Origin of the sequence: Blautia sp. HCN-1074 (assembly GCF_037890165.1) — a bacterium.
GTDB lineage: Bacteria > Bacillota > Clostridia > Lachnospirales > Lachnospiraceae > Blautia_A.
Genome location: NZ_JBBKBP010000014.1, coordinates 1 through 57,671 on the forward strand (window position 1 = coordinate 1; position 57,671 = coordinate 57,671).

Annotated in this window: 49 protein-coding genes and 4 pseudogenes (1 of these 53 running past the window's edge); 4 read left to right on the forward strand and 49 right to left on the reverse strand. The window is 40.6% G+C overall.

Features of this window, described 5'->3' with window-relative positions; translation table 11 throughout:
- Nucleotides 1-95: 95 nt before the first annotated feature.
- The 3 genes and pseudogenes from WKT11_RS12135 to WKT11_RS12145 form a co-directional block, all read right to left on the reverse strand.
- Nucleotides 96-785, reverse strand: coding sequence for a response regulator transcription factor (locus WKT11_RS12135; RefSeq protein ID WP_340284525.1), 690 nt, complete (start codon nucleotides 783-785; stop codon nucleotides 96-98).
- Between the two features lie 69 nt (nucleotides 786-854).
- The gene (locus WKT11_RS12140) at nucleotides 855-1,670 is read right to left on the reverse strand and encodes a hypothetical protein (protein ID WP_340284528.1); all 816 of its coding nucleotides are present in this window, start codon (nucleotides 1,668-1,670) and stop codon (nucleotides 855-857) included.
- Nucleotides 1,671-1,893: 223 nt separating this feature from the next.
- Nucleotides 1,894-2,535, reverse strand: a pseudogene (locus WKT11_RS12145) (AAA family ATPase); the annotation flags it as partial.
- Nucleotides 2,536-2,667: 132 nt separating this feature from the next.
- On the opposite strand from WKT11_RS12145, the gene WKT11_RS12150 reads away from it, so the two are divergent.
- On the forward strand, nucleotides 2,668-2,886 hold the full coding sequence (locus WKT11_RS12150) for a hypothetical protein (protein ID WP_182474196.1): 219 nt from the start codon (nucleotides 2,668-2,670) through the stop codon (nucleotides 2,884-2,886).
- A 456-nt stretch (nucleotides 2,887-3,342) separates the two neighbouring features.
- On the opposite strand, the gene WKT11_RS12155 is transcribed toward WKT11_RS12150, so the two are convergent.
- The 32 genes and pseudogenes from WKT11_RS12155 to WKT11_RS12310 all read right to left on the reverse strand — a co-directional run bounded on the left by WKT11_RS12155 (nucleotide 3,343) and on the right by WKT11_RS12310 (nucleotide 31,577).
- Nucleotides 3,343-4,299 carry a helix-turn-helix domain-containing protein gene (locus tag WKT11_RS12155; protein ID WP_340284531.1) on the reverse strand — a complete coding sequence of 319 codons (957 nt, stop codon included), beginning with the start codon at nucleotides 4,297-4,299 and terminating at the stop codon, nucleotides 3,343-3,345.
- Nucleotides 4,300-4,449: 150 nt separating this feature from the next.
- Nucleotides 4,450-4,764: a DUF3784 domain-containing protein gene (locus tag WKT11_RS12160; protein WP_119242297.1), complete on the reverse strand. Its 315-nt coding sequence runs from the start codon at nucleotides 4,762-4,764 to the stop codon at nucleotides 4,450-4,452.
- Nucleotides 4,765-4,801: 37 nt separating this feature from the next.
- Nucleotides 4,802-4,993 carry a DUF6019 family protein gene (locus tag WKT11_RS12165; RefSeq protein ID WP_008705135.1) on the reverse strand — a complete coding sequence of 64 codons (192 nt, stop codon included), beginning with the start codon at nucleotides 4,991-4,993 and terminating at the stop codon, nucleotides 4,802-4,804.
- Between the two features lie 49 nt (nucleotides 4,994-5,042).
- On the reverse strand, nucleotides 5,043-5,408 hold the full coding sequence (locus tag WKT11_RS12170) for an SdpI family protein (protein ID WP_019163088.1): 366 nt from the start codon (nucleotides 5,406-5,408) through the stop codon (nucleotides 5,043-5,045).
- 55 nt (nucleotides 5,409-5,463) lie between these two features.
- The gene (locus WKT11_RS12175) at nucleotides 5,464-5,808 is read right to left on the reverse strand and encodes a hypothetical protein (RefSeq protein WP_340284537.1); all 345 of its coding nucleotides are present in this window, start codon (nucleotides 5,806-5,808) and stop codon (nucleotides 5,464-5,466) included.
- Between the two features lie 134 nt (nucleotides 5,809-5,942).
- A pseudogene (locus WKT11_RS12180) lies at nucleotides 5,943-6,152 on the reverse strand (TnpV protein); the annotation flags it as partial.
- A 764-nt stretch (nucleotides 6,153-6,916) separates the two neighbouring features.
- The gene (locus WKT11_RS12185; protein WP_340284541.1) at nucleotides 6,917-7,522 is read right to left on the reverse strand and encodes a helix-turn-helix domain-containing protein; all 606 of its coding nucleotides are present in this window, start codon (nucleotides 7,520-7,522) and stop codon (nucleotides 6,917-6,919) included.
- Between the two features lie 147 nt (nucleotides 7,523-7,669).
- Nucleotides 7,670-7,993 carry a hypothetical protein gene (locus tag WKT11_RS12190; protein WP_004613237.1) on the reverse strand — a complete coding sequence of 108 codons (324 nt, stop codon included), beginning with the start codon at nucleotides 7,991-7,993 and terminating at the stop codon, nucleotides 7,670-7,672.
- A 101-nt stretch (nucleotides 7,994-8,094) separates the two neighbouring features.
- Entirely contained in the window at nucleotides 8,095-8,907 is an 813-nt protein-coding gene (locus WKT11_RS12195) for an alpha/beta fold hydrolase (RefSeq protein WP_186995586.1), read from the reverse strand.
- Nucleotides 8,908-8,912: 5 nt separating this feature from the next.
- The gene (locus WKT11_RS12200; protein WP_186995587.1) at nucleotides 8,913-9,164 is read right to left on the reverse strand and encodes a hypothetical protein; all 252 of its coding nucleotides are present in this window, start codon (nucleotides 9,162-9,164) and stop codon (nucleotides 8,913-8,915) included.
- A 310-nt stretch (nucleotides 9,165-9,474) separates the two neighbouring features.
- On the reverse strand, nucleotides 9,475-11,178 hold the full coding sequence (locus tag WKT11_RS12205; protein ID WP_186995588.1) for a glycoside hydrolase family 13 protein: 1,704 nt from the start codon (nucleotides 11,176-11,178) through the stop codon (nucleotides 9,475-9,477).
- 33 nt (nucleotides 11,179-11,211) lie between these two features.
- Nucleotides 11,212-13,671 (reverse strand): GH116 family glycosyl-hydrolase, encoded by a 2,460-nt coding sequence (locus tag WKT11_RS12210; RefSeq protein ID WP_186995589.1) that lies wholly within the window; start codon nucleotides 13,669-13,671, stop codon nucleotides 11,212-11,214.
- Nucleotides 13,672-13,699: 28 nt separating this feature from the next.
- Nucleotides 13,700-14,533, reverse strand: a complete 834-nt coding sequence (locus WKT11_RS12215; RefSeq protein ID WP_186995590.1) for a carbohydrate ABC transporter permease — start codon at nucleotides 14,531-14,533, stop codon at nucleotides 13,700-13,702.
- Between the two features lie 8 nt (nucleotides 14,534-14,541).
- Nucleotides 14,542-15,384 (reverse strand): carbohydrate ABC transporter permease, encoded by an 843-nt coding sequence (locus WKT11_RS12220; protein WP_243176494.1) that lies wholly within the window; start codon nucleotides 15,382-15,384, stop codon nucleotides 14,542-14,544.
- A 108-nt stretch (nucleotides 15,385-15,492) separates the two neighbouring features.
- Complete coding sequence (locus WKT11_RS12225; protein ID WP_243176495.1) at nucleotides 15,493-16,851, reverse strand: ABC transporter substrate-binding protein; 1,359 nt, start codon at nucleotides 16,849-16,851, stop codon at nucleotides 15,493-15,495.
- Nucleotides 16,852-17,069: 218 nt separating this feature from the next.
- Entirely contained in the window at nucleotides 17,070-17,789 is a 720-nt protein-coding gene (locus WKT11_RS12230) for a LacI family DNA-binding transcriptional regulator (protein ID WP_340284557.1), read from the reverse strand.
- 853 nt (nucleotides 17,790-18,642) lie between these two features.
- On the reverse strand, nucleotides 18,643-19,479 hold the full coding sequence (locus WKT11_RS12235; RefSeq protein ID WP_340284560.1) for a Fic family protein: 837 nt from the start codon (nucleotides 19,477-19,479) through the stop codon (nucleotides 18,643-18,645).
- 158 nt (nucleotides 19,480-19,637) lie between these two features.
- Nucleotides 19,638-20,891, reverse strand: a complete 1,254-nt coding sequence (locus WKT11_RS12240; RefSeq protein WP_186995593.1) for an ATP-binding protein — start codon at nucleotides 20,889-20,891, stop codon at nucleotides 19,638-19,640.
- A gap of 314 nt (nucleotides 20,892-21,205) precedes the next feature.
- On the reverse strand, nucleotides 21,206-21,649 hold the full coding sequence (locus WKT11_RS12245) for a GNAT family N-acetyltransferase (protein WP_055248683.1): 444 nt from the start codon (nucleotides 21,647-21,649) through the stop codon (nucleotides 21,206-21,208).
- Between the two features lie 47 nt (nucleotides 21,650-21,696).
- Nucleotides 21,697-22,074: an SdpI family protein gene (locus tag WKT11_RS12250; RefSeq protein ID WP_003864540.1), complete on the reverse strand. Its 378-nt coding sequence runs from the start codon at nucleotides 22,072-22,074 to the stop codon at nucleotides 21,697-21,699.
- Nucleotides 22,075-22,186: 112 nt separating this feature from the next.
- Entirely contained in the window at nucleotides 22,187-22,333 is a 147-nt protein-coding gene (locus tag WKT11_RS12255) for a TnpV protein (RefSeq protein WP_340284568.1), read from the reverse strand.
- Nucleotides 22,308-22,835 carry a hypothetical protein gene (locus tag WKT11_RS12260; protein WP_340284571.1) on the reverse strand — a complete coding sequence of 176 codons (528 nt, stop codon included), beginning with the start codon at nucleotides 22,833-22,835 and terminating at the stop codon, nucleotides 22,308-22,310. The genes WKT11_RS12255 and WKT11_RS12260 overlap by 26 nt, the downstream gene beginning before the upstream one ends.
- A 1,135-nt stretch (nucleotides 22,836-23,970) precedes the next feature.
- The gene (locus WKT11_RS12265) at nucleotides 23,971-25,026 is read right to left on the reverse strand and encodes a helix-turn-helix domain-containing protein (protein WP_340284573.1); all 1,056 of its coding nucleotides are present in this window, start codon (nucleotides 25,024-25,026) and stop codon (nucleotides 23,971-23,973) included.
- A gap of 220 nt (nucleotides 25,027-25,246) precedes the next feature.
- Nucleotides 25,247-25,834, reverse strand: coding sequence for a DUF2812 domain-containing protein (locus WKT11_RS12270; RefSeq protein WP_340284575.1), 588 nt, complete (start codon nucleotides 25,832-25,834; stop codon nucleotides 25,247-25,249).
- The gene (locus tag WKT11_RS12275; protein WP_055056227.1) at nucleotides 25,831-26,154 is read right to left on the reverse strand and encodes a PadR family transcriptional regulator; all 324 of its coding nucleotides are present in this window, start codon (nucleotides 26,152-26,154) and stop codon (nucleotides 25,831-25,833) included. Before WKT11_RS12275 ends, WKT11_RS12270 begins: the two co-directional genes overlap by 4 nt.
- Nucleotides 26,155-26,286: 132 nt before the next feature.
- A pseudogene (locus WKT11_RS12280) lies at nucleotides 26,287-26,661 on the reverse strand (TnpV protein).
- 4 nt (nucleotides 26,662-26,665) lie between these two features.
- A complete protein-coding gene (locus WKT11_RS12285) occupies nucleotides 26,666-28,084 on the reverse strand; it encodes a plasmid recombination protein (RefSeq protein ID WP_340284586.1) in 1,419 nt (472 codons plus the stop codon).
- A 235-nt stretch (nucleotides 28,085-28,319) separates the two neighbouring features.
- Entirely contained in the window at nucleotides 28,320-28,547 is a 228-nt protein-coding gene (locus WKT11_RS12290; protein ID WP_055258605.1) for a DUF5348 domain-containing protein, read from the reverse strand.
- 174 nt (nucleotides 28,548-28,721) lie between these two features.
- A complete protein-coding gene (locus WKT11_RS12295; RefSeq protein WP_055258607.1) occupies nucleotides 28,722-28,961 on the reverse strand; it encodes a hypothetical protein in 240 nt (79 codons plus the stop codon).
- A gap of 67 nt (nucleotides 28,962-29,028) precedes the next feature.
- A pseudogene (locus WKT11_RS12300) lies at nucleotides 29,029-30,110 on the reverse strand (AAA family ATPase).
- Nucleotides 30,111-30,279: 169 nt separating this feature from the next.
- A complete protein-coding gene (locus WKT11_RS12305) occupies nucleotides 30,280-31,371 on the reverse strand; it encodes a tyrosine-type recombinase/integrase (RefSeq protein WP_340284592.1) in 1,092 nt (363 codons plus the stop codon).
- A gap of 11 nt (nucleotides 31,372-31,382) precedes the next feature.
- On the reverse strand, nucleotides 31,383-31,577 hold the full coding sequence (locus WKT11_RS12310; RefSeq protein WP_257465675.1) for a helix-turn-helix domain-containing protein: 195 nt from the start codon (nucleotides 31,575-31,577) through the stop codon (nucleotides 31,383-31,385).
- 231 nt (nucleotides 31,578-31,808) lie between these two features.
- Between WKT11_RS12310 and WKT11_RS12315 the strand changes: the two genes are divergently transcribed.
- Nucleotides 31,809-32,291 (forward strand): helix-turn-helix domain-containing protein, encoded by a 483-nt coding sequence (locus WKT11_RS12315; RefSeq protein ID WP_287533971.1) that lies wholly within the window; start codon nucleotides 31,809-31,811, stop codon nucleotides 32,289-32,291.
- A gap of 270 nt (nucleotides 32,292-32,561) precedes the next feature.
- On the opposite strand, the gene tuf is transcribed toward WKT11_RS12315, so the two are convergent.
- The 4 genes from tuf to rpsL form a co-directional block, all read right to left on the reverse strand.
- Nucleotides 32,562-33,755, reverse strand: coding sequence for an elongation factor Tu (gene tuf, locus WKT11_RS12320; RefSeq protein ID WP_019163091.1), 1,194 nt, complete (start codon nucleotides 33,753-33,755; stop codon nucleotides 32,562-32,564).
- Between the two features lie 273 nt (nucleotides 33,756-34,028).
- Nucleotides 34,029-36,149, reverse strand: a complete 2,121-nt coding sequence (gene fusA, locus WKT11_RS12325) for an elongation factor G (RefSeq protein WP_117674943.1) — start codon at nucleotides 36,147-36,149, stop codon at nucleotides 34,029-34,031.
- Nucleotides 36,150-36,166: 17 nt separating this feature from the next.
- Entirely contained in the window at nucleotides 36,167-36,637 is a 471-nt protein-coding gene (gene rpsG, locus WKT11_RS12330; protein WP_020993199.1) for a 30S ribosomal protein S7, read from the reverse strand.
- Nucleotides 36,638-36,861: 224 nt separating this feature from the next.
- Entirely contained in the window at nucleotides 36,862-37,278 is a 417-nt protein-coding gene (gene rpsL / locus WKT11_RS12335) for a 30S ribosomal protein S12 (protein ID WP_117674944.1), read from the reverse strand.
- A gap of 854 nt (nucleotides 37,279-38,132) precedes the next feature.
- Here rpsL and WKT11_RS12340 point away from each other — a divergent pair.
- Together WKT11_RS12340 and WKT11_RS12345 are read left to right on the forward strand one after the other, a co-directional pair.
- On the forward strand, nucleotides 38,133-38,921 hold the full coding sequence (locus WKT11_RS12340; protein WP_340284608.1) for an N-acetylmuramoyl-L-alanine amidase: 789 nt from the start codon (nucleotides 38,133-38,135) through the stop codon (nucleotides 38,919-38,921).
- A gap of 45 nt (nucleotides 38,922-38,966) precedes the next feature.
- Nucleotides 38,967-40,106 carry a serine hydrolase gene (locus WKT11_RS12345; RefSeq protein ID WP_340284610.1) on the forward strand — a complete coding sequence of 380 codons (1,140 nt, stop codon included), beginning with the start codon at nucleotides 38,967-38,969 and terminating at the stop codon, nucleotides 40,104-40,106.
- Nucleotides 40,107-40,218: 112 nt separating this feature from the next.
- Here WKT11_RS12345 and WKT11_RS12350 read toward each other — a convergent pair whose 3' ends face one another.
- The 10 genes from WKT11_RS12350 to rpoB form a co-directional block, all read right to left on the reverse strand.
- On the reverse strand, nucleotides 40,219-41,217 hold the full coding sequence (locus WKT11_RS12350; protein WP_340284612.1) for a LacI family DNA-binding transcriptional regulator: 999 nt from the start codon (nucleotides 41,215-41,217) through the stop codon (nucleotides 40,219-40,221).
- 165 nt (nucleotides 41,218-41,382) lie between these two features.
- Complete coding sequence (locus WKT11_RS12355; protein ID WP_340284615.1) at nucleotides 41,383-42,918, reverse strand: glycoside hydrolase family 32 protein; 1,536 nt, start codon at nucleotides 42,916-42,918, stop codon at nucleotides 41,383-41,385.
- Nucleotides 42,919-43,001: 83 nt separating this feature from the next.
- Nucleotides 43,002-43,847 (reverse strand): carbohydrate ABC transporter permease, encoded by an 846-nt coding sequence (locus tag WKT11_RS12360; RefSeq protein ID WP_340284617.1) that lies wholly within the window; start codon nucleotides 43,845-43,847, stop codon nucleotides 43,002-43,004.
- Nucleotides 43,848-43,859: 12 nt separating this feature from the next.
- Nucleotides 43,860-44,750: a carbohydrate ABC transporter permease gene (locus WKT11_RS12365; RefSeq protein WP_278277948.1), complete on the reverse strand. Its 891-nt coding sequence runs from the start codon at nucleotides 44,748-44,750 to the stop codon at nucleotides 43,860-43,862.
- A 176-nt stretch (nucleotides 44,751-44,926) separates the two neighbouring features.
- Nucleotides 44,927-46,201: an extracellular solute-binding protein gene (locus tag WKT11_RS12370; protein ID WP_340284622.1), complete on the reverse strand. Its 1,275-nt coding sequence runs from the start codon at nucleotides 46,199-46,201 to the stop codon at nucleotides 44,927-44,929.
- 422 nt (nucleotides 46,202-46,623) lie between these two features.
- A complete protein-coding gene (locus WKT11_RS12375; protein WP_117675038.1) occupies nucleotides 46,624-47,853 on the reverse strand; it encodes a hypothetical protein in 1,230 nt (409 codons plus the stop codon).
- A 14-nt stretch (nucleotides 47,854-47,867) separates the two neighbouring features.
- A complete protein-coding gene (locus WKT11_RS12380) occupies nucleotides 47,868-48,683 on the reverse strand; it encodes a PP2C family protein-serine/threonine phosphatase (RefSeq protein ID WP_117674950.1) in 816 nt (271 codons plus the stop codon).
- Complete coding sequence (locus WKT11_RS12385; RefSeq protein ID WP_340284627.1) at nucleotides 48,667-50,715, reverse strand: serine/threonine-protein kinase; 2,049 nt, start codon at nucleotides 50,713-50,715, stop codon at nucleotides 48,667-48,669. Before WKT11_RS12385 ends, WKT11_RS12380 begins: the two co-directional genes overlap by 17 nt.
- 300 nt (nucleotides 50,716-51,015) lie before the next feature.
- Entirely contained in the window at nucleotides 51,016-54,756 is a 3,741-nt protein-coding gene (gene rpoC, locus WKT11_RS12390) for a DNA-directed RNA polymerase subunit beta' (RefSeq protein ID WP_117674953.1), read from the reverse strand.
- Between the two features lie 17 nt (nucleotides 54,757-54,773).
- On the reverse strand, nucleotides 54,774-57,671 hold the 3' portion of the coding sequence (gene rpoB, locus WKT11_RS12395; RefSeq protein ID WP_117845795.1) for a DNA-directed RNA polymerase subunit beta. It continues 966 nt past the right edge of the window; only the last 2,898 of its 3,864 coding nucleotides appear in the window; its start codon lies off the right edge, out of view; its stop codon occupies nucleotides 54,774-54,776.

The following is a 57,671-nucleotide window of genomic DNA, read 5'->3' on the forward strand; positions in this document are numbered from 1 at the left end:
TTTTTTTATTAAAAACTATGTTCAGAATCAGCAGGCTCAAAAGCATGGCTGCCATAACGGCGGAACCTGTAAGTGTGGCAATTTTATAACGTGTCTTATTCATTACAATTCTCCAGTTTATAGCCATAGCCCCAGACAGCACTAATGCGAACTTTGCTGCCTGCGGTCTTCATTTTCTGCCTGACTCTTCTTACTGTCTCATCGACAACTCTGGTTTCTATCTCCGTAGAATCTATTCCCCATACTTTGTCGAGAATTTCATTCCGGGGGATTGCCGTTCCACCATGTTCCATAAGACATCCCAGAAGCGAAAATTCTGTCATAGTCAGACCAATATCATGCTCTTTCACAATGGCATTATGCTTCTCCCATGAAAAACACACATCACCAAAGGAAATATCTGCCTTTACCGGTATATTCATTTCAACTCTTCGGAACAACGCATTTACCCGGACAACAAGAAGTGACGGCGAAAATGGCTTAATCAGATAGTCATCCCCTCCATACATAAATCCCTTCATATGGTCAGACTCTGAATCCTTTGCCGTCAAAATAATAATAGGAACTGATGATATTGTCCTTAGCTTTTTACATATGGAAAGACCGTCTGAACCCGGCATCATAATATCAAGAATAACAAGATCACAGGGCTTCTCCTGAAAAGCAGAAAAGAGTGTATCACCATTCTTGTATGCTGTTACCTCATATCCGGCATTGGATAAAAATTCTGTGAGTATTTCTCGTATATCCTGTTCATCATCTGCCAAATAGATTTTTTTTGCCATATCTTTAATCCCACATGAGGGGAGTCCCTCAGAAATTCCGTGAGATTCCCCATATTATATCTTTCAAAATCAGTATGTCTGTATTTTAGTTCCACCTGCTTTCGCTTCAAGAGCGATTGCCTGTGCCTCCAAAGCATCAATCTCATCTGAATACTTCGCATAGCGAGAAGCAAATTCCTCGTCAGAGAGGTTATCAGAGCCGTTATAAATATTGTCATAGATTGCATCAATTTTATTGTAAATACTGTTAAGCTGATTGACTTCATCTTCGCTCAAATTTCCATAGCATCCCTCATACCAACCCGCTTTCTTTTCAAGCGTTTCAATCTGTGCGTTCAGTGATGTAATCTCGTCATCATACTTTGCATAGCGGGCTTCGATCTCATCGTCTGAAAGATCATCGTCCGTCCACACTTCCGCATCAATTTCTTCGATTCTTTCATATGCTTTCTGAAGCTGTTCTGCTTCCTCTGCGGTGAGCTTGCCTGTATCGTACAGAGCATTATACCCATCCTCGGAATATTCATATTCCTCGTTGTCGATCCACCCGGTTTTTTTATCAAGCTCCTCAAGGCGATCCATGAGGGTATCGGTTTCATCCTGATACTGATCGTATCTGGCATAGATATCTTCATCAGAAAGACCATCTGCATCTTTCATTACCTCTTTGTCGATAGCGTCAAGTCGGTCATAAATGGAGTTAAACTCTTCAATCTCCTTCTGAGTGAGAGAACCATAATCTACATTTGTTTGTGTTACCTCTGATGTAGTCACTGTCTCCTCCTGTGTCTCCTTCTGGGCAGCCATGGCAGGAATACCTGCGGATGTAGTCATTACTGCTGCAAGTGCTATTACCATTCCTCTTTTGAATAATCTGTTCATCATTTTAGTACCTCCTGATTTTTTATTTACCGGTTGTTCGGTATGGCTAAAGTATAGCTCAGGCAAATGTAAAAATATCCTTAGAACAGTCATGAAAATGTCAAGAAAGTGTAACAGCACAAGATTTCCTATAAACCATATTTACTCTCTCCTCTTAAGGGTTACAATCTTTTTTCAAATACCCACAATTTTTCTAAATCTGCAATTCCGATTTACCTTCACCTTATTATACCATAGTGCTTTCTAAAGTGCTATACCAGGAATTACCGATTCGTCTTGCCTTAATTCCAAGTTCCTTTTTTGCATTTTCCAGTGTTCTTTTAGAAATATTCAACTCTTCTGCCATATCAAAGATTTCACTGCTTTGCACAGAAGTTGATGTTTCTGCCAGTTCCCTCAGCATCTTCTTTGCCTGTTCCAGTTTATTTACCTTTGGGGCAATTCCACCAAGCACCTCATCTGCGGTGATTTCATAGTCACCTATCCACTCAAATCCTGTTTCTGTCACGCGAAATGCTTTGGAATGTCCAAATGCAGCCAGATTATTTTTAATCTGAACTACTGCTCTTAAGTCCGGTTCTCCCTCTATTCTTCCTACCAGTAATACGCTCCTGGCTACCGCAAAAAAGTCAATCGAACCCATTCCTCTATATGCAGCTTTATTTCCCCCAGCTTTATTCATGTGTCCGATTAATAAAATTGCACATTTATACTTTTCTGCCAGCAAGCTCAATCTTTTTGTCATATCCCTTGCTTCATTTGCCCGGTTCATATCCATTGTTCCTCCAAGGTATGCCTGAATCGGATCTAAAATAAGCACTCTCGCACCAGTCTGTTTGATAGCAGATTCCAGTCTCTCATCAATCATGAATCCAATGAACTCTGGTATGAACTGGATATAAATAATAAACTTCCCGGTGATATAGAAACAGAAACACAGAAATGGTATGCCGGACTTCGCTTTTATAGAAATAATCCGGAACATTCTTTAAACGCAGATATGTGTAATTTTCTTGCTGATCTGCAGAAGAACAGAGAAAGCCTGGAATCTTATTTCACAGGCAAAGATATGTTTGATATGTGGAAAAAGCAGACGTTGGAATACTACACTTCCAAACCTGTCACCCATAAAGAAATTGAAGAACTGGATTTTGAGACACGAATCCGTAAACGAGATGAACTTTTAACACAGAAATTTTCCAATAACGAACAGAAATAGTATCAAAACGGTATCACAGCCAGATTTTCATGAGCTGTCAACTTTCCGGTTGCAGATTCCCACTTTGACTGTTATAATCGAAACATGGGTGCTATCATAACGGTAGGCGGTTAGTCCTTCAGCAGAGGGTTGCAGAGTGCCAGTGGCACTCGTTTTGCAACGACCGAAGTGAAACGGCGACCTGTGACCCTCTGATTACATAGAAACTCGAAAGAGAATCCACTGGAAAGGAGGGCTAAGCCAATGAGTATTGTGGACTTTATTGCAGTCGTGAGCTTCGGCATCACCTGCTTTTGTGCCGGATACACATTCGGCAAAGATAATAACAAGACACAAAAATAACCGCCCCAGCCTCGCAAACTGAACGGTTATTTTTAATCAATTAAGTATGTGGACTAACCGTCTATCGGTAGCACTCTTTTTCTATAATCATATTAGCACGCATGTGTGAAAATGTCAAAAATTTTCTTCATTCTCTTGGTTATTAATCTCCTTAATCAGCTGTACTGTCTTCTCTGCATCATCGGTTTTCACGAATATATCCACACCATATATTCCAAATCCAGGTGCCCCATGCATTGCAACATTCGCACCTGCTTCCTGTGAAAAAGCTGCTATTCCATTTTGCTTTAACATTTCTACAAGTTGTTCTGTCTCTACTATATTCTGTGCATTATAAATTTTTGTCCATTCTACCTTAGATAGGGAAGTTTCCTTTTTCTCCTGAACATTTAACGAATTCTGGTTTCTTTTTCGATTAATAAATGCCAAGAGCCTAAGAATAATAAATGCCACAATAATAATACCAATCAGAAATCCCAATGCTAATCGTGTTATCTGTGTTTCTGTAGCTCCCATTCTAAATAAGCATACACCATAGATGACGGTAAAAATTCCTGCAAATATCACACTGGTGAGAAAATCTCTCCATATAGTAGCACTTTTTGGCAAACATTTATCCCATATTCCATTGTACACCATAATAGAGGCGTACAGGATTCCTCCTACCAAAGCAGTTGCTGTCTCTCCTAAAACCAAGCGAATATCCACCGTTAATAACATCTGAATAATAATCGCTAACACACTAATCACAAACATTGATGCAAATGCAAGATTTCCAGCCTTTAATGCTTTTTGTTTCACCCATTCTTCATACACCGCAACTTTGTCCAATGTTTCTTTCATCTCTTTATTCATAGTCTGGCTCCTTTCTCCATCCAGGAGCTCTCTCATCTCAACATCGTAATACTCAGCAAGTTGAACAAGTATACTGAGATCTGGCATATTTATTCCTGTTTCCCATCTGGAAACTGTTCTTGCAGATACTCCAAACTTTTCAGCAAGCTGCTCTTGTGTAAGATTCTTTTCTTTACGACATTGCTTTAAAAAAGCTCCAATCTTTTTTGTATCCATGTCTCTACCTCTCTTCCACTTACAGCTTACCAATATGTGACAAAATTACCACGACATAAAACGAGAATCCGCTAATTTTCAACCGGACATCGTATGTCTAAAACAAATAAACGGTATTTTCACCCCAAAAGCATTCTATTCCTCTATAAATTAACCTTCTCTTTTATGTCTATCCATAAGTAGTAGAATAAACATAACAAACCATATCACCCATGCAATTAAACAACCGATTCCTATATGCCAAATATCTATAATCATTCCAGCAATAAAAGGAATTGACATAAACATCATTCTCTTCCCATATGCCTTACACATAGCATTTTCATCATATTTTTTTCGTTCTTCTGCTGATTTCATATTATAACCAGACAAGAATTTGGCTGCTTGTCCTTTTGACCTATAAAACCATATTCCAAATAAAAGCATAATCACTGCCATTGCAAAGTTAAAAACAATATAGAACATATAATGCTTCCTTTCAGTCGATTCCACAAACTTGAAGTTATTGATCTTCTGAATCCAATCCAAGTTCTTTCAACTCTTTTTCGTTTTGGATATCTTCATCAGTTTTCTTTCCAGTGATAGCACTGTAGGCTTCTTTGATGCCATTCTTCACTGCCCATTTGATAACGAAATACAGTGCAATCAAAATAACAATTGCGGTTCCACCGCTTATACCTAATTCATTCCACATAATTCAATCCTCCAACTTCCGATTTTCATTTCCGCCAATTGGAAATTAGCTATTTTTTCATTCCTTGCTTTGTAAAATGTTTATGCAACAAAAATTCTGTCGGAATAATTGTAAGCACCATAATTCCTAATTGTAAAAACACCAAATAAACAGAAATCATTTCAAAGTTTGTATCATCTTTCGTTAAAATCAAAATAAAAATCGATAGTATCACCAGGATGATTCCTAAAACAAAGTTTATCCAGCCCCAACACCTGTGTGCATATCTCCATGTTTCATCATTCATCCTTGACATAGTAGTTCGATATCCCGAACTCCCCTGCCGATCTTTAGGAGGCTTATCTTTCCACGTATATCCCAATATAATCATAGATAACGGTACTAAAAGTGAACACGCAGATAAAAATATAAACATTACAGAGATCTCCTCTCAACTTCTGATTAATTTGCTCTAAAGACTAAAGTTGTCATCAAATAAACCCTACCCATATTCCAACCGCTATAAGTATCATGCCTAGTATTCTTCCAATAAATCTCGCCTTTTTATTTCCAAATAAAGCAGTTGTTTCTGAAGTAGTAAATGGAAGCAAAACAACAGTGACCCCCATTACTATAATTCCACTTCCAATCATGCAGTTGCGGCTTGACACAACACCATAAAACATAGCTAAAAACCCTAAAATAATGCCCGAAATGAAATACTTAATTTTATGTCTATCTTTTTCAATTATCTTTCTATAGCTGTTTTCGCACTCACTGCTACAAAATTCCAAATTACTATCTAATTCTTTGCCACAATATCTATATTTTTTCATAGTAACTTCCTCGATAATTTTCAAAATTTTATCCAAAAGTTCTCGATTTGTCTTTACTTTATTCTACCATAGTTCATTTTAAAATACTATTCCAATACACACAAAACAGAAAAAAGCAATCCTTTTCGACCGCCTATTTCCACCTGCTTTCTGGCTTCCTGATCAATCTGATTCAGGTGTTCCGTCAGCTTTCCTGTCAATAGCAAGTATTGATATTTTGCTGATCTGTGTTCCTTCAGGAACTGTTTTCGCAACATTCCATATTTTCCATATATCGGTTCTTCTTCATTCAACAGCAAAGATTTCATCAAATATCCATATTTTAATATAGAATTATTTTTCATAATTTTTATGTTTCCAGGCAACAGAAAAACCCCGGAAACCTTACGGTTCCGGGGTATCTTACGTTTGGACACAATGTACCTTACGGTACTCTATTTATATAATTAAGATGTTATGCTAAAATTATTCGATAACTGTAGCAACACGTCCTGATCCAACAGTACGTCCACCTTCACGATACTTTAATTCCGTTTTACCTCATATTTTTTATGGTTTTCTCTCCAAAATACAGTGAAAAACGGCTGAATTGCACCACCTATTTTGATTTGCCTGATTTCTTGGCACCGTTTTAGCACCGGAGAATACTCAAACCGATTTTCTTCTGTAGATACTAGATACTTCTCTACCAACTTTATATTGCACCGGTAATTTTTAACTGTTATAATCGAAACATGGGTGCTACCATAACGGTAGGCGGTTAGTCCTTCTCCAGAGGGACTGTGACCCTCTGATTACATAGAAACCTGTAAAGGAATCCATTGGAAAGGAGGGCTAAGCCAATGAGTATTATTGACTTCATAGCAGTAGTGAGCTTCGGCTTAACCTGCTTTAGTATCGGATATACATTAGGCAAAGATAATCATAAACCACAAAAATAACCGCCCTGGTCTGGTAAACTAAGCGGTTATCTTTGATGATATTCTAAATAGTAAAACGGACTAACCGTCTATCGGTAGCACTCTTTTTCTATAATCATATTATCACGCATCTGTGAAAATGTCAAAAAGTTCTTTTTCCATAGTATGTAATACGAATTTGAAAATACTTATAAGCCGAAAAAATACACCAGTACCAGCTTGATCACAGCAGCTCCACCAAAAGCAACAACTGCTGTTACAACTAATTGCATAGGTTTTGGGAAATTTTCGAACACAAAAACTTTCCTACTCTTGCTCCGCACCTTGCTTAAAGATCCTGTCGTAAATGCTGCCATCATTATGACTGACACAAATACCAAGGTCTCACAATAGCCGGCAAGCTTTCCTAACACATCATTATACATATATGCACCTGTTTCATGCAGAATCCAGTATAGAACCAATGCACAAACTCCCATGACACTTTGGAGCTTCATTTCCTTAAAAATCTTCTCTTTCTCTGTAGTTGCATAATCTGACATTGTTTTAGCAATTTTTCTTTCTTCTTCGTTCATCATCTCGCTTTTCCTTTCTCCACTGATAATCTCAGGAATGCTGATATCATAATAATCTGCAATATCCACAAGAATACCGATATCCGGCATATTGTTTCCGGTTTCCCATCTGGATACGGTCCTTCCAGAGACATTTAATATTTCTGCCAACTGCTCCTGTGTAATGCCTTTTTCTTTGCGAAGTTTTTTTAAAAAATTCCCGATTTTTACTTGGTCCACCTCAACTCCTCCTTTCATCATCAAATATAGAATCTGTTATCTGCAAATAACACGACACAAAGCGAGAAATGTCGTATTTTCACTAATAGACACAGTTGTCTATGCGTTTTTCATTTTTTCAATTATACAAACTGGAATTTGACTTGCCTATTTTCTTAAAATCTCATGTGGAGCTTCTATTTCATTTGCCAAGGTATGCTCTGTTAATTCTGACATCAATTTCAATTTTTTATTAATCAATGGTCGCATACAATTAGGAACATGTTCCTGATGCGCTCTGTGGATTGCTACACATTCCTTACAGTTTCCGTGATAACGACAGGCTTTCAGGCAAGGACAGTGATCTTTGTCTTTATACTCCTTACGAAATTCCGCTGCAAATTCTTCTTGCAGTCTCAGCCCCTCGACACGGTTTCCCTTATGAAATTCTACCATTGCATCCAGTTCTTTCTGGTTCCCTTCAATCTTCATGTTATTATAGCGCCTCCATTTCAACTATTCCTCATTTTCTGATAAATTCCGATTTGTTTATTGTCCTTTTATAACGGTTGACCAATTGTTTTCAATAGTGTTTATATGTTTGAAAGGAATTCTTCTATCAAACTATTTATCATCTCCGGTTTATCTGTATTAGAATTATGACCTGCCCCTTCAATCCACTTTAAAGGAATTTTCGTTTTTCGATGCCATTCTCTGTTATACCTTATGCATGAACCGGCATGATCCTTTGTACCACATATCAACAGGGAAGGACATTTGATTTCATATGGCAGATCCTTTTCCATTGCCTCTGCCAGAATACGAAATCCATGCCCGGCAATTTGGGCATAACGATGTTGATTACCATCATAGACCAGCATCATTTCCTTCATCAGGTTTCTGCCATAATCAGAAGTTGCAACTCCCTCAGTTCCGGATTTCAAAAGCAACTTCCATGGGTAATGTGCATATACTGGTTCCATTCTTTTCAGAAGCCAGATCTCCACTGCTGTCACATAGTTCCTCTGTAGCGGTGCCGAATCAATGGAAATAAAACCTGCCAGCCGATCAGGATACAATTGTGCATAAGCCTGTCCCACATATCCTCCCATTGATTGACCGATTATAATTGGTTTTATGATTTCTTCTTTTTCAAGAATCCCATTCAGCCATTTTGCCTTATCAAACAGATCAAATTCAAACCGAAACGGCCAGGATGAGGCATGAGCCGGTGCATCCCATACAATAATATTATATTTTCCATCGAAGTACTCAACCTGTTTATCAAACAGTCTATGGTCAGCAGTCAGCCCCGGAAGAAATACAAGCGTCGTTGTATCCAACCTCAGAATACTTGACCAATAATGAATCGTTCCACAAGGAGTTTGATATGTACTTTCCTTCAATAAATTTACCTCCACAATTTCCTTACATTATTATTTCCCGTAGTTCTCCTCCCAATAATCATACGCATTATCATATCCGCCATCATAATTTCCTCCACCAAATTCCTCTGCCCAGTCATCAACGAAATCATCCGAGTCATCATAATTATAAACATTGTATGAACGCGATGGAGTACTCTTCTTGCCGGAAGAATAACTTCTTTAGGATTTACTGGAATAGCTGTTGCTCGTACTGTTTTTTCTTTGGGAATTTTCATATGCTCTTTCTCTTTTCATCGCCTCTTCATACATACTGTTAATATGCTCCATGGCTTTTATAAAATGTCAATATACGGATGGTTACCTACTTACCTTTCTGTGAATGCTTGCATTCATACAGAACAGCAATTTTATACGGCGAAGTAACCTCAATGAGTAAAACTTGAGCTGCGTTAGCAGCGGTTTTACGAATGAGGTCTGAATAGTTACATTATAGCTTATACAAAATAAAAAGAGCAACCGGATTTGTCCGATTACTCTTGTCTCTCATTACATTTCAGATAATTTCACTTTCCACTCTACGCTGTATCATGGATTGCCAAGAACTGCTACTGCCTCATATGGCTGCAGTTCTATTTGGTCTTTTTCGAAAGCATCTCCTGACGGACTATAATTATCACAGATTACATGCCACTCCCGGTATTCTGCATGATTGGACGACGGATTTACGATTTTCTGCATCCGGTCTGTAAAATTGCATGCCACCCATAATATCTGATTCTTCCAATGACGCAGGTATACGAAGACATCAGCATCATCCTCTCCCACAAGTTCAAAATCACCATTTACGATAATCGGATGTTCTTTTCTCAGGGAGATCAGTTTGCGATAGTAATTATAAACGGAATCCTCATCACCAATCTGAGCAGCGGCATTTATCACTTTGTAATTAGGATTTACCGGCATCCACGGGACGCCTGTAGTAAATCCTGCCTCATCGGTTTCATCCCATTGCATCGGTGTACGGGCGTTATCCCTGCTTTTATTTCTCAGATAACTTATCATTTTATCGCTGTCTACGTGTAAGGTTTCTGTATACTCATGGTAAGCATTAATACTTTCGACATCACGGAAATCTCTGATATCCGAAAATGGATAATTGGTCATTCCAAGCTCTTCTCCCTGATAAACATAGGGAGTTCCCTGCATAAAATGCAGGCATGTAGCCAGCATTTTGGCTGATTTGTTCCACCATGTATCCGTATCATTACCCAGTCTAGATACAACACGTGGCTGGTCATGATTGCACCAGTACAGGCTGTTCCATGCTTTTCCGTATAATTTTCTTTGCCAGTTGCTGAAGCTTCTCTTTAATTCCAATAACGGAATACGTCTGTCAGACCATTTGGAGCCATCCTCCGCATTATCCAGATCCATATGTTCAAACTGAAAAACCATATTCAGCTCCGTATTGTCCAAGCAGGAATATTGAACGGCATCATCCGTACTGGCAAACGGCGTCTCACCTACCGTAAGAATTCCCTCTCTGTTATGCCATACCTGACTGTTCATCTCTTTTATATAATCATGAGAGATGGGAAGGTTCACTGCATACGGTACAAAATCGCCCAAACCATCTTTTCCAATGACTCCATCGGGAAATTCCGGATTCTTACCTATATAATTAATAACATCCAGACGGAATCCATCCACTCCCTTATCCAGCCACCAATTCATCATACGATAAATCTCATTTCTCAATTCCGCACACTGCCAATTTAATTCCGGCTGTTTTTTATGAAAAAGATGCAGATAATATTCCTGCCGTTCTTCAGAGTAGGTCCATGCGCTTCCACTGAAATTAGAACGCCAGTTGTTGGGTTCTTTCCCATCAACGCCCTTTCGCCATATATAATAATTACGATAGGGTTCTATCCCTGCTTTGCTCTTTTTAAACCACTCATGTTCATCCGAGGAATGATTCACTACCATATCAATAATAATCTTCAGATTTCTCTGATGAGCTTCTTTTAAAAGCTCATCAAAGTCCTCCATAGTTCCAAACTCCTCCATAATCTTCTGATAATCACTAATATCATATCCATTATCCGCATTAGGCGATGCATAAAAGGGAGACAGCCAGATCACATCTACCCCCAGATTCCGTAAATAATCCAATTTACTGATGATCCCTTGTAAATCACCTATTCCATCGCCATTACTATCCATAAAGCTACGTGGATATATCTGATATACCACGCTCTTTTGCCACCAATGCTCGTTATGGTCCATTATGCTCCCTCCATAATCAGAAAACACTGATCTTTACATTTTAACCGCATCATATAATACCTCTGTGGTCTGATACAGGGTTCCGTCATTATCCTTCCTCTGGTGAACAACTCCCCATTGTCTTCCATTGCACCAGAAACCATCAAAATGATCTTCATTCAGCTTCGGTTCAAAAGACTGTTCCTGCTTACGCATGTCATAGTGATATCCGAGTAAAGCCTCGTATACCGCCCAAGATGCCATTGCTCTTGTATAGTAATAACCGGATTCATTTTCACTAAAAGGATTCCTCTTAAAACCATCCTGACGGTCTCTGAGCGCTTTAACAATGGTTAATGCTTCATTCACCTGATCAGTACGGACTAACAAAGCTGCAACTTCATATTCTATCCCCGTCCAGACTTCTCCATAATATACAAACGGGAAAATCGGTTTACCACCATTTGGCCAGGTACATGGGGTAAGCCCCTTTTCATCATTTAAAATATATGCTCTTTCTGCATGTACATTCTTCTTTGCTTTTTCAACAAAATTATACTCAAAAACAGACTGTACCGCCTTCTTTACATGTTCTTCAGGTAAGATATAACCCAGCTGTGCATTGAATGCCATATACTGTCCCAAAAGCTGATCTGACAGACATCCCTTTCCATACTGATAACGATAGGCATTCACATTATCTAATACCTGCTCATAAAATTCTCCATTCCAGCTTACCTTGTCCAGTTTATCTGCACCGTCCGCTGCCAATTTACGATACCGGTCTGCCAGGTCATCATACTCCATAAATTCTGCCATTTCAGCTGCCGCTGTTAATGCAGCAATGTAGATACTGGTTGCCATACTGGAGATTCCATACAACTCTGTATCATAGGTAACATGCTGTGGCTGCTCCAGTACTCCATCCTCATCACAATCCCATACCTTCAAAGTATAATCCAGAGTCTTTTTGACCCCATTCCAACATTCCTTTATCAAAGAGTCATTCCCACTGATAACCCATTCTCTGTATAACCGGATAATACAGCCGAGCTGTCCATCTGCAGCCGGTGTCATTTCCCATTGTGGTAAATCAAATGGCGTATAAGCTCTGAATGGCATGTATCCATCATCCCGTATTTCATCAACAAACTCTATCCTTCGCATTGACTGCTCCAGTTCCGGGAACAAAACAGCTACACTCTGTGCATAATTCCAGACATGTGTACAATTTCCGGGACCGCATCCAAGTGCATCATCTACACCTTCCCATCCAAGAAAATCACCGTTTTCTATTCTAAAGCATGTAGGACTCCGCATTACCGTAATATTATCTGCTGCTGCTTCAAGTATATAGCCAGGAAGGGTTGTGTCAAAAAACGCATGTGCAAACTTAGCACTCTCATCATACAATCTGTCCGCATTACCGGCTAAATAAGAAGCCACATTCCAGGCATCCTCGAAGAGGGTTGCATAGTAGTTTTTCGTAACATCATAATTTCCGTCAACGATATCCTGTTTGTCTTTGTCTAACTCAATCCACATCTTGGGTCTGTTAGGGAAGTACCAGCTGAGAATAAAAGGAAAAACTTTTTCCTCTCCCGGCTTTAATGTCTGGGTGATACACAAGGAGCCGATTTTATCTGTAAAATGCAGAAAACTGAAATCAGACTTTTCCGCCCAGTTACTTCCAACCTGATCATAGATGCTTTCATTGTTGAGTCTTCCATCTGTAGAAAAGTCCTGCCAGAAATCTTCTCCACCATCTGTCCACTGTCCCTGATACCAGAGAGGTTTTTTAGTAATATATTCTTCTTTCTCTGTTGTGGATAATGCCATGTTTCCCCATGTAATATGTTTATCTGAAAAATTCTTTCCCGTATACATAATTCCGCGGATAACATCATCACTGCGATATTCATTTTCTCTATCACCAGCATGCTTCATAAAAGAAAAATTATTATATCCTTCAAATCCTACTGCATTATTCATAGAACCGGCAATGGAAATTTCTATGTTCTCTTTCGTAGTATTTTTCACCTTATAATTCAGATAAGCCCCCGGTATTCCTGAATCTTTCGCGTTAAGCGGAATGAATGGTGTATACGCTTCCAGACTGATCTGAACAGGTATTTCCTCATCCCGAAATTCAATATTAACAAAGGGATATTTTGTGGTCATTACAGAACTGTCAAAACGTGGCAGACCTGCAACCTCATTTCGGAAAAAGCCTTGTGATCTGTTAAACGGTGGATTAAGCTTACTTTCCAGCACTCTGGAAACGGCTTCTCCTCCATCCTGTTTCATCCATATAGAGAAAAAAGTGTATGGCATACGATTCAGCTGTCCCGGCTGATTAAAAATCTGCCAGGTTGTAAGATTTCCTCTGGCCCCAAGGGAAACATTTCCGGTTCCGATCCCCCCTAACAGAAAATCCACACATCCGGCATCACCGGAATATGCCTTTTGTTCATTATTGCAAAACAATTCGTCATCTGAATATATTTTTTTCATAAATCTGATATTCTCCTTCTATTAATAATTAGCCCTTGACTGCACCTGCTGTCATACCTTCAACAATATATTTCTGAAAGAAAACATAAAAAAACAACTGTGGAATAATGATAATGACCGTAGCTGCAATCATTCCACTGTAATCCATACTGTATCTACCCCGGAACATTGACGCTCCCAGTGAAATCGTCATCATATTTGTATCATTCACCAGTACGGATGATATTGGGTATTCATTCCAGAAATAAAGTACATTAAAAATAATTACGGTTGCCAGAACCGGCTTAATAATCGGCAATACAACCTGTGTACACATTTGATAAATATTACATCCATCAATAATGGCCGCTTCTTCTATTTCGGTCGGAAATTCTCTCAGAAATCCTACCATTAAAAGAACTCCCAATGCCATCGTTGTTGCTGCCAATGGAAAAATCAGGGACACCCTGCTTCCCAGCAGCCCCATTGTCACAATAATCCGATAGATAGGAAAAATAACAATATATGGCGGTATCGTAAGTCCTGACACAAACAATAAATACAAGCCATTTGGTATTTTCGCATGATCAAAATGCAGTCTTGTGATTGCATAGGATATCATAAAGGTGCAGACCAGACTGATCAGTAATGCAAATACTGCAACAATAAGTGTATTGCCGAACATTTTAAATAATGGCAATGTATCAAGAGCTCTCCTGTAATTGGCCAGATCAATATGTTCCGGCAGAGAAAATGGATTATTCAAAATATCGGTATCTGATTTAAAGGACAAGACAACCAACCATAAAAGCGGAATAGCAGTTACCGCTGTAATAACGAATAGTACGCATCTGGACAGAATCGTTTTCCAATTAGCTTTCATATTCAAATTTATTCCTCCTTTTGCTCTAATGATTTCCCGACATTAGCCAGATAAATAATCGAGAAAATCAGACACAGGACAAATGATACCGTAGCAACCGCCATACCATATCCGTAACGTGATGAAGTAAAGGTAGTATCATACATATAGGTAACCAACACATCTGACATATGGTTCGGTCCACCATTGGTAAGCTGCTTTACGGTCTCAAAGATTTTGAATCCACCTGTGATGATCAGTATTGTGTTAATCACTATTGTATTTTTCATCATAGGTATGGTTATTTTTCGTATCCTTTGAAAATAATTCGCACCATCAATTTCCGCCGCTTCATAAATATCTGCCGGAATACTTCTCAGGCCAGCCATATTAATAGTTGTATAAAAACCAAGCACCTGCCATAAATATACAAAGGCAACCGAATAGGGTGTCAGGGTTTTACCTCCAATCCACTGCTGTTGATAATCACTCAGTCCGATACTCCTCAATATTGCATTAATCATCCCCATTTTCGGATCCAGAATAAACAACCAGATCAGACCGACTAATATTGGTGCAATTACATTTGGTGCAAAGATCATAGACTGCACAACTCCACTTCCCCGAAATGGTTTTTCCAGAAGTAATGCCACAATAAATGACAATGGCAGAATGGTAATTGTTATACCAATCAAAATAATAATAGTATTTTTCAAAGCAATAAAAAAGAATTTATCATTCAGCAATACCTGATAATTTTTAAAACCGATAAATTTTGCCGCTCCAATTCCGGAGAAATCGGTAAAGCTATAATAGACACTGATAAAAATAGGTGCCAGATAAAAAACAGTGAACAAAATTACTGCCGGCATAATCATGATAATTTTTGTGTTTTTTTTACTTAACCAATGCATAAATTTCTCACCTCACTAAAAATGCTCTGTCAAAATGCTTAGACTCTGACAGAGCATTTATGTTAATTACTTATTTATAATACCCTGCGCTTCCGTCTGATCATCTAAAAATTGAAGAGCTTCTTCCGGCGTATAAATACCATTGATAACACCAACCATACTCTCAAAATATGTAGTTTCAAATTGTCCGAGCAATTTCATATTAGGACAAGTATCCGGACTTTCCCAATCATCATTCATCCGTTCAATCACTCTTGCAAACACCGGGTACTTATCAGCATCAATTTCTCCTTCATAACGGGTAACCGGCACACTCTGATTTTGTGCTGCAATAATTTCCGTCCCCTCAGGACCATAATAGAATTTTAAAAATTTAATAATAGCCTGATATTTTTCCGGATCTTCTTTTTGGGTCTTGGCTGATACACAATATGGGTGAGACGGTGCTTTCATGGAAATTTCCTGATTTCCAACTCCATCTTCAAATGTCGGTCCCCACCAGAAACCAATGCTATCCTTAAGGTCACTTTCATCAAATTTCTTTGTATCCCACGCACCGCTGTCAAACATTGCTGCCTGTCCACCAAGAAACATTTCTGTAGCTTCCCAGTATCCTATTGAAGAAGCATTATCCGGGAATGTTCCCTGCTCTGCCATATCCTGCAGTTTTTCATAAAACCGTAAATAGTCATCATTCAGCCACTTATCTGTTCCACTAAGGATTCCATCAATATGGTCAAAGAAACCATACCTGCAATGCATTGTCATAAGGGACCAGCTGCTCCATACATCCTTTGTTCCTCTTGCCATTGGAACAATTCCATTTTCGTTGAAAACCTTAACACAGTTCATGAAGTCTTCATAGGTTACAGGAATTTCCAGACCACACTGATCAAACAATGCTTTATTGTACCAGATCCCATTACAGAAAATCTCTGCAGGCAATCCATAAATAGCTCCATCCTTTTCCATTACTGAAAGCATACCGGGCAGAAATCCGTCCACGAATTCCTGATCATTAAGAATATCCTCTGAAAGATCTGCCAGCATTCCCGCCTCAGCCAATGCATCAGCATCGCCCTTTAATGAATAAAAAAGATCCGGCAAGCTGTCAGACTGAGATGCCAGCTTGATTTTCTGGGTATGCTCATCCTGTGCAGCCCCCGTCATTTCGATTTTAATATCAGGATTCTGTTTCATAAATTCCTGTACTACTGCATATACCTGCGGTGCCTGATTTTCAATATCCGCAACATGCTCTGCAAACGTAAAGGTAATCTCATCGCCCTCACTACTACTGCTGCTAATACTACTATTGCTGTCGCTCTGCGTTGTCTTCGAAGTATCAGTATTCGCTTTACCACATGCCAGTAATGACATTATCATTGTTCCTGTCAGGATTAAACCCATTATACGTTTTACCATTATTTTCCCTCCCATTTGTTTCATGATTAAAATTCTATTTGCTCCAAAATCATGCCATATCCTTCACTAATACCTGTCTCTGTCTGGAAAGTACATAATTCTTTTGCAATTAAAACATACCTCCGGAGTAATGTCTTAATTCACATTTTTTGTAACTATTCAGAACTCCATTCGCAAACTCACTGCTGCGCAGTTCCCTTTGCTCATGTAGTTACATTTTATTTAGTTAAAATTCTTACAGAATCCCTCACTATAAGCATCGGATCAATCACAAGCCGGACTGGAGTATGTTTCTTCTCAAGACCTGTTATTTCCATTAATATATTTTTGCATAGTGATCCTGCCGAATCGAAAGCATGACCTATCGTTGTAAACTTAGAGGCTGCTGCCCACGGAAGATCATCATATATAATCAGACTGATGTCCTGCGGAACCATAAACTTCATTTCCTTTAAAGCGCATACTGTAGAGGTTGCAATTGTTTCATTTACCGCAAGAATTGCAGATGGCTTTAATTCCTGAATCTTATTCTGAATTACTCCACGGATGCTGTCATTATATGGAATATCATATAAATAACGATCATCCACTTCTAATCCTGCTTCTTCAAAGGCCTTTCTATATCCATTGCTTCTCTGTGGAAATCCTATTCTGTATTTGTATAACATCAGGATATCTTTATGTCCATTTTGAATAAGATACTTTACTGCCTGATAGGTACCTAATTCATCGTCAAATAAAATCGCATCTGCTCCCGGATGTGTCTGCATAAAAAACTGTATTACCGGTTTGCCATCGCTGATCATCTTATTAATTTCCGGATACTCCTGATTCGAAAATGTTGCAAAAATAAGCGCATCAATCTTCATCTGTTCCAGACAGGTTATATTTTGCTTTTCTTTTTTATCAGCTGTTTTTTGGTAACTATTCAGAGCCATGCAACTCTGAGGAATATATCCATCAGAGTTGCATGGCTCTGACCTTGAACGGATGATTTTCAAATCCTCTCAATCTTTCCAACTCAATCTCAACTACTTTTTCATCTTCTTCTAATAATTCTGTTTTTTCTGCCATAGGCAACTTCCTTTCCCTGAACGCACTCGCGTTACTCGCTCATTGTCGCGGCATTCGTCAAAGTCTCAAGCAAGCTTGGACCTTGACCCATTGCTCACGCAAAAAAGCTCGTCCAGAATAGATTGTTATTATCTAGTCTGAACGGACTCTTCCGACAGGCCTTATACCAGGCAAGAAAATTGTGTTATTTTTACTCTGATTTACACCCCAAATCTTATACTACATTGTGTCTTATCTCTCCGGGTGACAATCTGAAAAATAAATCCTGATGACAAGATTTCATTTTCGCTGACAAAATCCATTTTTCACTCACTTTTCGCTGACAAATTTGCCATCGAAATTGATAAAATTGCATGAAAAAAGCGGCAATGATTTTGTCTTCATTACCGCTAAAATGTAGCATCTCCTATAGGAATCGAACCTACAATAGGTCTTAGGAAAGCTCCAACCTATTGTCACTCTCTGTCAAGCTCTGTAAAGCTCTGAAAGTTAGCTGATTGTTTGTTCCAGCTAATAATCGGGGAATGCCTTGATATTACCATCGACATCTGTTACATGACCACCATGCTTCGTACGTTCGATCATGGTAAACAGTATTCAATTAAACTTTCCTATCGTAAGTACAAGATATTTTCTTGTCTACAATTAATTTCCCGCATACGAGACGGTTTGTCCATGCGTTTTTGACTGGCAAATTTATAAGCTGCTTTCATATTTTTAAACACGGACATAACCAGTAGATGGACCTGCACCAACTTTTGCGATATACCCACTCTTAACCAGATTCGTCAAAGTCCTTTCCACGGTAATTTTGCTTATATCAGGACAAAGCTCCATGATTTCTTTCTTTGTAATTTTACCAACCATGTTATCAATAACCGCTTTAGTTCTATCAGGCTTAGAAAGACTCCGATGCTTCAAATGCTCTACACGGCTTTCGAATTCATTGTATGCTTTCAGCATGATACCCAGATAATATTTAACAAAAGGCTCATAGCTGTTTTCGCCCTCATGCCAGCCAGTAGAACTTGCTTGAAGGGCTTCATAATATGTTTCTTTTGTCTTTTCAATCAGCATTTCCATACTGACATATTTTCCAACGATGTATCCCGCCTTATAAAAAAGCAGTAAAGTGAGCAAACGGCTCATCCTACCATTTCCGTCATTGAAAGGATGGATGCACAGAAAGTCCAGAATGAACATGGGAATCAAAACCAGTTTATCAATGCGGTCAGCTTCCCATGCTTCAAGGAAGCGAGTGCAAAGTTCTTCCATCGCTTCAGCAGTCTGCAATGCGGGAACTAGAATAAAACGTGCCTTCTGATGGCCTTCGGCATCTGTTTCTGCAATTACATTATCGGAGTTCTTATAACTTCCGCCTGCAGACCCCTGTGAATAGGAGTACAGATCTCGATATAACTGCAAAATAATGTTCGGTCTTGGATTGATATGTTCATAGCCTTCGTGAATTGTGGAAAGTACTTCACGATAACCTGCAATTTCCTGTTCAGACCGATTACGTGGCTCTGCTTTCTGACTTACCAGTTCTTCCAAACGTCTGTTCTACATAATCTGCGGAACAGTCTCGTTTGTACGGATAAAAAAATAAACTGAGCCACGGCTGTTCCAACATGAAATCAGCCGTGGCCTTATTTATATCATTTCACTCTTTTTTGAAATAGAACAACACCACAGCAACAACTCAAATCGACTTAAAATTCCAGACTATTCGCATTCAGCAAGAAATATTTCATTCCCATGATGACAAAACCTTCATCATTTCTCCAAGGCTTTTTGCTGCCGTTTACAATGACGATCTTCTTGAAAGAGTCCGGGATATTACGCAGAGAATTGAACTCCTGCGTCTGTTTTTCTTCCGAAGTCATGTCATATGCAACCTGGATATAGTATCTCTGGTTTCCTTGATTCACCACAAAGTCAACTTCCAACTGCTTACGAACACGTTTGCCCTCTTTATCCTTATCGAAGATATCCACGACACCCACATCAACATTGTAGCCACGGATCAGCAGCTCGTTATAAACAATGTTCTCCATGATATGAGTAGGCTCCTGCTGTCTGAAATTCAGACGTGCATTTCTCAGTCCCAGATCAGTAAAGTAGTATTTCAGATTTGCACCGATATACTTTCTGCCCTTAATATCGTATCGGCTTGCCTTGGAAATCAAAAAGGCATCTGTCAAATGGTCGATATGCTTGGAGATGGTTTTATTAGCATAAGTCATCTGGCGCTCACTGGCAAAGGTATTGGCAATCTTTGAAGGGTTGGTCGGTGCGCCGATTGCAGATGCAAGCACATCAACCAGAATCCCAATCTCATCCACGTTCTGAATCTTATTTCTTTCAATAACATCCTTCAGATAGACATTTGCAAAGATGTTCTTCAGATAGTCCGCTTTCTGTCGTTCGCTCTGGAAACTTACGATCTGCGGCAATCCTCCGTAGATCATGTAGTCATCCCAGGCATCATCATAATCGCCGTCATAGACAGAATAAAACTCTGCAAAGGAGAGAGGGTAGATTCTAATCTCATCACCTCTGCCACGGAATTCGGTCACAATGTCGCTGGACAGGAACTTGGAATTACTTCCGGTGACATACACATCAATATTGCTCATGCGGAGCAGGCTGTTCAGCACTTCCTCAAATCGTGGCATGAACTGCACTTCATCCAAAAGGAGATAATACTTCCCGTCGTCTTTCATGGCATCCTTGATGTACTTGAAGCATACCTTGGGAGCTCTTAATTCCTCGTTCTCAATACCATCCAATGCAATTTCAATAATATGATCAACATCAACGCCGTTCTCCAGTAGGTATCTCTTAAAGATGGTAAACAGCAAAAAGGATTTGCCACATCTACGAATGCCGGTAATCACCTTTATCATTCCATTATCTTTTCGCTCGATCAGCTGCTGTAGGTAAGCGTCTCTTTTAATCTCCATCGTTACACTCCCCATTTCCGTGCATCTGCACACTTTTTAGTAATGAAATTCTATCACAGAACGACCTGAATTTCAATATATATTCCCATTTTATGTGCATCTACACACTTTTATGTAATGTTGATAAATATATTTTCAGATTTTTTTGATTGCAGTGTCTATAATCGATTACTCCAATCGTTATTATAGGTAGACAACAAAAAGAAGATGGTTCCGATGTTTCATTAAATATGTTCGTTAGACTTTTACGCAAAGGATTCTATCTCTTCTGCACCCTAATGCTTTTCGAATTCAGTTCAACAACTGGAAGTTAATTATAAAGGTCTTTGCAAATACACCATATCTACTAACTGTACTCCGCTCTCGTAGATTGGGTGATCGTAATTATCTGTAAAGAAATTTGATATAATATGTGAACGGACAAAACCACACTTTTCATAAAATGGTATTGTCAGTGGGCTATCGCCTGTTCCGACTTGCAGAATGGCGTATTGTTCTCTGTAATTATTAACAATAAACTCAATTAAGGCTCTTGCATAACCTTTCCCTTGATATTCTGGAACTGTCGCAATGTTCTTGATTTCGAGTATGTCATTTTTTTCATCCGTTATGACACACTCGCACTTGACCCCATTATCATCAAGTACATACATCTTGCCGCTATCAAGATAACGGTCAACCATATCTTCCTGCTCATCTGCTAATAGGAGCAAATCAAGATATTGTTTTTTATTCTCTTTAACTTCAATAATTTTCATCAATCGCACCTTCAACTTCCGATTGTCTTAATTCTACAAACTGAAATTTATCGTCTTGTTCCATTCTTATCAAAATTCTTTTTTAATGCTATTTCTGTTGGGAGAATAGATCCAATTAAAGGAATAAGTTGAACACCACAGATAATTCCTCCTATACTCCCAACACAATCTTCATTTTTTCCAATTACTAAAAGCATGAATATTACTGTTATCGGCAACATAACCATTCCACAGACATACCAAACTTTACCACAATATTTATGAGCAAATTCCCATGTGTCTTTGTTCTTCATAGACATCGAAGTCCGATATCCAAATACTGAATTTATTTCCTTTGGAGCCTTTTTCATAAAATATCTTCCAAAACCAATCATCGTAAATGGAAGAAGCAAATCCATAATCAACATAAAAATCCAAAACCCCATTGTAAACCTCCTTTACTACAACTTCCGATTTATCTCTTACATTTTATCATATTCTATCCCAAAGCTCTATTCTTAGATTGCCAAAGAGCAGCCTTCCGACTGCCCTTTCTGCTCACATATCCACGCTCTCTTTCAACACAATTTCCTCCGCACATGCCTTTATATTATTTATCAATCCAACCCATTTCATCAGATCCTGCATTTTCAGTTGTTCCGTCACACCTTGTTTTTCCTCAATCTGCTTTACCAAGGTTTCCACCTGCTCTCTGGTCTCCTGATCGACTCGGTTCAGATGTGCCGTCAGCTCCCCAGGCAAGTCTTTCGTGAATACTTCCTGTTGGCATTTGCTCCATTTGTCGCTTTTCTTCTAATGCCTTCTGCTCCTGTATATCCTGTTGTACCGCATCATCTACAGCATTTTCTCCAAGAACACGCACTACCCGGTCATATCTATCAGAAACATCCTGCAATTGTTGTTTTTCATCAAATAACTGCTCTTTTTCTTCACGCACTGCATCTAACTCTCTTTGTATTTGGTTATATGCTTGCTTTGTTTTCTGATATTTGTGTTTCCATTTTTCTACTTCTTCGGCAAGTTCTTTAACCTGTGCAGCCATCGCAGCAATTTTATTTTTCACCTGAGTAAACAGTGGTTTTATTTTCTTATCCCGGTAAGTTGTTGCACGTTCCAATGCACCAGCTTCTGGAAGTAGAGTTTTCACTGTTCCATATTCCTTTATTTCTTTGCTGACATTATCCATTACCGGCTGTAACCGTTCTCTGCGTTCTTCCAGGCTATGCAGATCTTTCTCGGCTTTTTCCGCACGCTTCTCAGCTTCCTCTTTATCTTTAACTGCCTGCTCCTTGTCATCTTTTAAAAGCTGGATATTGTGGAAACAATCCGTCTGAAACTACAATATCATCGTGATCCAGAACGTGCTGAACAGATCAAACAGATCAAAGGCTGGTAAAAAAATTACTCCTGTGAATAGCAAACATTCGCAGGAGTTTCTTTTTGGCACCGTTTTGACACCGCAAGCCTTATTTTTCAATTTTAAATTTATCCGTATTTCATCTTACTGATAAATGTTTCTCTGTTTCTAATCTGATAAATTTACGAACAATTCTTTTCTTAGAGTACAGAAAAACCCCGGAAACCTTACGGTTCCGGGGTATCTTACGTTTGGACACAATGTACCTTGCGGTACTCAATATATATTAAATTAGGATGTTATACTAATTAACGATTACTCGATGATTGTAGCAACACGTCCTGATCCTACAGTACGTCCACCCTCGCGATACTTTAATTCCGTTTTACCTCATATTTTTTATGGTTTTCTCTCCAAAATACAGTGAAAAACGGCTGAATTGCACCACCTATTTTGATTTGCCTGATTTCTTGGCACCGTTTTAGCACCGGAGAATACTCAAACCGATTTTCTTCTGTAGATACTAGATACTTCTCTACCAACTTTATATTGCACCGGTAATTTTTAACTGTTATAATCGAAACATGGGTGCTACCATAACGGTAGGCGGTTAGTCCTTCTCCAGAGGGACTGTGACCCTCTGATTACATAGAAACCTGTAAAGGAATCCATTGGAAAGGAGGGCTAAGCCAATGAGTATTATTGACTTCATAGCAGTAGTGAGCTTCGGCTTAACCTGCTTTAGTATCGGATATACATTAGGCAAAGATAATCATAAACCACAAAAATAACCGCCCTGGTCTGGTAAACTAAGCGGTTATCTTTGATGATATTCTAAATAGTAAAACGGACTAACCGTCTATCGGTAGCACTCTTTTTCTATAATCATATTAGCACGCATCTGTGGAAATGTCAAAAATTTTCTTCTTTCTCAACTATATCTATTTCCATACATTTTTACAACCTATTTCAAGTGTTCCTCAAAAATTAATTCGAGTTCCTTATTCCCTCTCAAGAATTCATACTCTTTCTTATTTTCAATTTCCGAATACAATTCACGAACAAAATTTTTTCCAAGTCCCGAAAAAGCTTTTCCCTGTGCAGTATCTTCATACCTGTAATACAAAGGGGATTGTGTCATATTCCAAGGCTTCTGTGATTCACTTAATAATCGCTTAATTAACTGGATACATTTTTCTACATCTTTTCGATATCCAGCAATCAGCAGATATGGCACTGTGTTGCCGTAATTCCATAGTCCAAACAATGATATCATGTGATCTGTAATCTCAGCAATTTTCTCTGCTTTATCATGATTTCCTGTCTCTTCTTCCATTTCTATTAACTTATACAAGTAGCTTTGGATATTGATAACTGCCTGTAGCAATTTCCCTTCTAAGAATAATGCAGCAGTATCTGTTCCTTCCTGATGTGCTAATACACTTGTTTTCATAATCGTTGCATCAATTACAGTATCAGGAATTTTTTTCAAAAGGACATTTGCTTCTTCATATTTCTCCATTTGGACATATTTTGTTGCAAGTATAAAAACGCTTGAATTTCTCACTCTTTCAACCTGACTATCTGCTGTTCGTTCCAGCCACTCAATAATAGCTGTATTATATTCCATTCGTTCTTCGTCATTAAGATCTGACAAAGTCAAAGATCCGTTCAGAACGGTTGCGATCGTATAAATTAATAAGTCGCAATGAGGATACTCCTGTATTTTACGAGATGCCATCTCGAAAGCCTTTGTAAAGCTGTCCAATGAAACTTCCGAAAGTTCATTCACAAATTGTCCAATCTCTTTTTCGGTCAATTCTTCACGAAACGAAAACAATTCATTCATATCAATTTTCAATAATCGTGCCAAAGCTGGAAGTAATGAGATATCCGGATATGTATTTCCCTTTTCCCATTTATTTACCGCAGGAGTAGAAACACCCAGATAATTTGCCACCTGTTCTTGTGTTAATCCCTCAGTTTTTCGATAGTTTTTTATCTGCTCACCAATACGCATTGTTCACACCTCCTGTCCTTATTTCCATTATAGCGTTCCCAATACATGTTTACAATTGAGCCTTTGTTTACTTATTACTTTCTTTTTTTAACTTTCAATTAATTTTCTCTAATATTTATATCATCAGCAACAAACTGCCCACAAATTTAAGAACGGGCTACTAACCCTCAAACGACAGTGTATTACATTGCATCAGTTAAACCAACCTTGTTATCCTGAATCACCACTCCTTCATCTTCGCTTCATGCCTATTTTTCATAATTTGCAACTGGTATATAATGACAGGAATTAGAAAAATTACAGCAATTATGCCTAAAATAACAGACCGATTTACGGTAGCAAATGCTGCGAGCATAAGCATTAATAAAAGCCAGGGATTTCGCAAATTACTGTAATAATTTGCCCTATCTTCATAGGACGTATGAAGTTCAAAAGGTTTTCCATCATTTTCTTTTTCTACAATCAGCAATTCCCTGTTAAATGTTGTAGTGTTTGTTGCAATACGACCGCCAATTTCAGCCCACGGACGCCAGCGAACTTTGCCAACAGAATAATTAAGATTGATATTTTTATAGAATACGGAATATCCCATTTCTTCCAAGAAATCATGGTAATCTTCAGCATTAGCTTTTGATTTTTGTCCTATAAACTCCACGCAATATTGAATTTGACCTGGCTTACATTTTTCAAATTCATAGAGTAATTTCCCCGTTCGAATAAGGCGATAACCTTTTTCAGCCATCTTATTCAGCCAGTTTTTCTGTACCGTCAATAGCCCACCAAAAAAACGATAACACTTTTTACTCATAGTGTACCTCCTACAATTCCGCTTGCAATGCCTACAAGTTCACGAAGTCTGATAAGTTCTTTTTCAGCTATCTCCTTTCCTTTTACAGTGATAAGATACTCTTTTTTTCTACCTTCACTATCTCCGAAAAGCTCAATCCATCCCTTTTCCTGCATTGAATTTAATGCACCATATAAAGTACCTGCTCCCAATGAAAGCCGCCCACCTGTTTTTTCTTCAATGAATTGCATGACAGCATATCCGTGTTTAGGTGAATAGAGTGAAAGCAAAATATAGAATGTCACTTCTGTGAGTGCACCACTTTTCACATTATCCCTCATAGCATCCCCTCCTTATTACGGTTACTGTAATAACCATATCAGTAACCGTAATAAAAATCAAGAGATGTGAAATAAATCTTAATAAGCAGGATAGTATTGTGCTTTTCCTGTTCAGTCCTTTACAAACAATACTTATATATAAAGTGTTTCTCTCAACACCATTTCTTCTGCACTGGCTTTTATATTATTCATCAGCCTAACCCACTTCATCTGATTCCGTACCTTTAATTCTTCAGTTACACCCTATTTTTCTGCCATCTGTTCCATAAGCATTTCCACCTGTTCTCTGCTCTCCTGATCGATCTGATTCAGATGTTCCGTCAGCTTTCCAGTCAACAACAAGTATTGATATTTTGCTGATCTGTGTTCCTTCAGAAATTGTTTTCGTAACATTCCATATTTTCCATATGTCGGTTCTTCTTCATTCAGTGCCAAATCTGGCAAATAATAATCTCCTTGCAAAGTATATCTTAATCCGTTCTTTTCATCATAAATGTGTTTTTCCATAATCTTATCTCTCCATTTCTCTGTTTTTTGATTTAGTTTTCTTACGCTGCTGATTCTCCATCTCGCTTTTTTTCATTCCCCATGCCAATCTTTCATGAATATTTCCCTTCGGCATTTGTTCCATCCGTCGCTTTTCTTCCAGGACTTTCTCGTTTTGAATATCCTGCTGTACTGCTGTATCTACAGTTTCTATTCCAAGAACACGCACAACACGATCATACCTATCAGAAACACCTTGTAATATATCTTTTTCTTCTGACAATTTCTGATTATCTTTACGTATATCATCCAGTTCTCTCTGAATAGCATTATATTTTTGTTTCACCTTTTGATATTTTCTCTTCCAACCTTCCACCTCTTTCGTGAGTTCTTTAACCTGAGCCGCCATTACAGCAACCTTATTCTTTATTTGAAGAAACAGTGGTTTAATTTTTTTATCTCGATAGGTTACTGCCCGTTCTAGCGTGCCCGCCTCCGGCAGTAACATTTTAACCGTTCCATATTCTTTGATTTCTTTGCTCACACTATCCATAATCGGTTGTAGCTGTTCTCTGCGATCTTCCAGGCTTTTTAGTTCTTTTTCTGCGCTCCCTGCCTTTTGTTCTGCTTCTTGCTTCGCCTTGATTGCCTGTTCCTTATCGTCTTTTAAATTCTGGATATCTGCTCTGGATTCTGCAATTTGTGCTGTTAATTCTTCTTTTTCAGCAGTTAGATGCTCTTTCTCCTGCTCCAATTCCTGTACTTCCTTTTTCCGTTCTTTTTTCTTGAAGTTATAGACATCCAGATGTTCCTCATGAGTACCTTTCTGTTCCCATTCAATTCCATACTGCTTTGCAGTCTCTGCCAGAACTTCTTTTTCATGATTTATCCACTGATTCAGTTCCGTATCATGCTTATTTCCACCTTGAAATCCAAGACTTTTTAATGCCTGTTTCAGTGAAACTCTGGTATCCATTCCTTTTCCTTTCCAACCCGTCACATAAGGAATAAAATCAATATGTAAATGTGGAGTAGACTCATCCTGATGTAGATAACACCCAAATACCCGTAGCGCTGGATTCCGTTTCTGGAAGTCCTTTACATATTCATCCAGCACTTTTACAGCCAGATCTCCTTCTACTGTTCCGACAGCCATATCTTCACGATTTCCAATCTGGAAAATCACTTCGTGGAACAGCTTTTCCTGCTTTCCCTGACGGATTTTTTCATAGTAATTTGTAATCTTCCGGTCTTTTCTTTTCCCGGTATTGTATCTCTCCACAGCATCATCAAATAACTCTTTGTAAACTTCTTTCAGATTTTCATTCTGGTAACAAATATTTAATTGTACTCTGTCTGGGTCTACATTCTCTGCGAAAAACTCTCTCCTGTTATGAGCCAGAGAACCTTTCCCAATCATACCGCTAATTGTTCGTTTTATCATAATGTTTCTCACCTCTTTTCTAATCAAGTGCTAGATATGGCACATAATTTTTATTCACGCCAGTAATAGCGATATTAAGAAACTTTCGCCGGATACGGCGGTTTTGTTACTTTTTTCAAAAGTAACGCAAAAGCACTTTCGACAGTCGTACCGTCCATCAAAAGTACCCTTGCGCCCTGCCGGGGGGCTATTCCTCCCGTTGGTCGGTTCACTCCTGCGTTACTTGTATACTGAATTATCCCGGTATCCTTGCCCGGATATATTCCAGATCACCACAATACGGTGTTCCTACAAGATACCATTCTCTTGCAGGATTCATTTCCATTCTAGTCTGAACCCATTCATCATCAAGCAACACTTCCAGGCATTCTCCACAGTGAAATCCTGTATCAATCCATAGATCTGATGATAATAATCCATATCTTTTGTTATAACTGTTATATCCTAATCTTCCTTCTCGCATTATGCCATTCTCCTTTCATTTAGCGTTTCCGCAGGGACGCCCTGAATCAGGGCTCCCTTTTGAAAATTCTCTTCTCCACCAACCAACTCCCGGCTACATCTTACCAGCTTTCTACTTGTCTGCTATCTACAGGTGCGTGACACGCTCCTGTAATAAAGTGTTCAGAAAGAACCTTTACCATCGAAAGTTCTCCGGTATTCCCCGTCTGTCCAGATATTCCTGCCGAAACTTTTCTCTTTCTTCTTCCGTTGGTGCTGTTTTGGATTTGCTGTATACTTCACGATTCACCATTGCATCCAGTTTTTTCTCCAATCCCAACCGGATTATTTCTTCGCCATCGTAGTTATCCATCAAAAAATATTGTAGGAGTTGAAAAAATAACTCGTATGGAATCTGTACATTTTTATTTTGCATCTATTCTCCTTTCAAGGTGGCAAGATTCCCTCTTCTTAAGAAATGATAATCTTGCCATCTTCCATTTTTATTCTGGCAACATCCAATACCATTGCTTTCCACGCTTTACGGAATCAATTTCAAGTTCCCGTTTGGCGTTCCATAGCGTTTTACTTTTGATTCCTCTGGCTTCTGCTTCTTCTGCAATTTTCTTTTGAGTCATTCCTCCGTTTGCCAGTATTTCAAGAAGAAATTCTTTTGCTTTCCGGCTTTTCTGTCCTCTTCCATCTCCATTAAGAAGTTCATCGGCACTGATATCATATTCTCCAATCCATTCAAACCCATTATTCTTATCCAGTCTGAATGCAATGGACGTTCCTTCCGGTGCAAGAGAACTCTTCGTATGACATACCACTCTTACTTCCGGTTCATCTTTCACTCGCCCGACAATCAGGACACTTCTTGCAGCAGCCTGAAAATCAATGGAGCCAAGTCCTCGATAAGAAGATTTGCCGTTGCTGTTTTTGTTCATATGACCGATTAAAATGACTGCACAGTGATATTTTTCTGACAACACTGCGATACGCTTCATCAGTGGTCTGATCTCATTTGCCCTGTGCATATCTACGTCCGCTCCCAGAAAGCCCTGTATCGGATCAAGAACAACCATTCTTGCTTTTGTCTGTACGATTGCTTCTTCCAATCTGACATCTGCCATTGTCAGTGGCTGGTCACTGTCATCAATCACCAGCACCTTTGAACAATCTGCACCTGCAGCAAGTAATCTGGGTTTGATAGTATCTCCAAGTCCATCTTCTGCTGTCTGATAGATTACATTTACAGGTGACACTGAAGACTGTTCCTGCATATTATCTTCAGCATCTAAATCTTCATTCTCACTATCGACTTCATCACTTCGTTTTTCTTTTGTTTTCGTTGTATCAGTAACAGGAAGAATCGGCTCTCCTCTGGTCAGTTTTGCAATAATCTGAAGTACCATCGTTGTCTTGCCTTCTCCTGGATCTCCCTGTATAATGGTCACTTTTCCATAAGGAATAAACGGATAAAGAGCCATTCTACCTGTTCCACCTCTACTGAATCCATATTGATCAGTTTCAGTTTTGGTTCTATTCTGCAATTCTCAATTTTATTTTTTTCATTCATATTCATTTCATCATCTCCTCCTGCCCGTCCGGGCAAGTCTCTGATGAACAGATATTCGGGAATTGTCGTATTTCCCGATTCGTGATATACTGAATCTGCCAAGATGGTATATCAGTGAATCTGATTATCAGAGAACTTGCTCAGATTATTTATCTGGGCTTTTTCTTTTGCCTTTTCAACATTCATCTTTTTCTTCTCCCAGTCCGATAACTGCATTTCCATTTTCATTATCCAGCAGATTCGCAATCTTCCTCTGCTGATTTGGATAAAGATGTCCATAAGTATTCAATGTGATACGAATATCTTTATGCCCTAATCTGTCCCGAATCAGTAAAGGTTCCACACCTTTCTCAATGAGATAAGCCACATGGCTGTGTCTGAGATCATGCACTCGGATATTCTTTACTCCTGCTAACTCAATCTGTCGTTTCATCTTATGCTGTACTGCTTCCTGAACGACTGGAAATAATCTTTCCGTATCTGGCATTCCGTAATGACCATCTATAAATTCCTTAATTTCCTCTTTCAGAAATTCCGGAATTTCGATTGTCCGAAAGGACTGTTTTGTTTTCGGTTCTGTAATAATATCCTGCATTCCTGTCCGGTAATAAGTCTTATTGATACTAAGCTGATTCTTTTCAAAATTGATATCAGCTTTTGTAATCGCAAGCAGCTCCCCGATCCTGCATCCAGTCCAGAACAGCATCTCAAACATAAGATAATATCTTGTTCCCGGCTCCATTGTCTGTATAAACTGTTTGTACTCGTCCAGTGTCCAGAAGTTCAAACTTCTTGAATCTGAATTTCCCATTCGTTTCACTTTCTTGCATGGATTAACCGGCAAGTCATAGATTTTAGCTGCATGTGTAAACAGACTGGTCAACTGATTCTGAATCATTCTCAGATAAGAATCTGAATATCCTTTCTTCTGAATTTCATTCTGCCACTGAATAATCTGTGAAGCCTTGATTTCACTCATCATCTGATTTCCGAAGTATGGAACGATATGCTGTTGCATCATATATCTTTTATTTTTGATTGTTCGATCTTTCAGATCATTTTGTTTGTCTGAAAAATAAATCTCAATAAAATCGCTCAGCTTCATATCCATACTTCGCTCATTGCTCAACTTTTTGCTTCGTTCAAAATCCAATGCTTCTCGCTTTGTTTCAAATCCACGCTTTCTGCGTTTTTTCTTCTCACCCATGACATTTGTCTCAAACCACTGGGCTGTCCATTTTTTTGTGTCTTTTTCTCTGTAAGCCATATTGATCCTCCCTAATTTCCTGCTATTTCATAGCCATACATCTTTTTTGCCCAAAACGCCTTTGGTATTCTTCCAGCCATCGTAATATATCCCTGTGCAGCCAGTTCCTTATTCATAGCTTTCACCAGTTTATAGGCATGAGATTTTGAGCAGTTTAATTCCTGTGCCACTTCATCAGCACTCATCATATAATTGTAACTTGCCATATTGCCATCTCCTTTCCTCGCCAGATTTTAAATACGTTTACTGTAATTTGTATCTGTACGATTTTCGTAAATTGATAATATCATGTATTGCCGTCGTTGTCAATATTTCGTAAACGTATTTTTACGAACTTCGTACACTATTTTTTCTTTATTTTATTTCAGGTCTGTGCTATGATATTTTATAGATTTATGTTTTTCGTAATTTTGTAATATATGAAAAAGGAGGATTCTATGGGTGACGGTAAAAATTTAAAGAAATACCTTGATGAAAAAGGCACAAATGTCCGTAAAATTGCAAAGGCAACCGGAATCAGTGCCACAACCTTATATTCAATTATTCAAAAGGATTCCAATATTCGATTTGATTTTGCATTGAGACTTGCAAATGAATTACAAATTGATGTGAATGAGATATGTTCTGCCAGTCCATTTTCTGGCACAATTAAAGAAGAAGAGATTTATCCTACACTTCCAGACGGATTAAACGGAGCGTTAGATGCAACTCGTGTAAAAACTTACTTGAAAAATTCCATGTATCCACTAATGTATCTTTTCGGTAAGAACAGTATGCCTGATGTAGATAATTTACTTACATCGTTTTATCAACTTGATGATGAAGCCAGACAGGAAGTTGTGGAAACAATCCGTCTGAAATTGCAATATCATCGTGATCCGGAACGTGCTGAACAGATCAAACAGATCAAAGGCTGGTAAAAAAATCACTCCTGTGAATAGCAAACATTCGCAGGAGTTTCTTTTTGGCACCGTTTTGGCACCGCTGGTCTGATTTTTCGGTTTTTAGTTTGTTTGTACTTCGTCTTACTGATTAATTTTCTGCTTACTTTTATCTTGAAAACTCATAGGTGATTTTACTTTCCACTCAACAGAAAAACCCCGGAAACCTTACGGTTCCGGGGTATCTTACGTTTGGACACAATGTACCTTGCGGTACTCAATATATATATTTAAGATGTTATGCTAAAATTATTCGATAACTGTAGCAACACGTCCTGATCCTACAGTACGTCCACCTTCACGGATAGCGAAAGTAAGACCCTGAGCCATAGCGATTGGGTGGATCAGTTCGATTGTCATTTCGATGTTATCTCCAGGCATGCACATTTCTGTTCCTTCTGGAAGGTTGCAAACACCTGTTACGTCTGTTGTTCTGAAGTAGAACTGTGGACGATAGTTGTTGAAGAATGGAGTATGACGTCCACCTTCATCTTTTGTCAGAACGTAAACCTGAGCTGTGAATTTTGTATGGCATGTAAGTGTTCCTGGTTTAGCAAGAACCTGTCCACGCTCGATTTCGTTTCTCTGAACACCACGAAGAAGTGCACCGATGTTATCACCAGCCTGAGCTTCATCAAGGAGTTTACGGAACATTTCGATACCAGTTACAACAACTTTACGTGTTTCTTCTTTGATACCAACGATTTCAACTTCGTCAGATACGTGAAGTACACCAGCCTCTACTCTACCAGTAGCAACTGTACCACGTCCTGTGATAGAGAATACGTCCTCTACAGGCATTACGAATGGTTTATCTGTATCACGCTGTGGGTCTGGAATGTAGCTGTCAACAGCATCCATAAGTTCCATGATCTTGTCGCCCCATTCGCTGCTCGGATCTTCAAGAGCTTTAAGAGCTGATCCACGGATAACCGGGATGTCATCTCCTGGGAAGTCATACTCGCTTAAGAGTTCACGAATTTCCATTTCTACCAGTTCAAGAAGTTCTTCATCATCAACCATATCACATTTGTTCATGAATACAACGATGTAAGGAACACCTACCTGACGGGAAAGAAGGATGTGCTCTTTAGTCTGAGCCATAACACCATCTGTAGCAGCAACAACGAGGATAGCACCATCCATCTGAGCTGCACCTGTGATCATGTTCTTAACGTAGTCAGCATGGCCTGGGCAGTCAACGTGTGCATAGTGTCTATGCTCTGTTTCATACTCAACGTGTGCTGTAGAAATTGTGATACCACGTTCTCTTTCTTCCGGAGCTTTATCGATATTAGCGAAATCTGTAGCTGTGTTACCAGCAACTCTTTCAGACAGAACTTTTGTGATAGCTGCTGTTAAAGTTGTTTTACCATGGTCAACGTGTCCGATGGTACCAATGTTACAATGCGGTTTTGTTCTCTCAAACTTAGCTTTTGCCATTTTAAAACGTCCTCCTTAAAACATTTGGCTCTTATATTATTATAGAGCGCCTTTTTCGGTTTTAAACTTGCTATCCTTGATTATATTGCATAACCAGAATATTTGCAAGCATTTTATACAATTTGATAAGTTTCACACTATAAACAGTGTATCATTATCAATTGTTGTATCATTACAGTCCACACATTACTGAGAACATAGTGAACAGTAACTTTATATCTCCTACACCCTGCCGGCTTTAAACACCGGCAGACTGCAGATGATCAATAATTATCAGTCTTTCTTAGAAAGGATCTTTTCCTGTACAGACTTCGGAACCTGCTCATATTTCTCAAAGAACATAGAGTAGTTACCACGTCCCTGTGTTCTGGAACGAAGGTCTGTAGCATATCCGAACATTTCGGAAAGCGGAACGTATCCACGGATCATCTTACCACCGCCGATATCTTCCATACCCTCGATACGGCCACGACGAGAGTTGATGTCACCGATAACGTCACCCATGTAATCTTCTGGTGTAGTAACTTCGACCTTCATGATTGGCTCAAGAAGAACCGGAGCTGCTTTCTGCATAGCATCCTTGAATGCAAGAGAACCTGCAATGTGGAATGCCATTTCAGAAGAGTCGACTTCATGGTAAGAACCATCGTATACATTAGCATGTACGCCGACTACCGGGAATCCGCCAAGGATACCGGCTTTCATAGCCTCTTCGATACCTTCACCAACTGCCGGGATGTATTCCTTCGGAATAGCACCACCAACAACTGTGGATTCGAACTTGTACAGTTCTTCTCCGTTGGCATCCATAGGTGTAAATTTAACTTTACAGTGACCATACTGTCCACGACCACCGGACTGTTTTGCATACTTGCTGTCTACATCAACAGGTTTGGTGATTGTTTCTTTGTAAGCAACCTGAGGAGCACCTACGTTAGCCTCTACCTTGAATTCACGAAGGAGACGGTCAACGATGATATCCAGATGAAGCTCACCCATACCAGCGATAATGGTCTGTCCTGTTTCCTGATCTGTATGTGCACGGAATGTCGGGTCTTCTTCTGCAAGTTTTGCAAGAGCTTCACCAAGTTTTCCCTGTCCAGCTTTTGTCTTAGGCTCGATAGCGAGTTCGATAACTGGTTCTGGGAATTCCATGGACTCCAGGATTACCGGATGCTGCTCGTCACAGATTGTATCACCAGTTGTTGTGAATTTGAATCCGATAGCTGCAGCGATATCACCAGAATATACTTTATCAAGTTCCATACGTTTGTTAGCATGCATCTGAAGAATACGTCCAACACGTTCTTTCTTGTCCTTAGTAGCGTTAAGTACATAAGAACCGGAATTCATTGTACCGGAGTATACACGGAAATATGCAAGTTTACCAACGAATGGGTCTGTCATAATCTTAAATGCCAGAGCTGAGAATGGTTCTTCATCAGAAGAATGTCTCACTACTTCGTTACCATCCAGATCAGTTCCCTGAATTGGAGGAATATCTGTAGGAGCCGGCATATACTCAAGGATAGCATCAAGAAGTTTCTGAACACCTTTGTTTCTGTAAGCAGAACCACAGCAAACCGGAACAGCAGTACATTCGCATGTAGCTTTTCTTAATGTTGCTTTCAGTCTTTCTACAGTTGGTTCTTCACCTTCAAGATATTCCATCATTAAGTCGTCATCAAGCTCACAGATTTTCTCAACGAGCTCTGTATGATAAAGCTCAGCATCTTCCTTCATGTCTTCAGGAATGTCAACGATGGAGATGTCATCACCTTTTTCATCGTTGTAGATGTAAGCTTTCATTTCGAATAAGTCAATGATTCCTTTGAAATCATCTTCTTTTCCGATTGGCAGCTGTAAGCAGATTGCGTTTTTACCAAGACGAGTCTTGATCTGCTCTACTGCACCGTAGAAGTTTGCACCAAGGATATCCATCTTGTTGATGAATGCCATACGTGGTACATTGTAAGTGTCGGCCTGACGCCATACGTTTTCAGACTGCGGTTCAACACCACCCTTAGCACAGAAAACGCCGACAGCACCGTCAAGTACACGAAGAGAACGCTCAACTTCTACTGTGAAGTCAACGTGACCTGGGGTATCAATAATGTTGATACGATGTTCCAGAGCACCTGGCTTCGGTTTGCAGTTCTCTTCCAGAGTCCAGTGACATGTTGTAGCCGCTGAAGTGATTGTGATACCTCTTTCCTGCTCCTGTTCCATCCAGTCCATGGTAGCAGTACCTTCATGAGTATCACCAATCTTATAGTTGACACCTGTATAATACAGGATACGTTCTGTAAGAGTTGTTTTACCCGCATCGATATGAGCCATAATACCAATATTTCTGGTACGCTCTAATGGATATTCTCTTCCTTCTTTAGCCAATGGATTTTCCTCCTATATTAGAAGCGATAGTGAGCAAATGCTTTATTTGCTTCAGCCATCTTGTGCATGTCTTCTTTTCTCTTAACGGATGCACCTGTGTTGTTCATTGCATCTAAAAGCTCGTTTGCAAGTCTTTCTTCCATTGTTTTCTCGCCTCTTTTACGAGAGAACATTGTTAACCAGCGAAGAGCCAGTGCCTGACGTCTGTCTGCTCTTACCTCGATCGGAACCTGATAAGTAGCACCACCGATACGTCTAGCTTTTACCTCAAGAAGTGGCATGATGTTGTTCATAGCCTCTTCAAATACTTCAAGTGCTGGTTTACCAGCTTTTTCTTCGATTCTGGCGAATGCACCGTAAACAATTTTCTGTGCTACACCTTTCTTACCGTCTAACATGATGTTATTGATAAGTTTGGTAACCACTTTATTGTTGTACATTGGATCTGCCAGAACGTCTCTTTTCTGAGTATGTCCTTTACGTGGCACGTTACTTCCCTCCTTAATCATTGTGATTAAATCATCGGTACTCACGCAGATAACTATTGCATGTTCGCACTGGTAAGGTCCTATATTTAACCCGCAACCGGCAGGGTATATGGAATACCGTACAAATTCATAGTTCTAGTCTTCCGTGAATTTTCGATTGATTAATTCCTGCTGTCCCAAACAATAGGATCAGCTCTTAAAATTCTTATGAAACCTTTTTAGAATTATTTCTTTTTCGGTCTCTTAGCGCCGTATTTAGAACGGGCCTGTTTTCTGTTAGCAACACCTGCAGTATCAAGAGTACCTCTGATGATGTGGTATCTTGTACCAGGTAAGTCCTTAACCCTTCCACCACGGATAAGAACAACGCTATGCTCCTGAAGGTTGTGACCTTCTCCTGGGATGTAGCTTGTTACTTCGATTCCGTTGGAAAGACGAACTCTGGCGATTTTTCTAAGAGCTGAGTTAGGCTTCTTAGGAGTTGCAGTCTTAACTGCTGTACAAACGCCACGTTTCTGTGGTGCAGACTGTTCAACTGCTTTCTTTCTTAAAGAGTTGAATGTTTTCTGAAGAGCCGGAGCTGTAGATTTCTTTACAGTTGTCTGGCGTCCCTTTCTTACTAACTGGTTGAATGTTGGCATTCCATTTCACCTCCCGATTTATTTCTCCATAGCTTACTATGGGGCCTTGCGGTTGCTATTCATGTAAATACGCGCAAAAAATCAACGTTCTCTTTGCACGCTTGCTCATTATATCCCGTAAAATCCACGCTGTCAAGGGATTTCGCATGAAATTTACATGATTTTTTCTAATTTTTATCATTACTATAAATTTCTTTTTTCATACACCACATCACCGCAATAAACTTATCAGACAATACCCCTTCCCCAAAAATCTTAACTGCCATCTCTCCCCAAATGTATCCCGACCAGACACTATTCTCTTCCTATTATAAGTGACTGACCATGTGAACTCCTAAAAGCAAAATACACCAAAAACTCACCAAGCCTCCAAACGCAGCTGCCGATAACAGCTCCCATAAATCCACATATGCTGCAGGAATAATTTTCCCATATAGTCCCAGCCAACAGTCAGCGCCGGATAATATTTTATTTTTGATGCCTTAGAATATCTTAGTGTCCGAAACCGCACGCAAAATAAAATATTATCCGGCGCGTCCCTCCTCCCCTATTCACAATTGCATTTTCCCTCCCCTTTCATTATAATAACAACCAAAGCAACAATTCAAATTTTCAAGAAAGGACACCCCAAAATGAAGAAACCCAGCATGATCAGCGTACTTCTATTCCTGACAGGCCTCCTATGCATCATAGCCCTTATCTTCTTCAATAAAAGTACCCTGAAACAAATCACCACCACCGAAAAAGAAGTCGACACCATGTCCGAGCAGCTCACCGCCAAACGCGACGAAGTCAAACAAGCCGTCGATAAATATGCAACTGCCATAGACACCGTTCAATCAAACATCGACCGCATGAAACAAAAACAACAGACAGCCTCCCAGAAGAAAACACAGGAAAAAGCCGAAATCACAGAAGAACCATCCAAACCATCCGTTTTCAACGAAGCCAACACCTCTTCCGGTTCAAGCTCAAATACCAGCGTTTTCTCCTCCCAGCCAGAAGACAACGGCCATATAGTAGGAATAGACCCCGGACACCAAAGCGAATCCGTAGATATGAGCGCATTAGAGCCAAACGGTCCCGGCTCCTCCGAAATGAAAGCCAAATGCTCCACCGGTACCCAGGGAACCTACAGCGGCGTACCCGAATATCAGCTCAACCTTGAGATTTCTCTCCAATTAAGAGACGAACTCGAACAGCGAGGCTATCAGGTCGTAATGACCAGGACAGACAACGAAACAGCAATCAGCAACATGGAGCGAGCTCAATATGCTGCTGCACAGGGATCAGAAATCTACGTCAGAATCCATGCAAACGGAGATAACTCCCACACAGCATCCGGAGCCCTGACAATGTCACCATCCCAGAACAACCCCTATATTCCACAGCTGTTCGACCAGTCCAATCATTTATCCCAGTGCATCATCGATTCCTACTGTGCCGCAACCGGTTTTCAAAATCTCGGAATCCAATACACCGACACCATGACCGGAATCAACTGGAGCACCATTCCTGTCACAATCCTGGAAATGGGCTTCATGACAAGTCAGAATGATGACCTGAAAATGAACGATACCGAATTCCAGAAGACCATGGTACAGGGAATCGCAAACGGAATTGACAGCTATTTCTCATCATAATCGTACCGCAATTTCTTCTATATTAATATGAAAGGAAACAATCAAATGAGCATGAAAAACTCTGATAACAACAATAATGAAACTGACAGATTTTCCAAAAACGAAAAACCAATTTTCCTGTATACAGTGATTGGCGTACTGACAGTTGCTGTTATTGCACTGGGTGCAGTCTCCTTCTTATCACTGAACCATCTTGTCACCCTCCAGCAGAAAGTACAGACACTTTCCAACACCGTACAGGATATCTCAACTGATGCGAACACCCTCATCAGCCAGGCAGATCAGCTGGATGAACTAAGAGAACAGGAAAGTTCCGTTCAGACAACAACAGGAGAAACAACTGCTGCCGCCCAGTCTGAATCACCAGAACCCGCTCCAGGATCAGAACAGGAAGGAACACTTTCCCCTTCTTCCGGCACCACATTCACTGACAACACAGACTCCAGTATGGATAATCTTCTGAATCAGGTACAGTCACTACTCCCAACAGATAACGGAACCTGGTCCGTATATGTCTGCAACCTGCTGAAAGATTCCGATGGAACGATCAATGACACTCCAATGCAAGCTGCCAGCCTGATCAAACTTTATATCATGGGTGCTGTCTACGAAAATTATGGAACAATTGCCCAGTCCCATAACAGCGAAGAAATAGACAGCAATATTTCTGCCATGATCTCCGTCAGTGATAATGATGCTGCCAATACTCTGGTAAACTGGCTCGGAAACGGCAATGATGCCGCCGGTATGGCAAAAGTAAATAATTTCTGTCAGGAACATGGTTTCACCAGCACACAGATGAACCGGCTCCTTCTCGCCGGCAAAGAAAATGGTGACAATTATACATCCGTCAAAGACTGTGGAACATTCTTAAAACAGATTTATCAGGTAGTCAATGGAACTCTTCCATCATCTACTCTCGCAAATGCAGACGCCATGTACTTCCAATTAAAAACACAGCAACGCAAGAATAAGATTCCGGCTCAGCTCCCTGAGGGCGTTGGCACCGCTAATAAAACCGGCGAACTCGACACAGTAGAAAATGATGCAGCGATCATCTATGACACCGCCAAAGGCATTGATCTTGTTGTATGCTTCATGTCACAGGATCTCACCGATACCGGCGCAGCCCAGAGCACCATTGCTGCAGATGCACGCGCTATCTACGGATATTATAATGAATAAACACTATCTTCTGAATCTACAGTCTATCCAGATAATTGTCATAAATCAGATAGATATTCACAGTTGAAACAAAGAACTTACTTGATTCGATTAAAAGAAGGAGGCACATCCCTTAACGGGTTGTGCCTCCTTCTGCAAATTCAACAGGAAGAATCGTCAATGTTTCTATCTCTTCCCCTTTTATTTTCTTTAATAAAAGTTCCACAGCCTTTCGTGCCATATCCGGTACAGGCTGTACGATCGTTGATACCAGATATTTTCCGCTGTTCATCCACTGCATTCCATCATGTCCCACAAGCTGAACTTCCCCCGGAACTTCCACACCAAGAAACTGCAGCTGTTCCAGTAAAGCTTTCGCAAGCAGATCTGTGCTGGTATAGATACCATCGTACCTCATTTTTCCGGTCTTTCTTGCAGATATGATAAAATTCCTCAATATCCCTTCCACAGAAGTTTTTCCTCTGATCAGATCAAAATCATCTCCCAGATTTAATGTTTCACAGGAGACTCCATGAGCATCACAATAGCTCTTAAATCCTTTTCCCCGCTTCAACGTCTCTCCGGAAATCTCTGACCCATTTCTCAGATAGAGCAGATGTCTGCTTCCTGTTGAAATCATTTTCTGTGCAGCAAGTTCTCCTCCATGATAGTTATCTGAACTGATACAGCTTACTTTTTTGTGAAAATGTCTGTCCAGAGAGATAAGAGGAATATTTTCCGATACATATGGCTCAACATCCTGATATGTAACACAGATAATGCCATCCACTTTATTCTGCTCTGCCATACGATAATAATATTCTTCCTTCTCAGGCATTCCCTGTGTATTACACAGCAACAGTTTATAACCATTTTTATACAATTCCTGCTCAATATAGTAAACCCACTCTGCAAAAAAAGGATTCAGTATTTCAGGTACAAGTGCCGCTACTGTGTAGGTATTCTTTGTTTTCAGACCTCTGGCATAGAAGTTCATCTGATACCCAAGCTTTTTTACAGAAGCTTCTACTTTTATTCTGTTTTTCTCACTTACATACTGTCCGTTCAGCACCTTGGAAACAGTTCCAACAGCTACCCCTGCATCCTGTGCCACATCTTTAATTGTTACCATATACAACTCCTGATATTTTTTACTGTATATTGCTTATAAAACGGACAAAGTCATCTACTTCCACTATATGCTCATGAACGCAGACGTTTCGCGATCTGCGTTCATGTTTCTCATCCGGACAGACTATAGTTGAAACAGGAGTCTTACCTGATCCGGTAAAAATCTTTATTTATACAGACACATTTTCTCTGAAACTTTTAAATCTTCTGTTCTGAAAACTTCCCAGTCCATACCCAGAATATTCTCTTCTGTTTCCGCTGCGCCATATACCTTTCCGTTTTCTGCAAATACCTCAATAACTTCCTGGTCAAAAATAAAACTGATTTCCTGCCCTGCTGAGATTCTTTCTTTCATATAATATACATGTGTTTCTGTATCCTCAATACTCAGGATATTGCTGTAGAAATCCGCTGTCAGTCTCAGGCTTCCGATTGTCAGTCTCCACTCTCCCTTAGTACCTGCTTCCGGAGTCAGAACGATCTTGCATGCCTGTCCCTCAGGAGAAATCGTATTTTTAAGATTATCATACCATTCTGTTTCAAAATTCTCAAGTTCTTTGGCAGGTGCAAAACAGATTTTATAATCACTGCCTTCTTTTACCAGGGATAATTCTGTTGGAAGGGACATCAGTCCTCTGTAATTTCCTCTGTCATTCTTCATACGGAGCCATGCCATACTGATCACCCTGTCATCTACACCACTGAATGTCTGAGCTGCATAGGGCAGTACAGAGCTATACCCGGATTTACGGCATCCGTCAGGTTTAAACTTATACCCGTCAAATTCTCCGGTCATATAGTAACCATCTGCGGACCAGAATACCCATCTCTTTTCCCCTGGTGCATTTTTAACTTCCAGTTCAAGAAGATCCGGACACTCCCACATTCCAGGCTCTGAAATTCTCTGAGTTTCCTCCCAATTCAGCAGATCTGTTGAGCGATAGACCGCAAAATCATATCCGTCCAGGTATAATACCATAATAAATGCTTTGCTTTCTTTATGATAAAAAACCTTAGGATCTCTGTTCTCATTTACAATATGCGGCATACAGAATTTTTCCGACCTCTGAAGAGTTTTTCCTCCATCTGTAGAATACGCCAGTCTCTGGGTAAACAGATTTCCTGCATCCACAGACCACTGATTTCTGCCGCCTGCAGCTGTATAGAAGTATAACAAAGTTCCTTCGCCATAGCCTGTCAGATTATCTTTATCCTGAATTCCACAGCCGGAGTAAACAGTTCCTGTTTCATCCGGTGCAATAGCCAGTCCTTCCTGTTCCCAGTGATAGAGATCCTTACTCTTTACATGACCCCACTGCATATTTCCCCACATACTTCCATATGGATTCCACTGATAATAGAGATGATAAAATCCATCTGCATAAACCATACCATTAGGGTCATTATGCCATCCTGTTGCAGGTGCAGCATGCAGTTTCGGACGATAAGGATATACATTATCATAAGGTTTCCCGTAACAGAAAATTCCTTCCAGAAGTTCCTTGTCTGCACCTTCTACCTGCAGATCTTTTCCTAAGAACGCAGAAGCATCCCAGCATCCGTAAAACTCACAATCTGTTTTTCCAAGATGAATATCGATCTCCTGGATTTTTTTTCCTTCTATATAAAAATGCAGCTTTCTCTCCGGTGCATTTTTGCTTACCGGGAGCCAGATATACGGTTTTTCAACGTTTAATATCATTTTGTATCCTCCATTTAGCTGTTCCGTTCAAAAATCTTATACTTCCAGTTGTTGCTCATTTCATTTTTTATGGCTTCAGCCGATTAGTTTTTCGCTCCTGTAGATGCAATTCCTGCCACATAGTATTTCTGAAGACTAAGGAAAATGATCAGTACCGGAATTGTTACCAATGTCAGACCAGCCATAACATTTCCATAGTTAACCGGCTGGATACTGAACAGACTGCTCAGAGCCATCTGGATGGTCTGTTTGGAGCTGTCTGAGATTACCATAACCGGCCATACAAAATCATTCCAGCAGGCAATAAATACAAGAATACCAACAGTTGCATACACCGGTTTTGCCAGAGGCACGACCAGCTGGAAAAAGGTTCTAATCGCACTGGCGCCGTCCAGCTTGGCAGCTTCTTCAATACTCTCAGGAATTCCCATAAAGTTCTGTCTGAACAGGAAGATATACATAGGGCTTGCGATCGCCGGAAGTATCAGTGCAAGATAAGAGTTTGAAAGTCCCATCTTATAGATAATAGAGAACTGCGGAAGCATAACTGTCTGAGCCGGAATGATCATAACTGCCAGAATCAGTGCAAAAAGCAGATTTTTCTTTGGGAATTTTAATCTGGCAAATGCATAACCTGCCATAGAATTTACGATCAGTCCCAAGGCAATGATGACTATAATATATGACAGTGAATTCAGCATTGCTTTTACAAGAGGAAGCTTTGAGATAACCTCTTTATAGTTAAAAAATACATCTTCTTTGAATGCCGGTGCAAAAGCTTTCAGACTGGTAATATCTGAAAAGATCATGGCATCATCTTTAAAAGAAGAAACGATCATCCAGATCAGTGGAAACATAAAAATTAATGCTACCACTGTCATACCAATATATATAAGAAACTGTTTTGGCAGAGATGGTTTTTTACACATTTATTTTTCCTCCTAATCTTCGTTACTCTTATTTGTCAGCTTGTTCTGAATCAATGTAAGGATCAGTACCATAACTGTAAATACCAGTGCCATTGCAGAACCATATCCCATCTTGTTGTATTTGAAACCAGTCTGATAGATTTCATATACGATCGTCATGGTGGAATTCTGCGGACCACCGGCAGTCATCATCATTGGCTGGATGATCAGCTGGAAGGCACTTACTACAATAGACAGAGAAATAAATACTGTTATATTTCTTAATCCCGGAATTGTGATATTCCAGAACTGATTCCACTTTGTTGCGCCGTCCACTGCTGCTGCCTCATACAGATACTGCGGAATATCCTGAAGACCGGATAAGAAGATCATCATCTGGAAACCACAGCCCTGCCATGCTGACAGAATAACAATACACAGCATTGCGGTCTTTGGATCATTCAGAAATTTAAACGGCCCAATTCCCACACTTCCAAGCAAGGAGTTCAGCAAACCATTGTTCGGATTGTAAATATATGTCCAGAGAATGGAAACTACAACCAGAGATAATACAGTTGGTGCAAAAAATGCAAGTCTGTAAACTGAAATTCCTTTCATCTTACGGTTGATCATTAAAGCCAGGCCAAGTGCCAGGCATACCTGAAGCGGAACTACCAGAATTACGAATACAAATGTATTCACAATACTCTTCATAAATACTGTATCCTGAGTCAGTCGGATAAAGTTCTTCAATCCAACGAATTCCATTCTGTCTGGTTTCAGAATATTGTAATTAGTAAAACTATATCCAACCGTCATAAAGAACGGAACAAACAGGAAAATAGCAAGAAGTACAAATGCAGGTGCAACAAATGCCAGTCCCGTCCAGTTTTCTTTTGTCATTTTTTTTCTGGGTGCTTTCACCGGAAACCCTCCTTTTTACTCATATCAGAGATTCAGCCAGTAAAGCGGAAATTTGTGATCCGCCTTTACAATTCAAATTCCGGGACACCTTTCATGTATGATGCCCCGGAATTCTGTCACAGGAAATTCGAAACTTTTTTATGGAGTTCAGCAAACTCCGCAGTCACAATTACTGATTAGTAAATATCTGCCTGGAAGTTATACTGCTCTACAGCCTGATCCAGAGCTTCATCTACTTCCATACCTGTAAGTACGTTCTGTAATGCAGTTGCAAACTGATTGCTGAGGATCGGATAGTATACAGATACAGGTCTTGCTTTTGCTGTGTTCTGTAACTGATAGCTGAATACGTTCAGTGGTTCTTCATTGAATGCGTCAATTTTCTCAAATGCAGAACTTCTTGCAGGCGGCATTGCGTTTGCTTCGTACATTCTTGCACTGGCATCTGTGCTTGTCATAAAGCGAATCAGCTCTGCTGCGCCTTCTTTTTTCTCATCAGAGCAATTGCTGCTCATTGCAAATGTCCAGGAACCACAGGCAGATGCCGGAGTAGAATTCTCATCATAAACAGGCATTGGCATCAGACCCCAGTTAATATCGTATTTTGCAAGATTACCTGGTTCCCAGGATCCTGTCAGAGCCATTGCAGCCTGACCAAGTTCAAAGCTGTTCTCTGCAGGTGTTGCACTTGCATATCCATTGTCTGCCATGTCCTTGATCCAGTTAAATACATTCTTAGTTGCATCACCGTTAAGGAAGCCTTCTGCTGTTTCTCCGTCTTTGTCCAGTACGCTGCTGTCCTGAGAGTAGATCAGCGGAAGGAAGAAGTAGATACATGTCTCATCTTTTGCATCCAGAGACATTGTGATTCCATAGCAGTCATCTGTTGTCAGTTTTTTAGCTGCATCCTCAAGCTGTGCAAGAGTCCATGGTTTTTCTGCTGTAGCAGGCTCAATTCCTGCTTTTTCAAACATATCTTTGTTATAGAAAATACCTACAGAGGAGTCCATAGCACCTAATGTATATAATTCATCATTGTATGTACCCTGCTGGATAATAGACGGGTTGAAATCAGCTAATTCGTCTTCTTTGAAATAATCACCGATCGGTACGATTGCATTTGCATCTGCATACTGTGCAACTGCAACGCCATCTACTGTGAATACATCCGGAAGTCCGCCGTTTGTGATCGCTGCATTGACTTTATCATCATATCCACCTGCGTCACCGCTTCTTGCAATCTGAGTTAAAGTTGCATGATAAGTTCCCTCATATTCCTTATTAAATTCATCGATCAGTGTTTTATAAAGCTGTCCTTCCGGTGAGTCGGTCTCATGAACCCAGATAGTAAGTTCTTCTGCATCTGCTGCAGAAGCTGTAACAGCTGTTGCGCTGAATACAGATGTCATCATAGCTGCTGCCATTACCACGCTTAATACTTTTTTCTTCATTTTTCGTCCTCCTGATTTTTGAGTTTGGTTATGTGGATTGATTTTGAAACGTTTCATCTTTGCTTTTATTTTTTGCATTCACAAAAGTATTTTTCCATCTGCCGGATTCAGATAAGCACTTTTATGAATGCATTATTGATATCAATGATTGTCTCAAAAATGAAACGATTCATTAGATGGTTTTATTATATAGTTGAAACGATTCATAGTCAAGAGACAATTATGCTGTTTTTTACTTTTCTAATATTTTCAACAATATTATATATCGTTTTTTATATATTATGCACAAAGCGCGGTTCTTTTAACAAAATAATAAGAGCAAAAAAGAAGCCCTCTGCCTATGCAGAATAGAACAATCTACGTCCGGCAATCCCGAACTGATTTATCCTGCTTAAAGCAAAAGGCTTCTCCTGTTTATACCATTATGCCTCTTCAGCTTCTCCCTCTTCATAGGACTTCTCCCATATCTCCGAGAACACTGCCAGAGGGCAGTCCGTCAGGAGACACATAAGAAGGAAACATTCATAAGGATTCACTATGTAGATTTCGCCCATTCCGCATCGAAGCAGGATGTCCTGAATCTCATCAAGGAAATGCTTGTATCTGTTAAATGGATCATCATCCTCCATCTCCTGCGATACAATAAAAAACTCCAGCGTGATCAGGTCAAATCGCTCCACAGGGAGTTTGTGGCTGAGGATGTTCGTGATTCTCTGTCTGCTGAAACGCTTCTGGCTGAAATGTTTTGCGAGAATGGAGGCCGACATCTTTTTCAGATTTCCCATTTTGTTAATCGGAATCCCGCTGCAGATTACTTTTTCCACATCGGACGGTGTGATTCTCTCTGCTGTCCACACTTTATCCCCACCTTTTTCCTCCTCATCATGTTGATAAAGTCCGGCGATAATCTGTTTTGCATGATAAAGCAGTCTCGTAAATTCCCGGAATGCCTGGCTTTTCTCGGATATCGGATCTACTCGTTTAGCCTTCAGTTTTGCAAGATAATCTATCAGCTTCTCTTCTGTATCCAGACAGAGATTATTTCCGTATAGAACCTGAGTATTATCCATTTCTACCGGAGAGAGCGTTTCATATTTCTTCTTTAACTCCTCTGCTTTGTGATATCCCTGCTGGGTACTGTAACAATACCAGTAGATTACCTCATCCGGATTGTGGAAATCAAAATCCTGCTCTTTTAATACTCTGGTCAGAAAATCCGAAACATCTTCGGCTGTCATTTTTAATCCGAATCCAAGCAGGAAAACGGTTTCTCTTTTTACTGAAGCCTGATTCAGCCAGTTATTGACCAGCGCCGATAATTTCGTTGAGGTAGGATTCATTGACTTGGGGGTATAGGTCTCTTTAAATGAATCCAGTATGATTTCCTTATATACCTCCTGTGGAACTTCTGAGAAAGGTTCTTCCAGTTCTGCTCTCTCATAAATGTAACGCTTCAGGTGATCGCCAAAGGATACCAGCTCCATCTCTTTATATAAATAATGAAAAATAACATCTGAATCCTCATCTTCGAAACTGTCAAGGCTTACTACCTGGCGGAATCTCTGAGCTGCCCTTCTGGTAAATTCATAATCCTGTACTTTATCAAATGCCACCGTCTGCTCAAAGTCCAGATCCTGCATACGATTTTTCATACTGCCTTCACCTCTCATTTTTTATCTTTCAGATTTTTCATCCATGTTTTTACCATTCGGACCGTATCTAACTTCTGCACTTCGCAAAGCACGATCGTCACATTGTCTCTTCCGCCTTTATCCAGTGCAGTCTGTAAAAGAGTATCTACCATTTCTGAAAGCCCCAGACCTCCCGACAGAATTTCTTCGATTTCTCTGTCCGAAAGCATATCCGTCACCCCATCCGAGCACAGCAGATATTTATAACCTTCTTTATGCTCGATTTCTGCCACAGATGGTTCCAGCATCTGCAGATCCTCGGGAAGTCCCAGATACTGTGTTAATGGAGCTTTTCCCACCATCGACCTTCCCAGAACATGATCGGTAGAAATCTGGCGCAGTTTATTTTCACCCCAGAGATAGATTCTGCTGTCTCCGAGATTGCAGGCAAACATAGACTCCGGCGTAAATAGAACCATCGCCATGGTACTGCCCATACTCTGAATATGGTTGTCCGTCCCATAACTGCATACTGCCTGATTCATCTTCTTACATATTCCATCTATGAACTCTTCCGGGATATCTCTCAGCATTCTTTTATTTGTATTGTAAAATTTTCCAAATTCTTCGGAAGCGAGAAAAGCTGCTACTTCTCCACAGCTTTCTCCTCCCATGCCGTCAAATACTGCCATTGCCGGTACTCTGCTTCCGGAAATAATCTTCGAACAGATGCCTTTTGTCCCCTCATTGTTCATTGGGAGGGATTCTCCAAAGCACCAGAAATTATCCTCATTATTTGCCCTGACATTTCCCATATGGCAGGTATATGCACACTCAATCTGATACGCCATCGTCTGTCTTTGTACCTTCTCCCTTCAATGCTTTCAGTGAATTATTCCAGTATTTCTCGCCACGTTTTACAAACTCATCATTATCTGTTTCATTGTCATGGCATTTGCCATTGGAATCGATCCAGCGGATCAGCTCACCGTCATCATAATAATAGTATTCTGAAGTTTCATCATACCAGATATATGCAAAGAAAAGCCTCTCACCCCAATAGAAATATTCCTCATAAACACCGTCTTCTGACTCTGCCGGGTAAACCAGAGCTTTCATGCATTCGCTTTCAATGTCCATATTTCCGTCTGACTGCTGAGTAGTCTTAACTCTGCGCAGATATCGTAAAACAGTTCCCTCTGTACCAACCCAGTCATAGCTGTCCAGATTGTCCGTAATCGTTGTTGCCTGCTCCTTGATCGTATCCAATGTCTTTGAGAAATCTTTGGAATCAGATTTCGAGGAGCTGTATTTCTTATCCTCCAGAATTGCAATCGGATTATCTTCCTGATTTGCCTGCTGGTTACGCAGACTTACTTTATAGTAAATGCCTGCCATACCCAGTATTGCTGCTCCTGCTACGATTGCAACCAGTGCCCTTCGCAACAACTGCTTCTTTCTGCGTCTGCGTTTTCTGGCTTCTACCGCCCTGGCAGATCTCATCGCAACTGTCTCTGATGGTGTTTCCTGAGTAATTGTACTTCTAACCGCTGAGGCTGTAGCACTCGTATTTCTGACCGTTGAAACTGTAGCACTTGTTGCTGCGCCTGCATTTCGCTGCTGCGTTTTATCTGCTGATACAGCAGTCTGTACTGATGCATCTGCTGTTCTCGTCCTATTCGGATTTTGCCCTGATGTAACAGCTGCTGTCTTTCTATTTACGGAACTGCGTGATGGAGCATCTGACAATCTCTTTCTGTCTGAAATATTTTGTCCACTTGACTGGCTTTTCTTTTTAGGCATATTCTGCTCTTGTACATCCCGTATATCTGATCCCGTTTTCTTTTCATTTTGGCTCTTTGAGCTCTGTTCGAATGTAATTTGTGGTGTCCTATACCGGTTTCCAACAGTTGATGCAATCTTAGATGAAGGCATCTCGCTTTGCGATATCTGCCGATTCTTTATAATTCTTCCATTCTTCAGATCATCTAGCGCACGATAAAACTCCTCCGGAGTCTGGTATCTCTCCGCAGGATCATAGGCACAGGCTTTCAGAATAATCTGCGCGAACAACTCTCCTGCATCCGCCGGAACGCTCATCTTCTCACCTGCGACACGCTTATTTAATGCATTCTCTTTATCTCTGTATGTAATAAACTGCTTTTCCAAACTCATAAATGGCAGTCTGTTGTGGTTCATCAATTTGTATAGTACAATTCCAAGGGAGTAAATATCCACTCTGCTGTCATATTTCTCGCCCTTATACATCTCCGGAGCCATATAAGAGTAAGTTCCCTTCTTGGAAAATCCACTCATTGTCCGCTCAAGTTCACGGGCAATTCCGAAATCTCCAAGCTTAAAATCGCCAAATCTGGATACAAAAATATTCTCCGGCTTGATGTCTCTGTGAATGATCTTAAGTTTCCGGCAATACTCCAGAGCTTTACTCAGGTCCATTCCAAGCTGTATCACTTCATTTTCAGTCAGCTGTTTCTCTGCACAATAATCAATAAAACTAGTAAGATATTCCATTCGTATGGAGATTTCCCAGCCTATGGCATCCAGATATTCCATAACCTTGAAGTCTTCTACAGAAACAATATAAGAATTTCCCCGGAAATACTCCATGGTGCTGATTTCCTGGATACACTCCTCTACCAGATTCTGAAAATACTGTCTGGTGGACTGGTCATCTCCCGTTTCGGAACGTACACTGTTTAGCTCGCTCTGGCTTCCGGGTATGTTGATGATCTTAATGGCTGAATAGAAAGATTTTCCACGTTCTGTTCTCTGCGCTTTGTAAACTTTTCCAAAAGAACCTTCGCCGATCTTCTCTATGATCTTCCATTCCGGCCATGCCGAAACCGGCAATTCTTTATCCATGCTACACCTCCTTCTTTGTCTTATATCTATAATACTTTCATTATGATATCAAAATCATAAAACAAATCTTCGTCTTATCTGCAAATTATAACACAAAACCCGACTTCTTTGTATTTTTCTCTTTTTATCTCCACTGGAATCTTTTGGGGCAATCTTTTGGTTAAATCTTTTTATAATATCAAAAAAGAGAACTACCATACCAGCAATTCTGCCAGTATAATAGTCCTCTTATCATTCATATTAAAGCGAATATTCGCAATTCAATCAATCCGGATAAAAATCCTGTGCCGAAATCAGGAATTATTCGTTATCTTCTGTATCATCAGCATCTTCCACATCATCAGCTTCATCTGCATCAAATTCTTCAATATCGAATTCTTCCTCTTCCGGAAGTTCTTCATCCATTGTGATCATCTCATCGTCTTTGATCTCTTCATCCTGAAGTTCCTCTGCTGTTTCTTCAACAGGAGCTTCTGGCTCAGGCATTGTACTGTTCAGTCTTACATCTCTGTAACGCTTCATACCAGTACCAGCCGGGATCAGTTTACCGATGATTACGTTCTCTTTCAGACCGATCAACGGGTCAACTTTGCCCTTGATAGCAGCCTCTGTCAGAACCTTAGTTGTTTCCTGGAAGGAAGCGGCTGACAGGAAGGAGTTTGTAGCAAGAGATGCCTTGGTGATACCAAGCATAACCTGTTTTCCATCTGCAGGCTGTTTGCCTTCTTTTTCCATCTGTTCGTTAACATCCTCATATTCAAGGAAGTCAACCAGTGTTCCAGGAAGGAATTCTGTATCTCCGTTATCTTCGATACGGATCTTCTTCAGCATCTGACGAACAATAACTTCGATATGCTTATCACTGATCTCAACACCCTGGAGACGATATACACGCTGTACTTCACGGATCATGTAATCCTGAACTGCACGTACACCCTTGATTCTCAGGATATCATGCGGATTTACGCTACCTTCTGTAAGCTCATCACCGGCTTCAAGAATCTGTCCGTCTGTGATCTTGATACGGGATCCGTAAGGAATAAGGTAAGTCTTGGATTCACCTGTTTCCTGATCTGTAACGATAACTTCACGTTTCTTCTTAGTGTCATTGATAACAGCAACACCAGGAATCTCTGTGATGATGGCAAGACCTTTCGGCTTTCTTGCCTCGAAAAGCTCCTCGACACGAGGAAGACCCTGTGTGATATCTCCACCGGCAACACCACCACTATGGAATGTACGCATGGTAAGCTGTGTACCAGGTTCACCGATAGACTGTGCTGCGATGATACCAACAGATTCACCAACCTGAACAGCTTCACCTGTTGCAAGGTTCGCACCGTAACATTTCGCACAGATACCAACTTTACATTTACATGTAAGAATTGTACGGATCTTAACTCTCTCGATAGATCCGCCAGTCTGGTTGTCCACGCCTTCTTTCATGATACGGGCTGCACGTTTTGGTGTGATCATATGGTTAGCTTTAACGATAACTTCGCCATCTTTATTCTTAATTGTCTCACAGGAGAAACGACCTGTGATACGCTCCTGAAGTCCTTCGATCTCTTCTTTACCGTCTGTAAAGGATTCTACATACATACCTGAGATCTCATCTCTGTTCTCACAGCAGTCTGTCTCACGTACGATCAGATCCTGAGAAACGTCAACCATACGTCTTGTCAGGTAACCTGAATCGGCTGTACGAAGAGCGGTATCGGACATACCTTTTCGAGCTCCATGCGCAGACATGAAGTATTCCAGTACGTCAAGACCTTCACGGAAGTTTGACTTGATAGGCAGCTCGATTGTGTGACCGGTTGTATCGGCCATCAGTCCTCGCATACCTGCAAGCTGTTTGATCTGTTTATCGGAACCACGGGCACCGGAGTCAGCCATCATAAAGATGTTGTTGTATTTATCAAGTCCGGACAACAGAGCATGTGTCAGCTCATCGTCAGTCTTCTTCCATGTATCAACAACTTCTTTGTAACGCTCTTCTTCAGTGATAAGACCACGTTTGTAGTTCTTTGTGATAAGGTCTACAGTATCCTGGGCCTGTTTAATCATTTCCGGTTTCTGAGGCGGAACGGTCATATCGGCGATGGCAACAGTCATGGCTGCACGTGTGGAATATTTATAACCTGTAGCTTTGATTGCATCAAGAACCTCAGCAGTCTTTGTAGCACCGTGAGTATTGATAACTTTTTCAAGAATCTGTTTCAGCTGTTTCTTAGCTACCAGGAAGTCAACCTCAAGAAGAAGTTCATTTCCCGGAATACTTCTGTCTACGAAACCAAGATCCTGAGGAAGGATTTCGTTGAACAGGAAACGTCCAAGTGTAGATTCTACTGTACCGGTCAGAACAGTTCCGTCCGGCATTGTCTTGCTGCAGCGAACGTGAATTCTGGACTGCAGTGTGATTACTTTATTTTCATAAGCAAGGATTGCTTCGTTTACACTCTTGAAATATTTGCCTTCACCCTTGTTTCCAGGTCTTTCCTGTGTCAGATAGTAGATACCAAGTACCATATCCTGTGAAGGAACGGCTACAGGACCACCATCAGAAGGTTTCAGCAGGTTGTTCGGTGATAACAGAAGGAAACGGCACTCTGCCTGTGCTTCCTGTGAAAGCGGAAGATGTACGGCCATCTGGTCACCATCGAAGTCAGCGTTGAACGCAGTACAAACCAGCGGATGCAGTTTGATTGCTTTACCTTCTACAAGGATCGGTTCGAATGCCTGGATACCAAGACGGTGCAGTGTAGGTGCACGGTTCAGCATAACCGGGTGTTCTTTGATTACATCTTCCAGAACATCCCATACAGCCGGCTCCAGCTTCTCAACCATTTTCTTAGCGTTCTTAATATTGTGTGCAGTTCCGTTTGCAACAAGCTCTTTCATAACGAATGGTTTGAACAGCTCAATTGCCATTTCTTTCGGAAGACCACACTGGTAAATCTTAAGTTCCGGTCCTACGACGATAACGGAACGTCCGGAATAGTCAACTCGTTTACCAAGAAGGTTCTGACGGAAACGTCCGGATTTACCTTTCAGCATATCAGAAAGAGATTTCAGGGCTCTGTTTCCAGGACCTGTTACAGGACGTCCACGACGACCATTGTCTATCAGGGCATCAACTGCTTCCTGAAGCATACGTTTCTCGTTACGAACAATGATATCCGGTGCACCTAACTCCAGAAGTCTCTTCAGACGGTTGTTACGATTGATGATTCTTCTGTAAAGGTCATTTAAGTCAGATGTTGCGAAACGTCCACCATCCAGCTGAACCATCGGACGAAGGTCTGGCGGGATTACAGGGATAACAGTCATGATCATCCACTCAGGACGGTTTCCTGACTCACGGAAAGATTCTACAACTTCGAGACGTTTGATGATTCTCGCACGTTTCTGTCCGGTAGCATCTTTTAATTCTTTCTTAAGTTCTGCGGAATCTTTCTCAAGATCGATTGCTTCGAGAAGCTCTTTGATAGATTCTGCACCCATACCTACGCGGAAATTATATCCGTAAGCCTCGCGGGCATCCTGATATTCTCTCTCTGTAAGTACCTGTTTGTACTGGAGTCCGGAATCTGCCGGATCCAGTACGATATAGTTTGCAAAGTAAAGAACTTTCTCCAGAGTTCTCGGAGAAATGTCAAGGATCAGACCCATACGGGACGGAATTCCTTTAAAATACCAGATGTGGGATACCGGAGCAGCCAGCTCGATATGTCCCATACGCTCTCTACGTACAGAAGATTTGGTAACTTCTACACCACATCTGTCGCAGACAACGCCTTTATAGCGAATCTTTTTGTACTTTCCACAGTGGCACTCCCAGTCCTTGCTCGGTCCAAAGATTCTTTCACAAAAAAGTCCGTCTTTCTCCGGTTTCAAGGTACGGTAGTTGATGGTCTCAGGTTTTAAAACCTCGCCTCTTGACCACTCTCTGATTTTCTCAGGGGACGCCAGTCCGATTTTGATGGCATCGAAAGTCATTGGCTGATATGTTTCATTGGCGTTAGTTGTTTCTGCCATGTATTCTTTCCCCTTTCTTACTCTTCGTCATTGTCTTCAAGAACTTCATCCAGTTCATTGAAGTCGTCTTCCTCATCTTCGTCCTCTTCAACGTCAACGAGTTCTTCTCCGTCAAACTCCTGCTTTGTATAGCCGTGTTTGCCGTAGTCTTCTTCTCTGTCGTGATGTCTTCTTGAATCTCCCTCGATGACAGAACGAAGGTCTGTGTCACCGTAGTCTACAGATTCGAGAAGATGTACTTCTGTATTGTCATCCTTGAGTACCTTCACGTCCAGACCAAGAGACTGAAGCTCTTTTAAGAGAACCTTGAAGGATTCCGGAATACCCGGCTCAGGAATATTGTCACCTTTGATGATTGCTTCGTATGTCTTAACACGGCCAACAACATCATCGGACTTAACTGTCAGGATCTCCTGCAGTGTGTAAGATGCACCGTAAGCTTCCAGTGCCCAAACCTCCATCTCACCGAAACGCTGTCCACCGAACTGAGCTTTACCACCCAGAGGCTGCTGTGTTACCAGAGAGTAAGGACCTGTAGAACGTGCATGGATCTTATCGTCTACCAGGTGATGCAGTTTCAGATAGTGCATGTGACCGATTGTTACAGGGCTGTCGAAATATTCACCTGTACGTCCGTCACGAAGACGCACTTTACCATCTCTGGAGATCGGAACGCCTTTCCACAGTGCTCTGTGGGCTTTATTCTCATCCAGATACTGCATTACATCCGGTGCTAAAATATCTTTATATTTCTCACGAAACTCTTCGAAATCTTCTGTGTTTACATAGTCATTTGCAAGTTCCAGTGTATCCTGGATATCATGCTCATTGGCACCCTGGAAAATAGGTGTGGCAACATTAAATCCAAGTGCTTTCGCAGCAAGGCTTAAATGAATCTCCAGGACCTGTCCGATATTCATTCGGGAAGGCACACCCAGAGGGTTCAGGACGATATCAAGAGGACGTCCGTTCGGAAGGAATGGCATATCTTCTACAGGAAGTACACGGGAAACAACACCCTTGTTACCGTGACGTCCGGCCATCTTATCACCAACGGAAATCTTTCTCTTCTGTGCGATATAGATACGTACGGACTGGTTTACACCAGGGGACATCTCATCGCCATTCTCTCTTGTAAATACCTTGGCATCTACGACAATACCGTATTCACCATGAGGTACTTTCAGAGAAGTATCACGTACTTCACGTGCTTTCTCACCGAAGATTGCACGGAGAAGTCTCTCTTCTGCAGTAAGCTCTGTCTCTCCCTTAGGAGTAACCTTACCAACAAGGATATCACCGGCACGAACTTCTGCACCGATACGGATGATACCACGTTCATCAAGATCCTTCAGTGCGTCATCGCCGACACCAGGAACATCACGTGTGATCTCTTCCGGTCCGAGTTTGGTATCACGGGCTTCTGCCTCATATTCTTCAATATGAACAGATGTGTAAACATCGTCCATAACAAGTCTTTCGCTAAGAAGTACAGCATCCTCGTAGTTGTAGCCTTCCCATGTCATAAATCCGATCAGCGGGTTCTTACCAAGAGCAAGCTCTCCGTTTGCTGTGGAAGGACCATCTGCAATAACCTGTCCGGCCTCTACGTGTTCACCCTGGAATACGATTGGCTTCTGGTTGTAGCAGTTACTCTGGTTACTTCTTAAGTATTTAGTCAGATGATAATCATCTTTTGTACCATCATCGTTCTTGATGCTGATATCTGTAGATGTGGAACGAAGTACAGTACCGGATTTCTTTGCAACTACGCAGACGCCGGAGTCAACTGCTGTCTTCACTTCCATACCTGTACCAACTACAGGAGCTTCCGTTGTCAGAAGCGGTACGGCCTGACGCTGCATGTTTGATCCCATCAGCGCACGGTTAGCATCGTCGTTCTGCAGGAACGGAATCAGAGCAGTAGCGACGGAGAATACCATACGAGGAGATACGTCCATGTAATCGAACATATGACGCTCATACTCCTGAGTCTCTTCGCGGAAACGACCGGATACATTCTTATGAACGAAATGTCCTTCTTCGTCCAGAGGCTCGTTGGCCTGTGCTACATGGTAATTATCCTCTTCATCAGCGGTCATATATACAACCTCATCTGTTACACGAGGATTCTTAGGATCTGTTTTGTCGATCTTACGGTAAGGTGCCTCGATAAATCCGTACTGATTGATTCTTGCATAAGATGCAAGGGAGTTGATCAGACCGATGTTAGGACCTTCAGGGGTCTCAACAGGGCACATTCTTCCGTAATGGGAGTAATGGACATCTCGAACCTCGAATCCGGCTCTGTCTCGTGACAGACCGCCAGGTCCCAGGGCGGAAAGACGTCTCTTATGGGTCAGCTCACCAAGAGGGTTGTTCTGATCCATGAACTGTGACAGCTGGGAAGAACCGAAGAACTCTTTCACTGCTGCAGTTACAGGTTTGATATTGATTAAGGACTGCGGAGAAATATTGTCCGTATCCTGTGTTGTCATTCTCTCACGAACCACACGTTCCAGTCTGGAAAGACCGATTCTGTACTGATTCTGAAGCAGCTCACCTACCGCGCGGATACGACGATTTCCAAGGTGGTCGATATCATCGGCATTGCCAAGGCCATATTCCAGATGCATATTGTAGTTGATAGAAGCAAAGATGTCTTCTTTTGTGATATGCTTCGGAATCAGATCATGGATATCTCTGTGGATCGCTGCGATTCTGTCTTCTAATGTGTCATTTTCTTCCAGAATATTCTCGAGAACAGGGTAGTATACTGATTCTGTAACACCGATGCTCTTCGGATCTTCGATCTCCGGAAGGTAGTGGCGGATATCCACCATTAAGTTGGAAAGAACCTTGATTCTGCGGTCTTCCTCGCCAAGGATCCATACATATGGAACGGCGCTGTTCTG

Bases quoted from the DNA above. Each gene is read 5' to 3' on its own strand.
- WKT11_RS12135 (WP_340284525.1), bottom strand. From the start codon at position 785: ATGGCAAAAAAAATCTATTTGGCAGATGATGAACAGGATATACGAGAA.
- WKT11_RS12140 (WP_340284528.1), bottom strand. From the start codon at position 1,670: ATGATGAACAGATTATTCAAAAGAGGAATGGTAATAGCACTTGCAGCA.
- WKT11_RS12150 (WP_182474196.1), top strand. From the start codon at position 2,668: ATGTGTAATTTTCTTGCTGATCTGCAGAAGAACAGAGAAAGCCTGGAA.
- WKT11_RS12155 (WP_340284531.1), bottom strand. From the start codon at position 4,299: ATGGATACAAAAAAGATTGGAGCTTTTTTAAAGCAATGTCGTAAAGAA.
- WKT11_RS12160 (WP_119242297.1), bottom strand. From the start codon at position 4,764: ATGTTCTATATTGTTTTTAACTTTGCAATGGCAGTGATTATGCTTTTA.
- WKT11_RS12165 (WP_008705135.1), bottom strand. From the start codon at position 4,993: ATGTGGAATGAATTAGGTATAAGCGGTGGAACCGCAATTGTTATTTTG.
- WKT11_RS12170 (WP_019163088.1), bottom strand. From the start codon at position 5,408: ATGTTTATATTTTTATCTGCGTGTTCACTTTTAGTACCGTTATCTATG.
- WKT11_RS12175 (WP_340284537.1), bottom strand. From the start codon at position 5,808: ATGAAAAAATATAGATATTGTGGCAAAGAATTAGATAGTAATTTGGAA.
- WKT11_RS12190 (WP_004613237.1), bottom strand. From the start codon at position 7,993: ATGAAGATTGAAGGGAACCAGAAAGAACTGGATGCAATGGTAGAATTT.
- WKT11_RS12200 (WP_186995587.1), bottom strand. From the start codon at position 9,164: ATGAAAATTCCCAAAGAAAAAACAGTACGAGCAACAGCTATTCCAGTA.
- WKT11_RS12205 (WP_186995588.1), bottom strand. From the start codon at position 11,178: ATGGACCATAACGAGCATTGGTGGCAAAAGAGCGTGGTATATCAGATA.
- WKT11_RS12210 (WP_186995589.1), bottom strand. From the start codon at position 13,671: ATGAAAAAAATATATTCAGATGACGAATTGTTTTGCAATAATGAACAA.
- WKT11_RS12215 (WP_186995590.1), bottom strand. From the start codon at position 14,533: ATGAAAGCTAATTGGAAAACGATTCTGTCCAGATGCGTACTATTCGTT.
- WKT11_RS12220 (WP_243176494.1), bottom strand. From the start codon at position 15,384: ATGCCGGCAGTAATTTTGTTCACTGTTTTTTATCTGGCACCTATTTTT.
- WKT11_RS12225 (WP_243176495.1), bottom strand. From the start codon at position 16,851: ATGGTAAAACGTATAATGGGTTTAATCCTGACAGGAACAATGATAATG.
- WKT11_RS12230 (WP_340284557.1), bottom strand. From the start codon at position 17,789: ATGGCTCTGAATAGTTACCAAAAAACAGCTGATAAAAAAGAAAAGCAA.
- WKT11_RS12240 (WP_186995593.1), bottom strand. From the start codon at position 20,891: ATGGAGATTAAAAGAGACGCTTACCTACAGCAGCTGATCGAGCGAAAA.
- WKT11_RS12245 (WP_055248683.1), bottom strand. From the start codon at position 21,649: ATGAAAATTATTGAAGTTAAAGAGAATAAAAAACAATATCTTGATTTG.
- WKT11_RS12250 (WP_003864540.1), bottom strand. From the start codon at position 22,074: ATGGGGTTTTGGATTTTTATGTTGATTATGGATTTGCTTCTTCCATTT.
- WKT11_RS12260 (WP_340284571.1), bottom strand. From the start codon at position 22,835: ATGGATAATGTCAGCAAAGAAATAAAGGAATATGGAACAGTGAAAACT.
- WKT11_RS12265 (WP_340284573.1), bottom strand. From the start codon at position 25,026: ATGCGTATTGGTGAGCAGATAAAAAACTATCGAAAAACTGAGGGATTA.
- WKT11_RS12270 (WP_340284575.1), bottom strand. From the start codon at position 25,834: ATGAGTAAAAAGTGTTATCGTTTTTTTGGTGGGCTATTGACGGTACAG.
- WKT11_RS12275 (WP_055056227.1), bottom strand. From the start codon at position 26,154: ATGAGGGATAATGTGAAAAGTGGTGCACTCACAGAAGTGACATTCTAT.
- WKT11_RS12285 (WP_340284586.1), bottom strand. From the start codon at position 28,084: ATGATAAAACGAACAATTAGCGGTATGATTGGGAAAGGTTCTCTGGCT.
- WKT11_RS12290 (WP_055258605.1), bottom strand. From the start codon at position 28,547: ATGCGAGAAGGAAGATTAGGATATAACAGTTATAACAAAAGATATGGA.
- WKT11_RS12295 (WP_055258607.1), bottom strand. From the start codon at position 28,961: ATGCAAAATAAAAATGTACAGATTCCATACGAGTTATTTTTTCAACTC.
- WKT11_RS12305 (WP_340284592.1), bottom strand. From the start codon at position 31,371: ATGGCTTACAGAGAAAAAGACACAAAAAAATGGACAGCCCAGTGGTTT.
- WKT11_RS12310 (WP_257465675.1), bottom strand. From the start codon at position 31,577: ATGGCAAGTTACAATTATATGATGAGTGCTGATGAAGTGGCACAGGAA.
- WKT11_RS12315 (WP_287533971.1), top strand. From the start codon at position 31,809: ATGGGTGACGGTAAAAATTTAAAGAAATACCTTGATGAAAAAGGCACA.
- tuf (WP_019163091.1), bottom strand. From the start codon at position 33,755: ATGGCAAAAGCTAAGTTTGAGAGAACAAAACCGCATTGTAACATTGGT.
- rpsL (WP_117674944.1), bottom strand. From the start codon at position 37,278: ATGCCAACATTCAACCAGTTAGTAAGAAAGGGACGCCAGACAACTGTA.
- WKT11_RS12340 (WP_340284608.1), top strand. From the start codon at position 38,133: ATGAAACAAAAACAACAGACAGCCTCCCAGAAGAAAACACAGGAAAAA.
- WKT11_RS12345 (WP_340284610.1), top strand. From the start codon at position 38,967: ATGAGCATGAAAAACTCTGATAACAACAATAATGAAACTGACAGATTT.
- WKT11_RS12350 (WP_340284612.1), bottom strand. From the start codon at position 41,217: ATGGTAACAATTAAAGATGTGGCACAGGATGCAGGGGTAGCTGTTGGA.
- WKT11_RS12355 (WP_340284615.1), bottom strand. From the start codon at position 42,918: ATGATATTAAACGTTGAAAAACCGTATATCTGGCTCCCGGTAAGCAAA.
- WKT11_RS12360 (WP_340284617.1), bottom strand. From the start codon at position 43,847: ATGTGTAAAAAACCATCTCTGCCAAAACAGTTTCTTATATATATTGGT.
- WKT11_RS12370 (WP_340284622.1), bottom strand. From the start codon at position 46,201: ATGAAGAAAAAAGTATTAAGCGTGGTAATGGCAGCAGCTATGATGACA.
- WKT11_RS12375 (WP_117675038.1), bottom strand. From the start codon at position 47,853: ATGAAAAATCGTATGCAGGATCTGGACTTTGAGCAGACGGTGGCATTT.
- WKT11_RS12380 (WP_117674950.1), bottom strand. From the start codon at position 48,683: ATGGCGTATCAGATTGAGTGTGCATATACCTGCCATATGGGAAATGTC.
- WKT11_RS12385 (WP_340284627.1), bottom strand. From the start codon at position 50,715: ATGGATAAAGAATTGCCGGTTTCGGCATGGCCGGAATGGAAGATCATA.
- rpoC (WP_117674953.1), bottom strand. From the start codon at position 54,756: ATGGCAGAAACAACTAACGCCAATGAAACATATCAGCCAATGACTTTC.